At 63.4% G+C, this 56,006-nt stretch carries 53 protein-coding genes and 2 pseudogenes (2 of these 55 only partly in view); 27 read left to right on the top strand and 28 right to left on the bottom strand.

Annotation, left to right across the window (positions count from 1 at the left end; translation table 11 throughout):
• Positions 1-247: the 5' portion of a hypothetical protein gene (locus AC0L2B_RS08880; RefSeq protein WP_027151427.1), read on the bottom strand. The gene continues 191 nt to the left of window position 1, outside the view; the window shows 247 of its 438 coding nt (coding positions 1-247); it begins with the start codon at positions 245-247; its stop codon lies beyond the left edge, outside the window.
• Between the two features lie 221 nt (positions 248-468).
• Here AC0L2B_RS08880 and AC0L2B_RS08875 point away from each other — a divergent pair, with 221 nt between their 5' ends.
• On the top strand, positions 469-906 hold the full coding sequence (locus tag AC0L2B_RS08875; RefSeq protein ID WP_473744973.1) for a CBS domain-containing protein: 438 nt from the start codon (positions 469-471) through the stop codon (positions 904-906).
• Between the two features lie 182 nt (positions 907-1,088).
• Here the strand turns inward: AC0L2B_RS08875 and AC0L2B_RS08870 are convergent, their stop codons facing one another.
• The 4 genes from AC0L2B_RS08870 to AC0L2B_RS08855 form a co-directional block, all read right to left on the bottom strand.
• The gene (locus tag AC0L2B_RS08870; RefSeq protein WP_473744972.1) at positions 1,089-1,448 is read right to left on the bottom strand and encodes a YybH family protein; all 360 of its coding nucleotides are present in this window, start codon (positions 1,446-1,448) and stop codon (positions 1,089-1,091) included.
• Between the two features lie 114 nt (positions 1,449-1,562).
• Complete coding sequence (locus AC0L2B_RS08865; protein ID WP_473510416.1) at positions 1,563-1,781, bottom strand: hypothetical protein; 219 nt, start codon at positions 1,779-1,781, stop codon at positions 1,563-1,565.
• 117 nt (positions 1,782-1,898) lie between these two features.
• Complete coding sequence (locus AC0L2B_RS08860; RefSeq protein WP_473744971.1) at positions 1,899-3,020, bottom strand: NAD(P)/FAD-dependent oxidoreductase; 1,122 nt, start codon at positions 3,018-3,020, stop codon at positions 1,899-1,901.
• A gap of 2 nt (positions 3,021-3,022) precedes the next feature.
• Positions 3,023-3,148: a hypothetical protein gene (locus AC0L2B_RS08855; protein ID WP_473744970.1), complete on the bottom strand. Its 126-nt coding sequence runs from the start codon at positions 3,146-3,148 to the stop codon at positions 3,023-3,025.
• A gap of 144 nt (positions 3,149-3,292) precedes the next feature.
• Between AC0L2B_RS08855 and AC0L2B_RS08850 the strand changes: the two genes are divergently transcribed.
• Positions 3,293-4,660: an aspartate aminotransferase family protein gene (locus AC0L2B_RS08850; RefSeq protein WP_473744969.1), complete on the top strand. Its 1,368-nt coding sequence runs from the start codon at positions 3,293-3,295 to the stop codon at positions 4,658-4,660.
• Between the two features lie 445 nt (positions 4,661-5,105).
• Here the strand turns inward: AC0L2B_RS08850 and AC0L2B_RS08845 are convergent, their stop codons facing one another.
• The 4 genes from AC0L2B_RS08845 to AC0L2B_RS08830 all read right to left on the bottom strand — a co-directional run bounded on the left by AC0L2B_RS08845 (position 5,106) and on the right by AC0L2B_RS08830 (position 10,183).
• The gene (locus AC0L2B_RS08845) at positions 5,106-6,200 is read right to left on the bottom strand and encodes an alcohol dehydrogenase family protein (RefSeq protein WP_473744968.1); all 1,095 of its coding nucleotides are present in this window, start codon (positions 6,198-6,200) and stop codon (positions 5,106-5,108) included.
• A gap of 158 nt (positions 6,201-6,358) precedes the next feature.
• Entirely contained in the window at positions 6,359-7,738 is a 1,380-nt protein-coding gene (locus AC0L2B_RS08840; protein WP_473744967.1) for an aminotransferase, read from the bottom strand.
• A 162-nt stretch (positions 7,739-7,900) separates the two neighbouring features.
• Positions 7,901-9,394 carry an NAD-dependent succinate-semialdehyde dehydrogenase gene (locus AC0L2B_RS08835; protein ID WP_473744966.1) on the bottom strand — a complete coding sequence of 498 codons (1,494 nt, stop codon included), beginning with the start codon at positions 9,392-9,394 and terminating at the stop codon, positions 7,901-7,903.
• 306 nt (positions 9,395-9,700) lie between these two features.
• On the bottom strand, positions 9,701-10,183 hold the full coding sequence (locus AC0L2B_RS08830) for an Lrp/AsnC family transcriptional regulator (RefSeq protein WP_473744988.1): 483 nt from the start codon (positions 10,181-10,183) through the stop codon (positions 9,701-9,703).
• A 90-nt stretch (positions 10,184-10,273) separates the two neighbouring features.
• Between AC0L2B_RS08830 and ehuR the strand changes: the two genes are divergently transcribed.
• The 10 genes from ehuR (at position 10,274) to doeB (ending at position 20,055) form a co-directional block, all read left to right on the top strand.
• Positions 10,274-11,659, top strand: a complete 1,386-nt coding sequence (gene ehuR / locus AC0L2B_RS08825; RefSeq protein ID WP_473744965.1) for a MocR-like ectoine utilization transcription factor EhuR — start codon at positions 10,274-10,276, stop codon at positions 11,657-11,659.
• Positions 11,660-11,781: 122 nt separating this feature from the next.
• A complete protein-coding gene (ehuA, locus tag AC0L2B_RS08820; RefSeq protein ID WP_023797847.1) occupies positions 11,782-12,567 on the top strand; it encodes an ectoine/hydroxyectoine ABC transporter ATP-binding protein EhuA in 786 nt (261 codons plus the stop codon).
• Positions 12,568-12,661: 94 nt separating this feature from the next.
• The gene (ehuB, locus tag AC0L2B_RS08815; protein ID WP_473744964.1) at positions 12,662-13,513 is read left to right on the top strand and encodes an ectoine/hydroxyectoine ABC transporter substrate-binding protein EhuB; all 852 of its coding nucleotides are present in this window, start codon (positions 12,662-12,664) and stop codon (positions 13,511-13,513) included.
• Positions 13,514-13,684: 171 nt separating this feature from the next.
• Positions 13,685-14,344, top strand: a complete 660-nt coding sequence (ehuC, locus tag AC0L2B_RS08810; RefSeq protein ID WP_473744963.1) for an ectoine/hydroxyectoine ABC transporter permease subunit EhuC — start codon at positions 13,685-13,687, stop codon at positions 14,342-14,344.
• Positions 14,345-14,360: 16 nt separating this feature from the next.
• The gene (gene ehuD / locus AC0L2B_RS08805; RefSeq protein WP_027155679.1) at positions 14,361-15,020 is read left to right on the top strand and encodes an ectoine/hydroxyectoine ABC transporter permease subunit EhuD; all 660 of its coding nucleotides are present in this window, start codon (positions 14,361-14,363) and stop codon (positions 15,018-15,020) included.
• 34 nt (positions 15,021-15,054) lie between these two features.
• Positions 15,055-15,834 (top strand): ectoine utilization protein EutA, encoded by a 780-nt coding sequence (gene eutA, locus AC0L2B_RS08800; protein ID WP_473744962.1) that lies wholly within the window; start codon positions 15,055-15,057, stop codon positions 15,832-15,834.
• A 4-nt stretch (positions 15,835-15,838) separates the two neighbouring features.
• Positions 15,839-16,831 (top strand): hydroxyectoine utilization dehydratase EutB, encoded by a 993-nt coding sequence (eutB, locus tag AC0L2B_RS08795; protein ID WP_473744960.1) that lies wholly within the window; start codon positions 15,839-15,841, stop codon positions 16,829-16,831.
• A complete protein-coding gene (gene eutC / locus AC0L2B_RS08790) occupies positions 16,828-17,820 on the top strand; it encodes an ectoine utilization protein EutC (RefSeq protein WP_473520882.1) in 993 nt (330 codons plus the stop codon). The genes eutB and eutC overlap by 4 nt, the downstream gene beginning before the upstream one ends.
• A 37-nt stretch (positions 17,821-17,857) precedes the next feature.
• Positions 17,858-19,048 carry an ectoine hydrolase DoeA gene (gene doeA / locus AC0L2B_RS08785; protein WP_473490700.1) on the top strand — a complete coding sequence of 397 codons (1,191 nt, stop codon included), beginning with the start codon at positions 17,858-17,860 and terminating at the stop codon, positions 19,046-19,048.
• A gap of 5 nt (positions 19,049-19,053) precedes the next feature.
• On the top strand, positions 19,054-20,055 hold the full coding sequence (doeB, locus tag AC0L2B_RS08780; RefSeq protein ID WP_473520881.1) for a N(2)-acetyl-L-2,4-diaminobutanoate deacetylase DoeB: 1,002 nt from the start codon (positions 19,054-19,056) through the stop codon (positions 20,053-20,055).
• A 32-nt stretch (positions 20,056-20,087) separates the two neighbouring features.
• Here doeB and AC0L2B_RS08775 read toward each other — a convergent pair whose 3' ends face one another.
• Positions 20,088-20,756 carry a phytochelatin synthase family protein gene (locus tag AC0L2B_RS08775; protein ID WP_473744959.1) on the bottom strand — a complete coding sequence of 223 codons (669 nt, stop codon included), beginning with the start codon at positions 20,754-20,756 and terminating at the stop codon, positions 20,088-20,090.
• An 896-nt stretch (positions 20,757-21,652) separates the two neighbouring features.
• Here AC0L2B_RS08775 and AC0L2B_RS08770 point away from each other — a divergent pair.
• Genes AC0L2B_RS08770 through AC0L2B_RS08760 form a run of 3 tightly spaced genes read left to right on the top strand, consistent with a single transcriptional unit; the run spans position 21,653 to position 24,734 of the window.
• On the top strand, positions 21,653-22,720 hold the full coding sequence (locus AC0L2B_RS08770) for a type III polyketide synthase (RefSeq protein ID WP_473520880.1): 1,068 nt from the start codon (positions 21,653-21,655) through the stop codon (positions 22,718-22,720).
• Complete coding sequence (locus AC0L2B_RS08765; RefSeq protein ID WP_473520879.1) at positions 22,717-23,430, top strand: methyltransferase domain-containing protein; 714 nt, start codon at positions 22,717-22,719, stop codon at positions 23,428-23,430. Before AC0L2B_RS08770 ends, AC0L2B_RS08765 begins: the two co-directional genes overlap by 4 nt.
• Entirely contained in the window at positions 23,427-24,734 is a 1,308-nt protein-coding gene (locus tag AC0L2B_RS08760; protein ID WP_473520878.1) for an NAD(P)/FAD-dependent oxidoreductase, read from the top strand. Before AC0L2B_RS08765 ends, AC0L2B_RS08760 begins: the two co-directional genes overlap by 4 nt.
• A gap of 59 nt (positions 24,735-24,793) precedes the next feature.
• On the opposite strand, the gene AC0L2B_RS08755 is transcribed toward AC0L2B_RS08760, so the two are convergent.
• Together AC0L2B_RS08755 and AC0L2B_RS08750 are read right to left on the bottom strand one after the other, a co-directional pair.
• Positions 24,794-25,090 carry a hypothetical protein gene (locus tag AC0L2B_RS08755; protein WP_473520877.1) on the bottom strand — a complete coding sequence of 99 codons (297 nt, stop codon included), beginning with the start codon at positions 25,088-25,090 and terminating at the stop codon, positions 24,794-24,796.
• Between the two features lie 281 nt (positions 25,091-25,371).
• Positions 25,372-25,635: a hypothetical protein gene (locus AC0L2B_RS08750; protein WP_236377249.1), complete on the bottom strand. Its 264-nt coding sequence runs from the start codon at positions 25,633-25,635 to the stop codon at positions 25,372-25,374.
• Between the two features lie 272 nt (positions 25,636-25,907).
• Here AC0L2B_RS08750 and AC0L2B_RS08745 point away from each other — a divergent pair, with 272 nt between their 5' ends.
• The gene (locus tag AC0L2B_RS08745) at positions 25,908-27,347 is read left to right on the top strand and encodes an FAD-binding oxidoreductase (RefSeq protein ID WP_473520876.1); all 1,440 of its coding nucleotides are present in this window, start codon (positions 25,908-25,910) and stop codon (positions 27,345-27,347) included.
• Between the two features lie 153 nt (positions 27,348-27,500).
• Here the strand turns inward: AC0L2B_RS08745 and AC0L2B_RS08740 are convergent, their stop codons facing one another.
• Positions 27,501-27,923 carry a cupin domain-containing protein gene (locus tag AC0L2B_RS08740; RefSeq protein ID WP_287054532.1) on the bottom strand — a complete coding sequence of 141 codons (423 nt, stop codon included), beginning with the start codon at positions 27,921-27,923 and terminating at the stop codon, positions 27,501-27,503.
• A 501-nt stretch (positions 27,924-28,424) separates the two neighbouring features.
• Here AC0L2B_RS08740 and AC0L2B_RS08735 point away from each other — a divergent pair.
• The 7 genes from AC0L2B_RS08735 to AC0L2B_RS08705 all read left to right on the top strand — a co-directional run bounded on the left by AC0L2B_RS08735 (position 28,425) and on the right by AC0L2B_RS08705 (position 36,366).
• On the top strand, positions 28,425-29,939 hold the full coding sequence (locus tag AC0L2B_RS08735; protein ID WP_473744957.1) for a DUF2778 domain-containing protein: 1,515 nt from the start codon (positions 28,425-28,427) through the stop codon (positions 29,937-29,939).
• Between the two features lie 198 nt (positions 29,940-30,137).
• Positions 30,138-30,923, top strand: a complete 786-nt coding sequence (locus AC0L2B_RS08730) for a ThuA domain-containing protein (RefSeq protein WP_473744955.1) — start codon at positions 30,138-30,140, stop codon at positions 30,921-30,923.
• A 78-nt stretch (positions 30,924-31,001) separates the two neighbouring features.
• Positions 31,002-32,060, top strand: a complete 1,059-nt coding sequence (locus tag AC0L2B_RS08725) for a Gfo/Idh/MocA family protein (RefSeq protein ID WP_473520873.1) — start codon at positions 31,002-31,004, stop codon at positions 32,058-32,060.
• Positions 32,061-32,082: 22 nt separating this feature from the next.
• A complete protein-coding gene (locus tag AC0L2B_RS08720) occupies positions 32,083-32,532 on the top strand; it encodes a GFA family protein (protein ID WP_473744954.1) in 450 nt (149 codons plus the stop codon).
• Positions 32,533-32,612: 80 nt separating this feature from the next.
• On the top strand, positions 32,613-33,440 hold the full coding sequence (locus AC0L2B_RS08715) for an N-formylglutamate amidohydrolase (protein WP_436798455.1): 828 nt from the start codon (positions 32,613-32,615) through the stop codon (positions 33,438-33,440).
• Complete coding sequence (locus tag AC0L2B_RS08710; protein WP_473520871.1) at positions 33,437-35,305, top strand: flavohemoglobin expression-modulating QEGLA motif protein; 1,869 nt, start codon at positions 33,437-33,439, stop codon at positions 35,303-35,305. The genes AC0L2B_RS08715 and AC0L2B_RS08710 overlap by 4 nt, the downstream gene beginning before the upstream one ends.
• Positions 35,306-35,319: 14 nt before the next feature.
• A complete protein-coding gene (locus AC0L2B_RS08705; protein WP_287174071.1) occupies positions 35,320-36,366 on the top strand; it encodes a glutathione synthetase in 1,047 nt (348 codons plus the stop codon).
• A gap of 333 nt (positions 36,367-36,699) precedes the next feature.
• Here the strand turns inward: AC0L2B_RS08705 and AC0L2B_RS08700 are convergent, their stop codons facing one another.
• A complete protein-coding gene (locus AC0L2B_RS08700) occupies positions 36,700-37,371 on the bottom strand; it encodes a Crp/Fnr family transcriptional regulator (RefSeq protein WP_473510451.1) in 672 nt (223 codons plus the stop codon).
• 223 nt (positions 37,372-37,594) lie between these two features.
• Between AC0L2B_RS08700 and AC0L2B_RS08695 the strand changes: the two genes are divergently transcribed.
• Complete coding sequence (locus tag AC0L2B_RS08695; RefSeq protein ID WP_167522729.1) at positions 37,595-37,756, top strand: hypothetical protein; 162 nt, start codon at positions 37,595-37,597, stop codon at positions 37,754-37,756.
• 897 nt (positions 37,757-38,653) lie between these two features.
• On the opposite strand, the gene AC0L2B_RS08690 is transcribed toward AC0L2B_RS08695, so the two are convergent.
• From AC0L2B_RS08690 to AC0L2B_RS08660, 7 genes are all read right to left on the bottom strand, one after another.
• Complete coding sequence (locus AC0L2B_RS08690; protein WP_473494922.1) at positions 38,654-39,382, bottom strand: amino acid ABC transporter ATP-binding protein; 729 nt, start codon at positions 39,380-39,382, stop codon at positions 38,654-38,656.
• 29 nt (positions 39,383-39,411) lie between these two features.
• Positions 39,412-40,086, bottom strand: coding sequence for an amino acid ABC transporter permease (locus AC0L2B_RS08685; RefSeq protein WP_287054546.1), 675 nt, complete (start codon positions 40,084-40,086; stop codon positions 39,412-39,414).
• On the bottom strand, positions 40,083-40,754 hold the full coding sequence (locus tag AC0L2B_RS08680) for an amino acid ABC transporter permease (RefSeq protein ID WP_473494879.1): 672 nt from the start codon (positions 40,752-40,754) through the stop codon (positions 40,083-40,085). The genes AC0L2B_RS08685 and AC0L2B_RS08680 overlap by 4 nt, the downstream gene beginning before the upstream one ends.
• 115 nt (positions 40,755-40,869) lie before the next feature.
• Positions 40,870-41,658: an ABC transporter substrate-binding protein gene (locus AC0L2B_RS08675; protein WP_473494880.1), complete on the bottom strand. Its 789-nt coding sequence runs from the start codon at positions 41,656-41,658 to the stop codon at positions 40,870-40,872.
• Between the two features lie 112 nt (positions 41,659-41,770).
• A complete protein-coding gene (locus AC0L2B_RS08670; RefSeq protein WP_473510454.1) occupies positions 41,771-42,934 on the bottom strand; it encodes a saccharopine dehydrogenase family protein in 1,164 nt (387 codons plus the stop codon).
• A complete protein-coding gene (locus tag AC0L2B_RS08665; protein ID WP_473510456.1) occupies positions 42,931-43,482 on the bottom strand; it encodes an Lrp/AsnC family transcriptional regulator in 552 nt (183 codons plus the stop codon). The genes AC0L2B_RS08670 and AC0L2B_RS08665 overlap by 4 nt, the downstream gene beginning before the upstream one ends.
• A 171-nt stretch (positions 43,483-43,653) precedes the next feature.
• Positions 43,654-44,577 (bottom strand): LysR family transcriptional regulator, encoded by a 924-nt coding sequence (locus AC0L2B_RS08660; RefSeq protein ID WP_473744953.1) that lies wholly within the window; start codon positions 44,575-44,577, stop codon positions 43,654-43,656.
• Positions 44,578-44,669: 92 nt separating this feature from the next.
• Between AC0L2B_RS08660 and AC0L2B_RS08655 the strand changes: the two genes are divergently transcribed.
• Positions 44,670-45,500: an NAD(P)H-dependent oxidoreductase gene (locus tag AC0L2B_RS08655; protein WP_473744952.1), complete on the top strand. Its 831-nt coding sequence runs from the start codon at positions 44,670-44,672 to the stop codon at positions 45,498-45,500.
• Between the two features lie 49 nt (positions 45,501-45,549).
• Here AC0L2B_RS08655 and AC0L2B_RS08650 read toward each other — a convergent pair whose 3' ends face one another.
• The 5 genes and pseudogenes from AC0L2B_RS08650 to AC0L2B_RS08630 form a co-directional block, all read right to left on the bottom strand.
• The gene (locus AC0L2B_RS08650; protein WP_473744951.1) at positions 45,550-46,275 is read right to left on the bottom strand and encodes a 3-keto-5-aminohexanoate cleavage protein; all 726 of its coding nucleotides are present in this window, start codon (positions 46,273-46,275) and stop codon (positions 45,550-45,552) included.
• Positions 46,276-46,492: 217 nt separating this feature from the next.
• A pseudogene (locus tag AC0L2B_RS08645) lies at positions 46,493-47,212 on the bottom strand (tetratricopeptide repeat protein); the annotation flags it as partial.
• Between the two features lie 56 nt (positions 47,213-47,268).
• Positions 47,269-47,595: pseudogene (locus AC0L2B_RS08640) on the bottom strand (tetratricopeptide repeat protein); the annotation flags it as partial.
• A gap of 326 nt (positions 47,596-47,921) precedes the next feature.
• Positions 47,922-49,277 carry a sigma-54-dependent transcriptional regulator gene (locus AC0L2B_RS08635; protein ID WP_473744949.1) on the bottom strand — a complete coding sequence of 452 codons (1,356 nt, stop codon included), beginning with the start codon at positions 49,275-49,277 and terminating at the stop codon, positions 47,922-47,924.
• Positions 49,278-49,290: 13 nt separating this feature from the next.
• Positions 49,291-51,150: a sensor histidine kinase gene (locus AC0L2B_RS08630; RefSeq protein WP_473520866.1), complete on the bottom strand. Its 1,860-nt coding sequence runs from the start codon at positions 51,148-51,150 to the stop codon at positions 49,291-49,293.
• Positions 51,151-51,389: 239 nt separating this feature from the next.
• Here AC0L2B_RS08630 and AC0L2B_RS08625 point away from each other — a divergent pair, with 239 nt between their 5' ends.
• Complete coding sequence (locus AC0L2B_RS08625; protein ID WP_027155097.1) at positions 51,390-52,721, top strand: dicarboxylate/amino acid:cation symporter; 1,332 nt, start codon at positions 51,390-51,392, stop codon at positions 52,719-52,721.
• A 532-nt stretch (positions 52,722-53,253) separates the two neighbouring features.
• A complete protein-coding gene (locus AC0L2B_RS08620) occupies positions 53,254-54,318 on the top strand; it encodes a glycosyltransferase family 2 protein (RefSeq protein ID WP_473510469.1) in 1,065 nt (354 codons plus the stop codon).
• Positions 54,319-54,553: 235 nt separating this feature from the next.
• On the opposite strand, the gene AC0L2B_RS08615 is transcribed toward AC0L2B_RS08620, so the two are convergent.
• Positions 54,554-55,360, bottom strand: a complete 807-nt coding sequence (locus AC0L2B_RS08615; RefSeq protein ID WP_023799169.1) for an ABC transporter permease — start codon at positions 55,358-55,360, stop codon at positions 54,554-54,556.
• Positions 55,360-56,006, bottom strand: partial view of an ABC transporter permease gene (locus AC0L2B_RS08610; protein WP_023799168.1) — the 3' portion only. Its footprint extends 187 nt past the window's final position; only the last 647 of its 834 coding nucleotides appear in the window; the start codon falls outside the window, past its right edge — the gene reads right to left on this strand; the stop codon is at positions 55,360-55,362. Before AC0L2B_RS08610 ends, AC0L2B_RS08615 begins: the two co-directional genes overlap by 1 nt.

Raw genomic sequence — 56,006 nt, 5'->3', positions numbered from 1 at the left:
GTTCCGGCGGCAAATCCTCGAGGGCGACAATGGCAATGCCAGTAAAATTCTGGTCGGTGAAACCTTGATCCGGCAGGGCTTGATCAGGCAGGGCCTGGTCAGGCGTTTGGTTGGGCAAGCTTGGATCGGGCAGGGCTTCCGGAGCCGGAGGTGCGATCTGGGGAAGCTGCGGGTCGGTGGATTGCGCGTGAATCGGCTGCGCCAGGGCCAATCCCGAAAGGGCGGCAATTGTCGTCAACATGCGCATGATCGTTCCTTCCGTTTTTCGTTTGGCTCGAGGAGGATCACCTGGTGACCACACAACCATTGTCCCGGATTATGGTTCCCGTCCGTCACGGATATGGCCATGGTGGAGCCTATCCTGGCGCGAGCGGTCGAACGATGGAACGATTCCGACAGGCGTTCATTCTCCCCTGATCACACCTTCATCACAGGATCGGCGGGGCGCTGCAGCTCGAGGAGAAAGCCATGAGAATCAGCGAGTGCATGACACGGAAAGTTCAGGTCGCCAGTCCGGACCAGTCCTTGCGGGATGCCGCACGAGTCATGGCCGATCTTGACGCCGGTGTTCTGCCCGTGGGTGAGAATGAGCGGCTGGTCGGCATGATCACGGACCGCGACATTGCCGTCCGTGGCATCGCGGAGGGCAGAGGTCCCGACACCAAGATCAGGGATGTGATGAGCGCGGAGGTACAGTGCTGCTATGACGACCAGGAAGTCGGCGATGTTCTTCAGAATATGCGCGAACTCAAAGTGCGGCGAATGCCGGTGATCAGCCGCGACCGGCGGCTGGTTGGCATTGTCTCGCTCGGCGACCTCGCCACGAATGGCGAACCCGCATGGGCCGGCGAAACGCTGGGCGGCATCTCGCAGCCGGGCGGCGACCATTCGCAGACGGCGCATTGATGCATCATAAACAGATTTGAAGTTCCTGCTCGATCGACGGCATCGGCGTTCAGGAACTTCGAATCCACAACCGTACTGGAGTCACCCCTCTGCGCTACAGGGCCGCACGCCCGGAGGCGCGAGCACTTGGTTTGCGCATGATTCCCAGCGAAAATCGATTTCCGGGGTCACCCGGGCCGACGCTACGCAACGGAGAATCGATCGATGACCCACAGCCATGTCCCGTCGCCCTGGCGGCGGGCGACCTCGGTGGTTACGGTGCCATCGGGAAGACGGGTTGACGTCAGTGGCAGATCTCCGCTGACAACAGCCGGGGCCTGATTTCCGGCGGCAAATTTTTGGCCCGTTGCGGTGATGTCGGCGAAGAGTGCCCGGATCGCTTCGCGGCCACGCGTCAGTCGCCCGTCACCGCTGTCGACGACGGCATGCGGCTCAAAAAGCGCGGCCATGCCGTCGATGTCTCCCACCCACTGTCGGGAGATCAGCAGGCGCTCCAGATCCTGGGGATCACGCGCCGGCTCGCGGCTTGCTTCATCGGTCATGGCGAAACTCCTCCGACGCTCGGTAGCAAAGCGTTCGATCCTGCGCCAAGTTTCGTTGGAAGACGAGCCGCGGAAGCTCCGCCATGCTGATCGCAAGGTGGAGCAGCCGGGCGATCATCCTCCCCAGCCGAGATCGCGATCCGCAACGCGCCATTCGGCGGCGCCGGCGCGGCGCCGGTGGCTGTCGTTGAGGAAGTCGGCGATTCTTGCCGCCGATTTCGCCGAGGCGAAGGTGAGCAGCCGATCGTGATGGACGACAGGCTCGCCGGTCTCATTGTCCCAGATCTCGAACCGGCAGCTTGGGTTCGGTATGGCTTCGAAACGGATCTTCATATCGATGGCCCCGGTGATCGACGGACCGGAGGTTCTGCGACCCGGGCTTACGGATGGCTTACGGGCGTTTTGGATTATGCTTTTGGCAGCGGGCGCGCTCGCTCGATGTCGCCTCGGCTAGTTTGCGTTCGGCGCGAGGCGCTGCGCGACATGGTCGGCGATCGCCAGGCTTGAGGTCAGGCCAGGGCTCTCGATGCCGAACAGATTGACCAGGCCCTCCACGCCGTGCACCGCCGCGTCCTGGATGACGAAGTCGGCATTGGCTTCGCCGGGACCGGAGAGCTTCGGCCGGATGCCGCTATAGGCCGGCTGCAGGCTGCCATCGGCCAGGTCCGGCCAGTATTTGCGGATCTCGTCGTAGAAGCGCTCGCCACGTATTGGATCGACGCGATAGTCGAGTTGATCGGTCCATTCGACGTCAGGCCCGAAGCGGGCGACGCCGTCGAGGTCGAGCGTCAGATGGACGCCGAGCCCGCCGGGCTCGGGCACGGGATAGACCAGCCGCGAGAACGGCGCCCGGCCGGCGACCGAAAAATAATTGCCCTTGGCGTAGCGAAGTTCTGGCACGAATTGCTGGTCGAACCCGTCAAGCGAGCCGGCAAGTGCCGTGGCGCCAAGCCCGGCGGCGTTGACGAAGCGCGCGGTGGCGATTTCAAAGCGCTCGCCGCTGGTGCTGTCGATCGTGTCGAGGACGATGCGTCCACCTTCAATGCGGCCCGAGGCGATGCGGGTGTTGAGGCTGAGCGCCGCCCCGTGCTCCTCGGCGTCGCCCAGCAGCGCAAGCATCAGCGCGTGGCTGTCGATGATGCCGGTGGCGGGAGACAAAAGCGCGGCCGTGCCGCGCAGCTTGGGCTCCAGCCTGCGCGCCTCTGCTGCGGTCAAGGGCGTCAAATCGCCCGCGCCGCAAGCAGCGGCGTTGGTCAGGATCGAAGCGAGCATCGGCTCCTGTTCGGCATTTGTGGCGACGATGAGCTTGCCGCAGCGCGCATGCGGCACCGCCCGCTCCTGGCAATAACGGTAGAGCCTTTCGCGGCCTGCCACGCAGAGCCGGGCCTTCAGCGATCCGGCCGGATAGTAGATGCCGGCATGGATGACCTCGGAATTGCGCGAACTGGTCCCGGTGCCGATGGCGTTCTCGGCCTCGAGGATCAGGGTGTCCATGCCACGCCGCGCCATCTCTCGCGCGATCGCGAGGCCAATGACGCCGGCGCCGGCAACGATGCAGTCGACATGGTCCACGATCAGGCCACCTCAGGCTTGTTGTTGTGCCTGCTGGTGACCGGTTCGGGGATCAAGTCTTGGCTACGCGCACCGCTGGCTTGGCGCAGGTTCCGGCGTTTAGCAGCCTCGAAGCTGAAATTCTGCATGTCTTCCGTCCATCCGCCAGCCCTTCCGAAAGGGCTTGACACCCTTACAAGAAACGGATGCAGCAAACAGCATTAATCCAGAGGCCGATGCGCGCGCCGAACGGCGGCAGGACGCACGTCCCGGCATGCAGGACAGGAGCCATCATGGACGCTCGACCGAATTCTCCCGAAGCCCGCGACATCAGCTACCACATGCACGGCTACACCAATGCCCGCAAGCATGAAGAGGCAGGGCCGCTGGTCATCGAGAAGGGCGATGGCATCTATGTCGAGGATCTCGCCGGCAACCGCTATATCGAGGCGATGGCCGGGCTTTGGAGCGTCGCGGTCGGCTTCTCCGAGAAGCGGCTGGTCGACGCTGCGGTGCGCCAGATGTCCAGGCTGCCTTACTATCACGACTTCGGTTCCAAATCGCATTCGCCGCTGATCGATCTCGCCGAGAAGCTGGTGCAGATGGCGCCGGTGCCGATGAGCAAGGCGTATTTCACCAATTCCGGCTCCGAGGCCAACGATACGGCCATGAAGATGATCTGGTACCGGTCGAATGCGCTCGGCCAGCCGGCGCGCAAGAAGATCATCAGCCGCATTCGCGGCTATCACGGCGTCACCATTGCTTCGGCGAGCCTGACCGGACTGCCCAACAACCACAATTCCTTCGACCTGCCGATCGCCAATGTGCTGCACACCTCGACGCCGCATCACTGGCGCGAGGCGCTGCCAAATGAGAGTGAAGGAGAGTTTTCGAGCCGGCTTGCCGACGATCTGGAAAAGCTGATCCTGGCCGAAGGCCCGGAAACCATCGCTGCCTTCTTCGGCGAGCCGATCATGGGCGCTGGCGGTGTCATCGTGCCGCCGGCAAGCTACTGGGAGAAGATCCAGGCGGTGCTGTCGAAATACGACATCCTGCTCGTCGCCGACGAGGTGATCTGCGGCTTTGGCCGAACCGGCGAAATGTTCGGCTCGCAGACCTTCGGCATCAGGCCCGACATCATGGTGCTGTCGAAGCAGATCTCTTCGTCCTACCTGCCGATCTCGGCCTTGCTGATCAACGAGAAGGTTTTCGAGCCGATTGCCGACGAAAGCAATCGCATCGGCACCTTCGGCCACGGCTTCACCGGCGGCGGCCATCCCGTTGCGGCGGCGGTCGCGCTGGAGAACCTGAAGCTGATCGAGGAGCGCGATCTCGTCGGCAATGCGCGCACGGTCGGCGCGCATATGCAGAAGCGGCTGCGCAAGCTCGCTTCGCACCCGCTTGTCGGCGAGGTGCGCGGCGTCGGCCTGATCGCGGCGGTCGAACTGGTCGGCGACAAGGCGAACAAGACGCCGTGGGAGACGGCCGGCGCGCTGGGCGGGCTCGTCAACGGTTTCATGCAGCAGAACGGCGTCATCTCGCGCAACATGGGCGATGCACTGGCCTTCTGCCCGCCGCTGATCATCACCGAGCCCCAGGTCGATCAGGTGATCGACGCGTTTGAAAGATCGCTTGAAGCCGCGGTCAAGCAGGTCCCGTAATGGCGCGCGTCGCTCGAGATCACGCCGTTATAAGAGAACCGCATTCTTCTTATAACTGGAGCCGCTAACTGGAGCCGCCTGGCATGAAGACGGTCGACCGCAAGCGGCGTTATAAGAAAATTGCGAAAAACTTATAACGCCGCAGGAGAGGGTTGTGTGCGTCAAGTTCTGCAAAAAGGGACGCTGTCCGCGAAGCTGCCAATCTCCCCCCAAGTGGGGGAGATGTCCGGCAGGACAGAGGGGGGCGCGAAGGATCGCTACAGAGCGCTTTTATTCTGAGCCGCAGCATTATGGCGGAAACTAGCTGGGATGCGAAGTCGTGGTGGCTTATGCCAATCGCCAGCGTTGGAGATCGGCTCCAGTCTGGTCGGGCAGCGACCACCCACGGCCTTTTCAGGCTCAGTCAAAGAACCAAATTCTCTATGCAGAGACTACGTGGTTCATCTTATCGGCGATCCGCAACGGCGTCCGGAACGACAACCAGCTTGCCGACAAAATCCTTGGCAATGAAATCCGCCTGGGCGCGGTGGAAATCGGAGAGCTTGTAGACACCGCCGACCAGCGGCCGGATTTTCTTCTCCTCGATGTAGCGCACGATACGACGGAAATCGTGTCGCGTGCCTTGGCTGGAGCCGTGCAGCTGCAATTGCTTGAGATACATGGTGCGCAGATCGAGCTGCACGACCGGGCCGGCAATCGCGCCGGCGGTGGTGTAGCGGCCTTCGGGCCGAAGGATGCGCAACAGGTCATTGAAGATGCCGCCGCCGACGAGGTCGGCAACCACGTCGATCGGCTGGCGGCCGGTCGCGTTATTCACGGCGGCGGGCAGATCGGCGACGCCACGGGTGATCACCGCCTCGGCGCCGATGTCGAGCACCGCCTGTTCCTTGCCCTTGCCGACGACGGCATAGGGAATGGCGCCGCGCGCCCGCGCCAACTGCACGATGCCGGAGCCGACGCCGCCCGACGCGCCGGTGACCAGCACACGCTCGCTGGCCTTCAATGCGGCGCGTTCGAGCATCTGTTCGCCGGTAAGATAAGCGCAGCAGAAGGTGGCGAGTTCGACGTCGGTCAGGTCGGTGGCGACGACATGGGCATTCTCGGCCGGCACGGTCTGGTACTCGGCATAGCCGCCGTCGCGGCCATGGCCCATATAGTCGATGTCGGCGAGTGAATCATCGTCGCGGTTGTAGATCGAGAAATCGACCATCACCCGCTCACCGATGCGGGCCGAAGAAACACCCTCGCCGACGGCAACGATGTTGCCGACCGTGTCGGTGCCCTGGATACGCGGGAAGGTCAGCGTATTGCCCTGACGCCGCCAGGTCGACACGGCGGCAGCATCTTCCTCCGTGCCGTAGGCGCCCTGGCGCACCCAGACATCGGTGTTGTTCATGCCGCACGCCGTGACCTTGACCAGAACCTCGCCCGGGGCGGGCGAGGGCACTTTCACATCGGTGCGATAGACAAGCTTTTCTGGCCCGCCGTGACCGGTCAGAAGCACGGCGGCCATGGTGGCGGGGAGGGCTTTGGAGGTCATTGATGTTGCTTCCAGATATTCCAGGTTCGCGCTGCCCCTCACCCTTACCCTCTCCCCGTGAACAACGGGGAGAGGGGGGCAGCCGGCGCCGAGTGCTTGACCCTTCTCTACCGAGAAGGTGCCGACAGGCGGATGAGCGGCGGCACCAAGGTCGATAATTAGATGCTGGCAAACACGCCATTCACCGCATCGGCCGTCTTCGACACGACGATGTCCGCCTCTTCGCGGGTGAGGCATAGCGGCGGCGCAAAGCCGAGGATGTCGCCTTGCGGCATGGCGCGGCCGATGACGCCAAGCTCGGCAAGCGCGGTCGCGACCTGCGGCCCGATTTTTTGCGCGGCATCGAAGAACACGCGGTCGTCCCGGTCGGCGACGAATTCGATTCCCGCCAGCATGCCGTCGCCGCGCACCTCGCCGACATTCTTGTGGCCGCCGACGGCTTTCGCCAGTTCGGCGCGGAAATAGGCGCCGGTCTCACCGGCGTTGGTCACCAGGTCCATCTCGTCGATCAGTTCCAGGTTGGCGACACCGGCGGCAACGCAGATCGGATGCGCCGAATAGGTCCAGCCATGGCCCAAGCTGCCGAGTTTGTCGGAGCCCTGCACCAGCACCTGCCAGACCTTATCCGAGACGATGACGCCCGACAGCGGCGCATAGGCCGAGGTCAGGCCCTTGGCGATGGTGATCAGGTCGGGTTTGATGCCGTAATGGTCGGAGCCGAACATGGTGCCCAGCCGGCCGAAGCCGGTGACCACTTCGTCGGCGACCAGCAGCACGTCGTATTTGTTGAGAACCGCCTGGATCTTTTCCCAGTACAGAGCGGGCGGCGGCACGATGCCGCCGGTGCCGAGGATCGGCTCGCCGATGAAGGCGGCGACCGTGTCGGGGCCCTCGGTCAGGATCATCTCTTCGAGCTTGTCGGCGCAGTGCTGGGAAAACTGTTCCTCGCTCATCGATCGGTCGGCGCGGCGGAAATAGTAGGGCGCCTCGGTGTGCAGGATCGGCGCACGCGGCAGGTCGAAGGCGTTGTGGAACAGGTCGAGCCCGGTCAGCGATCCGGTCATGACACCGGAGCCGTGATAGCCGCGCCAGCGTGAGATGATCTTCTTCTTCTCGGGACGACCGAGCACGTTGTTGTAGTACCAGATCAGCTTGATGTTGGTTTCGTTGGCGTCGGAACCGGAGAGGCCGAAATAGACCCTCGACATGCCTTGCGGGGCGCGGTCGATGATCATCTTGGAAAGCGTGATCGACGCCTCGGTGCCGTGGCCGACATAGGTGTGGTAATAGGCAAGGTTCTTGGCTTGGGCGGCGATGGCGTCTGATATCTTCTGGCGGCCATAGCCGACATTGACGCAATAGAGCCCGGCGAAGGCATCGATGCTCTTGCGGCCGTTATTGTCCCAGATGGTGACGCCCTCGCCGCCGGCGATGATGCGGGTCGGCGATTCACCCCGCGCATGCGTGCCCATATGGGTCGAGGGATGGAAGAAGTGGTCGCGGTCCCAGGCGGCGAGTTCGTTGGACTGGTCGAGCATTTTTTTGACTCCTTGGAGAAAGATGGTCCCGACGCGGCCTAAGGTGTGTCGGGATTCAGGCCAGGCCGAGAACCGGAGCGGAGCGCGCTTTTTCGTACGTGAGCACCGGAAGCGCAGGACGCCGCCATTTGCAGACCGGCATCACCTGAATGTCGATACACCTTACGCCACGTCCAGGCAGAGATATCTAAGATCGGTAAAGGCTTCGAGCCCGTGGCGCGAGCCCTCGCGACCGATGCCGGACTGCTTGACGCCGCCGAACGGAATCGGCGCGCCGGTGATCTTGACGCGGTTGATGGCGACCATACCGTAGTCGAGTGCACGGCCCATGCGCAATTGGCGGCCGCCGTTCTCGGTGACGACATAGGCGACGAGCCCGTATTCGGTGGCGTTGGCGCGGGCGATGACCTCGTCCTCGCTGTCGAAGGGCGTCACCGCGGCGACCGGACCAAAAGTTTCCTCGCGCACGATCAGCGCATCGTCGGTGACATCGGCGAGCAGGGTCGGCCGGTAGAACAGCGGTCCGGCCGGATGTCTGCCGCCGCCGGTTAGGCAGCGCGCGCCATGGGCGAGCGCATCGGCGACCTGCTCCTCGACCTTCTTGACGCCGCGCTCGTGCATCAACGGCCCGATGTCGATGTCATCGGCCAGGCCATTGCCGGTCCGCAGTGCCTCGATGCGCCTGGCGAAGGCGGCGCAGAAACGATCATAAATCGGGCGCTGGACATAGATGCGGTTGGCGGCAAGGCAATCCTGGCCGGAAGTGGCGAATTTGGCGTCGACGGCGATGGTCACCGCCTTGTCGAGATCGGCGTCGGCAAAGACGATCAGCGGCGCGTGGCCGCCAAGCTCCATGACCAGCCGCTTCATCGTCGGCGCACTTTGCGCGGCGATAAGCCTGCCGATCTCGGTCGAGCCGGTGAAGCTCATGGCGCGGACGCGCGGATCTTCGCACATCCGCCCAACGATGGTCGAGGCCTTGCCGGTGAGAACGTTGAAGACGCCAGCCGGCAGGCCGGCGCGTTCGCCGAGCTCGGCCAGCGCCAGTGCCGACAGCGGCGTTTCCGACGAAGGATGCGCGACGATGGTGCAGCCGGCGGCAAGCGCGGCCGCCGCCTTGCGGGTCAGCATGGCCGCCGGAAAATTCCATGGCGTGACGACGCCGACGACGCCGAGCGGTTCGCGCCGCACCATCATCTCGGCGTTTGGCAAATGGCTGGTGACGCTTTCGGCGTTGAGGCGCTTTGCCTCTTCGGCATACCACTCGACGAAGGAGGCGGCGTAGTCGATCTCGCCAAGCGATTCCTTGAGAGGCTTGCCCTGTTCGAGCGTCATCAACAGCGCCAGATCGTCCTTGGCGGCGATGATTAGATCGAACCATTTTCGCAGGATTCTTGCGCGTTCCTGTGGGAGAGCCGCGCGCCAGGCGGGAAAGGCGCGCGACGCCGCGTCGATCGCCTTGCTCGTCTGCCTGGCATCGAGCGCGGCAACCCAGGCAACGGTGGCGCCCGTAGCAGGGTCGGTCACCCCAAAACTCTCGGCGGCTTCACTCGCCGTCCACTGGCCGTCGACATAGGCGAGTTGGCGCAGCAGCCGGCGGTCGGCGAGCCGGTCAAGCGCTTCGTGGCGTTGTGGGCGGGCAAAATGCGCGGACATGTTCGAGGTCTCCCGGTTTCGGAGTGATGCGGAGAGACTATGCGCGCGGCGCAGACAGAGAGGCTGTTTCGGAGCGCACGCGTAGAGAGATTGTCTCTATTGGACCGAAACACAGGACAGTCTCTCCGAGGCTGTAGCAAACAGTGGAGATTGGCTGAACCTCCTCCAACTTCGTCATCCCCGGGCGAAGCAGGAGCGAAGCTCCGTCGCGAAGACCCTGGGATCCATTCCGTGACCTTCGCCGAGGAATGCAGCGGAGCAGAATTCCGCATCGTCGCGGCGACCTGATGTCAGTTTCCCTAGACCTCACGACGGCGTCGGCAACAGATCGGCCACCGGCAAGGCGACCTCCTCCTTCACCGTCTTGGTGACGATGTAGGTGAAATAACGGTCGATGCCGATCTCGCGTTCGAGCAGGGCGTCGACCAGCCGCTGATAGGCGTCGATGTCGCGCGCCATCACTTTCAGCAAATAGTCGACGCCGCCGCCCACCGACCAGCAGGCGACGATTTCGGGGACGTCGCGGATGACGCGCTCAAAACGGTCGAAATCGGCTTGGCGGTGGCTGGCCAGCGTCACCTCCATCAGGACGGTGGCGACCGGCGCGACGGCGCGCATTGCAACCCTGGCGTGATAGCCGGAGACGATGCCGGCCTTTTCCAGCTTGCGCAACCGCACCCAGCACGGCGTCGGCGACAGGCCGACCTTGTCGGCGAGCGCCAGCTTGGTGATGCGCCCGTCGCGCTGAACCGCGTCGAGGATTTTCAGGTCGATCTGATCCAGTTTCAATGCGGCCATGAGCGTCCACTTTTTTCCGCGACACCATGACGGCGCATTATTTCGATTGTCAATTGCACTGATTTCGATCTCTAATATGTCATGACATTGTGGCGTCCAGATCCCGCGCTTATCCGGCGGCCGGCCTATCAATCGCTCGCCGACCAGTTCGCGCGCGCCATTCATGACGGACGGCTGGCCAACGGCGCGCGGCTGCCGACGCATCGCCGGCTGGCCGACGATTTGAAGCTTTCGGTGCAGACAGTCAGCCGCGCCTATGAGGAACTGATCCGCCGAGGCTTGGTCTCCGGCGAGATCGGCCGCGGCAGCTTCGTGCAGACGCAGCGCCGCGAGCCGGAACCGCCCTATCTGCCGGAGCGCCTTGGCGAGGTCATCGACCTGTCGATCCTGAAGCCGGTCTGCGAGCCGATGCATCTGGAGCGGCTGAAGCAGGCGCTAGGCTGGCTCGCCGAGAACCTGCCGTCGACCTCGGCGCTGTCGTTCCGGCCGAACATGGTGTTTCCGCGCCACCGTGCAGTGGCGGTCGAATGGCTGCGGCTGTGCGGTCTCGACGTGTCGGCGCAGAATGTCAGCCTGACCAACGGCGCCACGGCCGGCATGACGGTGGCGCTGATGAGCGTGGCGCCGCCGGGTTCGACCGTCGCCACCGAGGCGATCGGCCATCACACGCTGATCCCGCTGGCGCGCTATCTCGGCTTCAACCTCGAGGGTCTGCCGATCGACGACAACGGCCTGATCCCGGAGGCGCTCGACGAGGCGTGCCGGCTTTCCGACATCCGCGCCGTGTTCGTGCAGCCCTCGGTGATCAATCCGACTGCAACATTGATGAATGCCGCGCGGCGCGAGCAGATCGCTGCGGTGGCGCGCAGGCACGACATCGCCATCATCGAGAACGACGTGCTCGGGCCGCTCGTCGAGGGCCGTCCGCCGCCGGTCGCCGCCTTCGCGCCCGAGCGCACGCTCTACGTCACCTCCTTCACCAAGATCGTGCTGCCAGGCCTGCGCATCGGTTATCTCGCGGCGCCCGACCGCTATGTCGCTGCCGTCGCCAACCGGCATCTCGTCTCCAACTGGATGGCAACGCCGATGGTGGCGGAGATTGCGACAAAATGGGTGACCGACGGCACGGCGATGGGACTCGTCCGCTGGCAACGGTCGGCGCTGCGGCGGCGGCAGGAGATCGCCGCCCAGGTGCTTGCCGGGGTCGACTACCGCGTCCATCGCGACGGGCTGCATCTGTGGCTGGAACTGCCCGGCGACCGCGCCGAGGAGGGCTTCGTCTCACAGGCCCGCCTGCAGGGCGTGGCGATCGCACCAGGCACATCGTTTCGCATTTCGACGGCGCCCTGGCAGCCGGCAGTGCGCATCTCGCTGGGCTCGACCACCGAGGGGGAACTGCGCGCCGGCCTCAGTGTTGTCACCAAGCTTCTGCTCGGCGACCCGGAGCATCTGCTGCTGGCGATCTAGGCAAGCATTGCCGCGAAATTCTGCGGAGTCAGAAACATTGTCATGAGTTTATTTTCCTGATTGACATGATTTGGCGCGTTCCGCATCGTTAAGGCACAGCTTCTCCAGCCCGGGGGAATTCTTTGTCCGCGCCCATCATCAAGATCGACGCCATTTCGAAAAGCTTCGGTACCTTCAAGGTGCTGGACGGACTGTCGATGCAGGTCATGCCGCGCGAGAAGCTTGCGCTGATCGGCCCATCCGGCTCCGGCAAGACGACGATCCTGCGCATCCTGATGACGCTGGAGAGGATCGACAGCGGCCACATCCAGATCGACGGCGAGCAGCTTTACCACATGGAGCGCAACGGCCAGTTGCTGCCCGCCGACGAACGGCATCTGGCAAGAATGCGCCAGAAGATCGGCATGGTCTTCCAGCTGTTTAACCTGTTTCCGCACAAGAGCGTCATCGACAACGTCACGCTGGCGCCGATCCTGACCAAGGGCATGCCGCGCGCGGCCGCCGAAAAGCGGGCGATGGAACTGCTCGACATGGTCGGCATGGCCGACAAGGCGAAAGCGATGCCGGCGCAGCTTTCCGGCGGCCAGAAGCAGCGCGTTGCCATCGCTCGCGCCTTGGCGCTGCAGCCCAGGATCATGCTGTTCGACGAGGTGACATCGGCGCTCGATCCGGAACTGGTCGAGGAGGTGCTGAACGTGTTGTGGCGGCTCTGCTCGGAGACCGACATGACCATGCTGCTGGTCACCCACGAAATGGGTTTTGCCCATGATTTCGCCGACCGGGTTCTGTTCTTCGACCGCGGCAAGATCGTCGAGGAAGGCAAGCCGGACGAGATTTTCCGCAACCCCAAGCAGGAGCGTACGCAAGCTTTCCTGAAGAAGATCATCGCGGCCGGACATCGCGTCTGACTGCCATGCCCCGGGCGGCAGCGCCGTCCTCCCAGGGCGGCGAAGCCGTCCCGTGGAACGACCAAACCAAAAGAGAAACAAGGAGTTGGGAACAATGAAGAAACTTGGCATTCTGGCCGGCGTCGCCGGTGTTGCACTGACCGCAATCCTGGCCGCTTCGACCGCGGGATCGGCCGACGACAGCAAGCTCGAAGAGCTCAAGGCACAGGGCTTTGCCCGTGTCGCCATCGCCAACGAGCCGCCCTATACGGCGGTTGCTGCCGACGGCAAGGTCTCGGGTGCGGCGCCCGATGTGGCCCGTGAAATCTTCAAGCGTCTTGGTGTCAACGACATCGTCGCCTCGATTTCGGAATATGGCGCGATGATCCCTGGCCTGCAGGCCGGCCGTTTCGACGTCGTCACCGCCGGCCTGTTCATGAAACCGGAGCGCTGCGCGGCGGTCGCTTATTCGGAGCCGGTGCTGTGCGACGCCGAGGCAATGCTGGTCAAGAAGGGCAACCCGAAGGGCTTCAAGAGCTATGAGGATGTCGCCAAGGATGCCACCGCAACGATCGGGGCGCCGGGCGGCGGCACCGAGGAGAAGCTGGCGCTCACTGCCGGCGTGCCGCGTGACCGCGTCATCGTCGTGCCGGATGGCCAGAGCGGCCTGAAGATGCTGCAGGACGGCCGCATCGACGCCTATTCCCTGCCGGTGCTGTCGATCAACGATCTGGTCAAGAAGGCCAGCGATCCGAACCTCGAAGTCGTCGCCCCGGTGGTCGGCGCGCCGGTCTATTGCGATGGCGCGGCGTTCAAGAAGGGCGATGAGGCGCTGCGCGACGCCTATGACGTCGAATTGGCCAAGCTGAAGGAGTCCGGCGAATTCGCCAAGATCATTGAGCCCTACGGTTTTTCGGCCGCGGCGGCGATGTCGACGAGCCGCGACAAGCTCTGCTCGGCAAAGTAAAAAGTTGCCCCTCACCCTTACCCTCTCCCCGTGAAGAACGGGGAGAGGGGGGCGCGAACGCTGGAGCCTTACCCTTCTCCCCGTCCCTATACGGGGAGAAGGTGCCGGCAGGCGGATGAGGGGCAGCGCCGACCTTCTGTAATAATCGCCAAGCGGAGAAATGCTTAGTTCATGACCCAATGGTCCGGCTATTTCGGCCTGATATTGCAGGGAGCGCTTGTTACCATCGAGCTGACGCTGATGGGGTCGGTGCTTGCCCTGATCATGGCCTTTCTCGCCGGGCTGGGGCGGCTGTCGCGTTTTTTCGCAATTCGGGCGCTGGCCACCGCCTATATCGAATTCTTCCGCGGCACCTCGATCTTCGTGCAGCTGTTCTGGGCCTATTTCGTGCTGCCGTTCATCGGCATTTCGCTGACGCCGCTGCAGGCCGGCGTGCTGGCGCTTGGCCTCAATGTCGGCGCCTACGGCGCGGAGGTGGTGCGCGGCGCCATCCAGTCGATCGGCCGCGAACAGTACGAGGCCTGCACCGCGGTCAATCTCGGCCGCTGGCAAGCCATGCGCTATGTCATCCTGCCGCAGGCGCTGCTGGTGATGCTGCCGACCTTCGGCAATAACGCCATCGAATTGCTCAAGGCCACCGCCGTGGTTTCGCTGATCTCGCTCACCGACCTGACCTTCCAGGCCCAGGTCGTGCGCTCGCAGACCGGCAACACGCTGGTGCCGTTCACCACCATTCTCGTCATCTATTTCGGCCTTGCGCTGATCATTTCCTGGGGTGTGCGTTCGCTGGAACGCCGCATGGCGCGCGGCCTCGACGGGGTGCGCGTCTGATGGATCGGGCCTCGTAATGGAATGGGATTGGAATTTCGTCTGGGAGATCATGCCGACCCTGATCGAGGGCGTGAAGATCACCATCCTGGCGACGCTGCTCGGCTCGGTTCTGGCAGCGATGGTCGGCTTGGCTATCGCGCTGGCGCGGCGCTCGCCGAACAAGGGCTTGTCGCGCAGCGTCGGCTTCCTTGCCGAGTTCATCCGCGGCACGCCGCTCTTGGTGCAGCTCTATTTCATCTTCTACGTGCTGCCGGACATCGGTATCCTGCTGCCGCCGCTGGTGGCGGGCGTGATCGGCCTCGGGCTGCATTACGGCACCTACACGGCCGAGGTCTATCGCGCCGGCATCGACAATGTGCCGCGCGGCCAGTGGGAAGCCGCCAAGGCCTGCAATCTCAACGCCAGGCAGACCTGGACCCACATCATCATGCCGCAGGCGATCCCGCCGATGATCCCGGCGCTTGCCAACTATTTTATCGCCATGTTCAAGGAGACGCCGCTGCTGTCGGCGATCACCGTGCTGGAACTGATGAACCAGGCCAAGAGCGTCGCCAACACCTATTACCGCTATGTCGAGCCGATGACCTTGGTCGGCGCCTTCTTCCTCGTCATCAGCTTGTTCTCGGTCGTGTTGCTGCGCTGGCTGGAACGCCGCTACGGGCGCATTGAAAAATGACAGTTCCTTCGACCAAACCGTTGGCAAGGAGCGCATGGTGACCGCTCCAGTCGACATCCGCTTGCACTCGACACGGCCGGCGCTCGACGCGCGTCCGCTGGAAAAGCGCGTCGGCCTGATCGTCCTTGCCACCGACCATACGACCGAACCGGATTTTCGCCGCATGGTGGCGAGCGACCGGATCGGCGTCTATGTCGCGCGCATTCCCTACGCCAATCCGACGACGCCGGACAATTTGCGCAAGATGCAGCCGTCGCTGACGGCGGGCGCCGCGCTCATCCTGCCTGATGAGCCGTTCGACGCCGTCTGCTATTCCTGCACCTCAGCCTCGGTCGTCATCGGCGATGCCGAGATCGAGGCGGCGGTGCAGGCGGCCAAGCCCGGCGTACCCGTGGTTACGCCGCCGATGGCAGGGGTGCGCGGCTTGAAGGCGCTGGGCGCCAGGACGATCAGTATTCTCACTCCTTATACCGTCGAGACCAGCCGGCCGATGGCCGCCTATTTCGCGGCGCACGGGTTCGAGATCGCCAGCTTCACCTGTCTCGGCTTCGACGACGACCGCGAGATGGCGCGGATTGCACCGGCCACGCTGGTCGATCTGGCAGCCAAGACGACCGACGCGCAAGCGGACGCACTGTTCGTCTCCTGCACGGCGCTGCGGGCAGCACTTGCCGTCGTCGGCATGGAGGAGGCGATCGGCCGCCCGGTCGTCACCAGCAATCAGGCAACGGCCTGGAACTGCCTGCGGCTTTGCGGCGACGAGGAGCGGCGCGCCGAATTCGGCCGTCTGATGACGCTGCCTTTGGGACAATGAGGCCATGACACCTGCGCCCATCACCCTCGCCGATATCCAGTCAGCCCGCGAGCGCGTCGCAGGCAAGGTCGAGCGCACGCCGACCGTGCTTTCCCCGAGTCTTTCCGGGCACTTGGGCGCGCCTATTTATCTCAAGCTCGAACATCGGCAGACCACCGGCAGCTTCAAGCTGCGCGGCGCCTCGAACGCCATCGCGTCACTGGACGCCGAGGAGAAGGCGCGCGGCGTGGTCGCCGCCTCGACCGGCAATCACGGCCGGGCGCTGGCTCATGCGGCAAAGCTCGAAGGCATGCGCGCGACGATCTGCATGTCGCGACTGGTGCCGCAGAACAAGCTCGACGAAATCCGCCGGCTCGGCGCCGAGATCCGCATCGTCGGCAACAGCCAGGACGATGCGCAGCAGGAGGTCGACCGGCTGGTCGCGGAAGACGGTCTGATCATGCTGCCGCCCTTCGACCATCCTGATATCATCGCCGGGCAAGGCACGCTCGGGCTGGAAACCATCGAGCAGGTTGCGGACGCCGCCCTGGTGCTGGTGCCGCTCTCCGGCGGCGGGCTGGCGGCGGGTGTCGCCGCTGCCGTGAAGGGCGTCAGCCCCGGCACCAGGGTCATCGGCGTTTCGATGACGCGGGGCGCGGCGATGAAGGCAAGCCTCGATGCCGGACATCCGGTTTTGGTCGAGGAACTGCCGACGCTGGCGGACTCGCTCGGCGGCGGCGTCGGCCTCGACAACCGGCTGACCTTCTCGATGTGCCGCGACCTGCTCGACGATGTTATCCTGCTCAGCGAGGACGAGATCGCCGCCGGCATCCGCCACGCCTATGAACAGGAGCGCGAGATCGTCGAAGGCGCCGGCGCGGTTTGCATCGCCGCCGTGCTTGCCGGCAAGGTCAGGGCGAGCGGCCCCACTGTGCTCATTCTGTCGGGCCGCAATATCGACATGACGCTGCACAGGAAAGTCGTTTGTGGCGAAGCAATTGAGGAGAGCGCCGCATGAGCCGGATGACGATACTGACCGAAGCCGAATTGCGCGCGATCGTGAAGCTCGATCTCGATGCCGTCGCCTGCGTCGAAAATGCGTTCCGAGCGCTTGCCACCTTGCCGGTGTCGATGCCGCCGATCCTGCGGCTCGACATTCCCGAGCATCGCGGCGAGGTCGACGTCAAGACCGCCTATGTGCCAGGGATCGACGGTTTTGCCATCAAGATCAGTCCCGGCTTCTTCGACAATCCGAAGCTCGGCCTGCCCAGCGTCAACGGCATGATGGTGCTGCTGTCGTCAAAAACCGGGCTGGTCGAGGCTCTGCTGCTCGACAATGGCTATTTGACCGACATCCGCACGGCGGCGGCCGGAGCGGTCGCGGCGAAACATCTTTCGCGAGCCGACGCTTCGATCGCCGCGATCTTCGGCGCCGGCGTCCAGGCGGGGCTGCAGCTCGAAGCGCTTTTGCTGGTGCGGCCGATCGCTCAAGCGCGCATCTGGGCGAGGGATGCCGCCAAGGCCGAAGCCGCAGCGGATGCATTGCGCGAAAAACTGGGCATCGTCGTGCACGCTGAACCCGACGCGGCAAAGGCGGCGGCCGGCGCCGACATCATCGTCACCACGACGCCGTCGACCGAACCGCTGATCAAGGCCGGCTTCGTCTCCGCCGGTCAGCACATCACCGCGATGGGCTCGGACGCCGAGCACAAGAACGAGATCGCGCCGGCGATCCTGCGCATGGCCGATCTCTACGTCGCCGACAGTGCGAAACAGACGCGGCTGCTGGGCGAACTGCATCATGCCATCGCGACGGGGGTGATGGCGGCCGATGCCGAGATCACAGAGATCGGCCAGATCATCGCCGGCGATAGACATGGCCGCCGTTCGGACAGCGACATCACCATCGCCGACCTCACCGGCACCGGCGTGCAGGACACCGCGATCGCCACGCTCGCCCGCGACCGTGCGCGGGCGGCCAACACCGGGACGATTTTCGAAAGCTGATGCCGGCCGCAAGGCCCAACAAACGAGGACCAGAACAATGCAGCCCAATTTGAAATTCTCGCGCGGCGAATATGCGGATCGCCTCGCCAAGACTCGCAAGGCCATGGCAGCCAAGGGCGTCGATCTGCTTGTTGTCAGCGATCCGTCCAATATGGCCTGGCTGACCGGCTATGATGGCTGGTCGTTCTATGTGCACCAGGCCGTCATCGTGCCGCCGTCGGGCGAACCGGTGTGGTACGGGCGCGGCCAGGACGCCAACGGCGCCAAGCGCACCGCCTATCTCGCGCACGACAACATCGTCGGCTATGCCGACCATTATGTGCAGTCGACCGAACGCCACCCGATGGATTTTCTGTCGCAGGTGCTAGCCGATCGTGGCTGGGGCAAGCTCAGCATCGGTGTCGAGATGGACAATTACTGGTTCTCGGCCGCTGCCTTCGCTTCGCTGCAGAAACACCTGCCCAATGCCCGCTTCGTCGACGCTACGGCACTCGTCAACTGGCAGCGCGCGGTGAAGAGCCCGACCGAGATCGATTACATGCGCAAGGCCGCCCGCATCGTCGAAGCGATGCACCAGCGCATCGTCGACAAGATCGAAGTCGGCATGCGCAAATGCGATCTGGTCGCCGAGATCTATGATGCCGGCACGCGCGGCGTCGACGGGCCAGAGGGAAAGATTGGCGGCGACTACCCGGCGATCGTGCCGCTGCTGCCGTCTGGCGCCGATGCGTCGGCGCCGCATCTGACCTGGGACGACCGGCCGATGAAGTCGGGCGAGGGCACCTTCTTCGAGATCGCCGGCTGCTACAACCGCTACCATTGTCCGCTTTCGCGGACTGTGTTCCTCGGTAAACCGACGCAGGAATTCCTCGATGCCGAAAAGGCGACACTGGAGGGAATGGAGGCGGGGCTGGCCGCGGCAAAGCCCGGCAATACATGCGAGGACATCGCCAACGCCTTCTTCGCGGTGCTGAAGAGATACGGCATCGTCAAGGACAACCGCACCGGCTATCCGATCGGGCTTTCCTATCCGCCGGACTGGGGCGAGCGCACGATGAGCCTGCGCCCCGGCGACCGCACCGAGCTGAAGCCCGGCATGACGTTCCATTTCATGACCGGCCTGTGGCTGGAGACGATGGGGCTCGAGATCACCGAATCCATCCTGATCACCGAGACCGGGGTCGAGTGCCTGGCCAATGTGCCGCGCAAACTGGTCGTGAAGAATTGAGCCCGATGTCCAGCCTTCGCCCATCGCCAATCACGCCGACCGTCGATTTCGATCGCGACGGCGTGCAGCACGGCTTCCTGCGCCTGCCGTACAGCCGTGACGATTCCGCCTGGGGATCGGTGATGATCCCGATCTGCGTGATCCGCAACGGCAGCGGGCCAAGCGCATTGCTCACCGGCGGCAATCATGGCGACGAATATGAGGGGCCGCTGGCCCTCTACGATCTCGCCCGCACGCTCGATCCCAAGCAAGTCAGCGGCACGGTGATCAACGTGCCGGCAATGAACTATCCGGCGTTCCGCGCCGGCACCCGCACCTCGCCGATCGACAAGGGCAATCTGAACCGCAGCTTTCCCGGCCGGCCCGACGGCACGGTGACCGAGAAGATCGCGGACTATTTTCAACGAGAGTTGCTCCCCCGCGCAGACATCGCGCTCGACTTCCACTCCGGCGGCAAGACGCTCGACTTCGTGCCGTTCTGCGCCGCCCATATCCGGCCCGATAAGGTGCTGGAGGCGAAGGGGTTCGCCGCCGTTGAAGCGTTCTCGGCGCCGTGGTCGATGAAGATGCTGGAGATTGATGCGGTCGGCATGTTCGACACTGCCGCCGAAGAGATGGGCAAGCTGTTCATCACCACTGAACTTGGCGGTGGTGGGACTTCGCGCGCGGAAACGGTGCGGATCGCCCGTCGCGGCGTGCTCAATGTGCTGCGCCATGCCGGCATCGTCGCCGGTGCGGTCGAGATGCAGCCGACCCGCTGGCTCGACATGCCGTCGGGCGATTGCTTCTCGTTTGCCGAGGACGACGGGATGATCGAAACGATGATCGATCTCGGCGAGCCTGTCGAGGAGGGCCAGGTCCTGGCGCGCATCCACTCCATTGGCCGCACCGGTGCCGCACCTCAGGAGATCAGGGCAAGGATGTCGGGTCTACTGGCTGCCCGCCATTTCCCCGGACTGGTCAAGGCGGGCGACTGCACCGCCGTGGTTGCCGTGCTGGTCGATTGAAGGCGAGGCAATCGACACTGCTTGCGACCATGCTACTCGATCAGCAGCAGGCCGCGTTTCTTGTCGCCGTCGCTATCGATTGTGTCCATGGCTGAGAACAGGCGCTCTCGCTCGACCAGCCAGGGCTTGTAGTCCTCGTTTACATCGAGGACGAAAACCACGTCCTCGGCCTCCAGATATCCTCCGACCGGGGAAAAATGGCCAGCGCCGGCGCCGAAAATCTTCTCACGGGTAAAGTTGACGATGTAACGGCGGCCGGGATCGTTGGCGCGCTTCATGTGCTCGCGAAATGCATCGGCGCTCAGATCCCGAAGCACGGAGACCTTCCGCTTGGTGTTCGTTCGAGCGACCTCGGCAAGCTCGTCCAGCGTGAGCCCGATGACGCAAAAACCGGTCCAGCATTTTCCGGTTCCCGCGAGGACTTCGGCTTCGGTTGTCTCCTCCTCGCCGATGGAGCGGAAGGTGTTTGCGACACTTGCCGGGCCGCACCTTGATCCGTTTGATTGCCATGTGACGTCGGCATTGAAGGTGGCAGCCACGGGCAGCTTCCAGGCGCTTTCGATCAATTCAGGAGTGCGGGTAACCGACGACTGGATTGCGTCTTGCGAAACTCTGGACTGGCCGGCAATCAAAAGTGCGGCGCCGCCCAGCACGCCGACGACGGCGATCACAATCACACCGAAAGCGAGACTGCGCTTCATTGCTGAATCTCGGAGCAGGCAGCAACAGGAGAATGAAGAAAAGGCACAGCAACGTCAATCGGCGCCGCACCCGGCCAGTCGCAATCTGGTCCTGCAGCAACTGAAGCCGGCCGCTTGCCAAGCCGGCTGCCGCCGCTCATCGCCGTGAGCGCTGGGTCTGGGAGAGTATGGATCGGGCAGGGAACTTCGCCGGTGAAAGAGCGGGGTCGTTTCGTTAGCGCCAATAGCTGCTGCGCCTGCAAACCTCAGGCTTCCAGAGACGACCCAAATTACGACTTGCTCGGCGTAGGCGTCGCTATAGGCGAACCTAACGAAGCCCAAGGAAGCTGAGTATCGCAATTACGATAACGGCGGCCCCGACCAGCCAGATGATATTGTTCATGACAGCTCTCCTTCTCTTTGCCGCGAGCCTTGTGGCAGCTCGCGATAATTATGGCGAACGCCCTCACGGCATTCTCGTTCCAAAACTGAGCCTTAAGCCGCCAATTACTCTTTGGACTGGAGGCCCGCGCCTCTGGAGGAGCGCGGGCCGACCGGGGGCCCGATCAAGCAGCCAATATCCGGGAGATACTCGCTGTCATCCTACAATCGTTAGTATTCGCTAATGTTCCATCGATCGGCAAAAAGACAGTGCCCGGAGAGGGTCGGACGCAACGGCGCCTCGGCCCGAAGCGCGGGCACTTCGGTGGACGCCTCGGTGATGGAGCCTATGTTCCTAGTGGCCGGCGAACCGCAGCGTCGCCTGGCAACACACAGGCTGAACCTCGGGATGAAATCAGTTCTCAGAAACGTTCATCAACAACACTCAATGCCTGCTGCCCGACACCTGGTGCCGATGACCAAACAACCTCCGGCGGTGGTTTTGGAAAATACCGTGCGCGACGTGGAGACCGAATATGCCGGCCAAAGCGTATATTAACCGGATCGCGACAGCAGTGCCGGAGCACGAGGTTCATCAATTCTATCTGCGTTTCGCCGCCTCCATGCTTGCGGCCGATGGGCGAAGAATTTTCGAACGCATGGTTGACGTTGCCGGCATCGAGCACCGCTATTCATGCTTTGCACCTGCCGTCGACCCCGAAGGACCATCAGCAGATCTGGCCGGGAGGTTCATCCGGGGTGCCTTTCCTGGAACGGCCGAGAGAATGGCGATGTTCTGTCATGCCGCACCTGTTCTGGCGCAAAAAGCCGTCGACGGATTGGAGCTTGGTGGCGGCGCTTCCCGCATCACCCATCTCATCGTCACCACCTGCACCGGTTTTTCAGCGCCGGGCATCGACCTGGAGCTGGTTGCGCGATGCGGCCTGCCGGGCTGGGTCGAACGCACGATGATCGGTTTCATGGGCTGCTACGCGGCGATCAACGGCCTCAAGCTTGCCCGCCACATCGTCCGCTCCGATCCGCAGGCCAGGGTCCTGCTGGTCAATATCGAACTCTGCACGATGCATCTGCGGGAAACCAGCGAACTGGAAAAGCTGCTGTCGTTCTGCCTCTGGGGCGATGGCTGTGCGGCTGCGCTCGTCACCGCCGAACCGCACGGCATCGAGCTCGAAAGCTTCTACGGCATCGTGGCGGACGAGCGGCGGGATCTGATGAGCTGGAGCATTAGTGACCACGGTTTCGAAATGGTTCTTTCCGGCCAGGTCCCGGCAGCAATCCATGACGCGTTGCGGAGCAATCGCGACGCCATCCTCGGTGGTCGGCCGACCGAGGCGATCGACCTCTGGGCCGTGCACCCGGGGGGACGTTCGGTGCTCGACGCCGTCGAACGGGCCCTGGAACTCGCGCCCACCGCGCTGGAGCCATCGCGCGAGGTGTTGCGCCGATGTGGAAACATGTCGTCGGCGACCGTCATGTTCGTGATGAAAGAGATGTTGAAGGCGCCACCAGGAATGCTCGGCTGCGGCATGTCGTTCGGACCCGGGCTGGCGGCCGAAACCATGCTTTTCCGAACGGCGTCATGAGCAGCCTGGAGCACCGCCAGCTTGCGCCGGAAATCCTCGACGGGCTTGCGGGCGACGATCCGCGAGCGCTTGCTGCGCGGCGCGACCTCCGTCGCATCAACGCGCTGATGTTTCAGGCCAGGATCATGGCGTCGCTGCTGCAGAAATTTGTGCCAGGGCCGCCGCGCCGGATTCTGGAGATCGGCGCTGGCGATGGCTCCTTCATGCTGGCGTTGGCGCGGCGCATGGCCGGGCATTGGCCTGGGGTCGAACTGGTAATGCTCGACCGCGTCGACCTCATCACCGCGCAATTGCGTGGCGATTTCGCCAGGCTGGGATGGACGGTCGAAGGCGTCACCGCCGATGTCTTCGACTGGGCGAGAAAGAACGAGGGTACGCGGTTCGACGCGATCACCGTCAATCTGTTTCTGCATCACTTCGACGATGGCAAGATCGTGCGTCTGTTTTCGCTGATGGCGCCCAAGGCCCCGCTGCTGTTGGCGACAGAGCCGTTGCGGACCAGACTGGCATTGGCCGCGACCCGCCTTCTCCCGGCGATCGGCGCCAATGACGTCACACGAAACGACGCGGCTCAAAGCGTGCGTGCCGGCTTTCGCGGCAACGAGCTTTCCGGTCTCTGGCTCGCGGCAAACGGCAAACCGGTCGAGGAACGGCGCGCCGGCCTTTTTTCCCACATTTTCGTCGGCACCAGCGCCGGTCATGACCTATGACTCGATTGTCGACCCATGACGCGATCGTCATAGGCGCCGGCCCGGCGGGCACGTCCGTCGCGCTGACGCTGGCCCGGCGCGGATGGGCCGTGGCTATCGTGGAAAAGAGCGTGTTCCCGCGCCGCAAGGTCTGCGGCGAATATATATCGGCAAGCAATCTTGCGCTTCTGGACCAGCTGGAGATCGGCGAAGCGTGGCGTGCCAATGCCGGCCCCGAAATCCGCCGCGTCGGCTTGTTTTCCGGCGAGACCTGCGCCGAGGCGGCAATGCCTCCTGCAAAAGATGGGCCTCCCGCAAAAGATGGGCCTCCCGCAAAAGATGGGCCTCCCGCAAAAGATGGGCCTCCCGCAAAAGATGGGCCTCCTGCAAAAGATAGGTCCCGCGAGAAAAAAGATGGTTTCGGCCGGGCGCTTGGCCGGGATGTTTTCGACTGTCTGCTTTTGCAGGCGGCGCGATCGGCGGGCGTCGAAACCTTTCAGCCTTGCCGCGCCGTCGCCATCGACCCAGATGGCGAGGCGCAATTGGTGCGAATTCAAGCCGGAAACGAAACGACGATGCTGCGCGCGCCGGTGATTGTCGCCGCACACGGCTCCTGGGAGCCAGGACCGCTGCCCAGCCAGCTCGGAAAGACCAACCGCCCTTCGGACATGTTCGGCTTCAAGGCGCATTTCACCGGGTCGTCCCTGGCGCCTGATTTGATGCCCCTGCTGGTGTTTCCTGGCGGTTATGGCGGCATGGTTTCGGCGGATCATGGCCGGCTGTCGATCTCCTGCTGCATTCGGCGCGATATGCTCGCACAGTTGCGCAAACACCCCAGACACCAGAGACATTTGTCGGCCGCCCAGGCGGTCTCCCGTCATCTGATGGAATCATGTCGGGGCGTGAGGGATGCGCTAGAGTCAGCTGACGCCGACGGGCCTTGGCTTGCCGCAGGTCCGATCCGGCCAGGAGTTCGCTCCTGCTACGAACGCGACATCTTTCGCGTCGGCAATGCAGCCGGAGAGTCTCATCCTGTCATCGCCGAGGGCATCTCGATGGCGCTTCAGTCCGGCTGGCTGCTGGCTTGCGAACTCTCATGCGCGCCACGCGGCCGCGCAGGGCGCGAGACGGCCGGCAGACGCTACGAGGCGGCCTGGAAAAGTCTGTTTTCAACTCGGGTCTACGCCGCCGCCGCACTTGCCGGGATTGCCGTTAGTCCAAGCAGCGCCACCTTGATGGCGGCAATTATCCGGAATTTCCCGCAAGCGCTAACGTTGGGTGCGCAACTGAGCGGCAAGACAAAGCCGGTTCCCGGCTTTGTCTGACTGGTGGCGCGGCGCATTCGTGCGCTCCCACGGGAAGTAGCGACCTCAACAGCGCTAGCTCACTTGGGGCAGTTCTCCATGTCCGAAGTTGCAGTGCCACTGGCGGAGTTTGTATTCGCATCGGCGCCTGCGGTTTCCTTGCACCGATCGCCCATGCCGTCGGCGCCGTCGGTGGTTGAACCGGTTACGTTCGGATCGGCAGGAGTTGCATTATCGGTGCCGGGAGCCATGGTGCCAGTGTCTGTCCCGGTGGCCGCTCCCGGATTGTTGGTGCCGGATCCAGTACCGTCTGATTGCGCCACCGCCGAAGTGGCGAGGGCGATGCTGAGTGCGGCTGCGGAGAGAATTTTTTTCATCACGGTCGGTCTCCATTAGAGTTGCATCGCTGGTTGCGATGATTATCCAACGAGCGTTTTTTGGAGTTGTTCCATCGGACAGAAATCGTGATTAATAGAGTGGAGCCGATGGCAATCCAGCAGCAATGCTGGCGAAGCAGCGAACGAGCGCCTTGGCCAATCTCCCCCCTTGTGGGGGAGATGTCCGGCAGAACAGAGGGGGCGCTGTCCTGGGCGCTGTCCCGCCGCCATCAAAGGTTCTGCACCTTCGTGACGCTACGGTCGCTCCAGATCAGCCCCGCTCACGGCTCGTCGATGTCCTGCTTCGAGGGGTTGCGCGAGAGGGCGCGTTCCTCTTCGTCGTCCGGCAGCGCCTCGTCGCTCTCCTGGTACGGATTGTCGTCGTCTTCCTCGGGCAGTTCAGCCTCCTTCTCGAGGTCGTAACGGATGTCGCCGTTTCCCGGCACGCTGTCTGGCAGAATCTTACTGCCTTTGATCGCGTCCCAATCCTGCTGTTCGATGGTCGGGCCTTCGGATGGATCGTCGGGTTTTCTGCGCGGTGCCATCAGAGCTCTCCTCTGCACTGGTTGCTCATATGCCTAACTCCGCGGACCGCTGCGTAGTTCCTCCGATCGAACCGACGAGATCGTCTGCAGCGATCCAGCACTCATCTCGGTTCGGCCTGCCGGCGGCTTTTTACCTCAATGAGAGCTGACCGTTGTGCGGGTTGCGCAATGCCGGCCAGCGAGCGATCAGGAACTTGCGCGACTTCTAATATAGAGGCAGACTTGGAAACGGGTGGAGGGAAAACGGCTCAAAAACAAACGGGAGGAAAGCCATGGATAGCATGAGCCTCACCACGCTTGATCGCGGCAAGACGACGGTCGATGCCGCGGCCCTGGAGGCGCTTTCGGCACAATTGCGCGGCACCGTGCTGAGGGAAGGCGACGCCGCTTATGACGAGGCACGCAGCATCTGGAACGCCATGATCGATCGGCGGCCCGGGCTGATCGTGCGCTGCGCCGGTGCCGCCGACGTTATCGCCGCCGTCAATTTTGCCAGGGAAAACAGGCTGCTTGTCGCGGTTCGCGGCGGCGGCCACAACATCGCCGGCAGCGCCGTCTGCGACGGCGGCCTGATGATCGATCTGTCGCCGATGAAGTCGGTGCGGGTCGATCCGGCGACGCGGCGGGCATGGGTGGAACCTGGCGCGACGCTCGCCGATGTCGACGCGGAGACACAGGCCTTCAGACTGGCGGTGCCGACCGGCATCAACTCGACCACCGGCATTTCGGGCCTGACGCTGGGCGGCGGCTTCGGTTGGATCACGCGGAAATTCGGCCTGACCATCGACAATCTTCTCTGCGCCGATGTGGTTACCGCCGACGGCAAGCTGCTGCGCGCCAGCCAGACCGAAAATCCGGACCTGTTCTGGGCGCTGCGCGGTGGCGGCGGCAATTTCGGCATCGTCACGGCTTTCGAGTTCAAGCTCCACCAAGTCGGTCCGCAGGTGCTGTCGGGGCTTGTCGTTCATCCCTTCGCCGATGCCGAAAACGTGTTGCGGGAATACCGAGCGGCGCTCGAAGCAGCGCCCAATGAGCTGACCTGCTGGGCGGTCATGCGGCAGGCGCCGCCGCTGCCGTTCCTGCCGGCCGAATGGCATGGCAAGGAGGTGCTGGTCCTGGCCATGTGCTATTGCGGCGACCTTCAGGAGGGTGAGAAGGCGACACAGAGGCTTCGCGCCATCGGCACACCGATTGCAGACGTGGTCGGTCCCAACCCGTTCACCGGCTGGCAGCAGGCATTCGATCCGTTGCTGACGCCTGGCGCCCGCAACTATTGGAAGAGCCATGACTTCACCGAGCTTTCCGACAGCGCGGTGGAGGTCGTCACGGCGGCGATACCCAGGCTTCCCGGCCCCGAATGCGAGATTTTCATCGGCCATGTCGGCGGTGCGGCGGGCCGGGTGACAGCGGATGCAACGGCGTTTCCGCAACGCAGCGCGCATTACGTCATGAATGTCCACGCCCGCTGGCGCGAACCCGAAATGGACCAGGCCTGCATCGACTGGGCGCGGGGTCTCTATGAAGCAGCCAAGCCCTATGCCGCCGGCACGGCCTATGTGAACTTCATGCCCGGGGACGAGGTCGACAGAGTCGAAGCAGCCTATGGCGGCAACTATCGGCGGTTGTTGGAAATCAAGCAGCGATATGATCCGCTGAACCTGTTCCGCATGAACCAGAATTTGCGGCCGATGGAAGCGCAGCGCGCCGCATAGGCTGCGCAGGCATGACAAGGCCCGCGCCTCCGACGGAGGACGCGGGCCTCATTTTCGGGTCATGCGCTAGAGCGGTTCGCTGAACCGCTCTAGCTATTTGTTTTTTGCGCAATTCCGGGCGGAAAACCGTTGCACACTTTTCCTGGAATTGTTCTAGGCAGGTATCAAGATCGCAATGCGATGTACGCCGACCACGGCACTTGTGTTGGTGGAACCGTCGGTCTTGCCCTTGGCGCAAGTGTACATGTCGCCTTCTCTAAGTTTGAATTCCTTGTCCGCTTTCTTGATCGTGAATTCGCCGGCAGCGATCGTGCAGACCATGTCGTTGTCCATGACCTCTTCAGGAGCCACTGCTCCGGGCTGAAAGACAATGTCGACAATTGAGATGCTCTTGTAAGCGGGAATGTCGGAGGTCCCAGTGCCGACCTCCACCAGTCTGACGCCGGGCGCAATCTCCTTGCCTTCATTCGGGCCGTACTCCTTGGCCGTTGCGGATCTCGCCAAAGCGAATAGAGGCGCTACCGCGGCGGCAGTGACGCCGAGCGCTATTGCAGACCTGCGATTCATGGTTTCCATCGCATCCTCCCTTTTGTTGGTCGCGCACAAATGTGCATGACTAAGGTATATTAGCACAAACGAATTTACCTGTAAGGCAGCGCCGGCAACGCAGCCTGCGCGCAGACGATCACGGGTGATGCGACGCTTTCGAACTCGAAACAGCCTTTAACTGAGGCCCGCCCAGGCACGGCCTAGTCCTTTCGGTTTCTTGACTCGGCCGGCAAAAACGGGCAGCAAAGCCTGATACAGAGGGCATTTCCGCTATTTTCATAGTTTTGGAGGGAGCCTTTTTTGACATAGACCTTCGCCTGATCGGCGATCGGTAGAGGGATTGGTTAACCAAGTTTGTCCATCTTTTGATTCAATCGGCAACAGACGTGAAGCGTGCCGGGGGGCACCAGGCGACTGTGATTGTGACGGCTGCGAGCCCGCATGCCGCAAGGCCGATTGAGGTTTGGTTGTATGGCGTTGATGCGTTTGAATAACCGGGGTGACAATTCTGATAGTGGATTGCCCTCGATGAGGCCCGGACTGCGCTGGGTCGCGATTCCCGTTGTTGGCGCTGCGATCGCGCTGTGGTCGGCTGCGACCGTGGCCGGCCTCCATTCGGTGGGAACTTCGCTCACCGCCGCCTCCAGCAGTCTTCCGCAAAACCTGCTCGCGCCGCGCTCAATGGCGCTCGCCGATCCCCGACACACACTTGCCAATTCACGGGCCAATTCGTGGGCGCCGTCAGTGGCAAGCCGGCAGCGTGAGGCGTCGCTGCTCGGCCGATGCAATGCCGGCTGCGCGCAGGCCGCCGCGAGCTTCGAGCATGAAGGCAAGGTAGGGCGTCTCAAGCCGTCAGCGCGGCCGGACGCTGTGCAGCTTGTCGCCGAAATCTCACCGCAATCGCGCTTCGACAGCGTGGTGGCGAAAGCGGCGCTGTCGCCGCAAAAGATTGCTGCTGCCTTTGCCCGCGCCTCCGGCGGGGCCGCGCCGTTTGCGGTCGTCAGTCTGCCGACGGACCAGCGCTTTGCGGAGCCGGTGCGCCTGACCGATCAGCATGGTCCCGCATCCGTGCGCTTCGGGCCCGAGATTGCGGAAATCGACCGATCCTCCCGGCTGGCGCTGGCGCTTGCGAATGCATTGCCGGAAGCGATGATCGACGTGCTGCCGCAGGCGACGACGGCCGATCCTGCTGCCACGCGAGAGGGCGAGGTGCAGATGGCGTCGCTGCCGCCGCAGGACGCAATGCCCGGCAGCGTTCCCTTGCCGACTTGGCGTCCGCAGGCGGAAATCGACCAGTCAGACGAGGCGCCCGAGGTTAGGGCACCCGAGGTTAGGGCACCCAAGGCCAATGCGCCCAAGGTCCAGGCATCGAAGGCCGCCAAAGCCCAGTCTCAGCCATCCAAAGTCAACAGGATGGAGACCGCCGCCGCGCCGCAGGTCGAGATGCCCCGGGCGCCAGCCTTGTCGCCGAGGAGTTCGTCACCGGCGGCGAAACCAAGCATGCAAGAGGACATGCAGGGCAGCCCGGGCATGCAGGGCAGCCGGGGCATGCAAAGCAGCCAGGGCAAGCCGGCCAAGCGGTCGAAGGCCGCAGACACGCTGGCCTATGCCAAACCCGACAGCCCGGCGGGCGGCGGCGGGGTCTTCGGCAACCTGTTCACCAAGCCCAGCAGCGGCGTCGCCGTCTACGACATTTCGGCGAAAACCGTCTATATGCCGGACGGCTCGCGGCTCGAGGCGCATTCGGGACTGGGCTCGATGGCCGACCAGCCTCGCTACGCCAACCGGAAGAATGCCGGCCCGACGCCGCCCCACACCTACGATCTGAGGCTGCGTGAATCGCGCTTCCATGGGGTGGAGGCGCTGCGTCTCACTCCTATCGACGGCAAGAACAAATTTGGCCGCGACGGCTTTCTTGCGCACACCTACCTGCTGCGCGGCCGCCGCGGGGAATCGAGCGGCTGCGTCGTCTTCAAGGACTACGCCAGCTTCCTCGCCGCGTTCAAGAAGGGCAAGATCAAACGCCTCGTCGTGCGCGGCTAGCCCGAGCCGGCGTGACATCCAATCTCCCCCCAAGTGGGGGAGATGTCCGGCAGGACAGATGGGGGCGCTATCCCGCCGACATCTCCGGAATTCCCCCCAATTGTCAGCAGCCAGCCTCGAAACCGTTTTCATTCCCGGCCGAGGATACTATGACTGACCTGACCGGGGCGGCGGCTTCAACCGATCAAGAGGAATGTCATGACGATACGCGCTGTCGCTTGGGGCGAGAATATCCATGAGCGGACCAATGAGGTGGTGGCGGGGATCTACCCCGAGGGCATGCATGCAACGATCGCCGACGCGCTGAAGCTCGACCCCGAAATTTCCGTATCGTGGGCGACGCTTGAGCAACCGGAGCATGGCCTGCCGGCCGACCGTCTGGCGCAAACCGATGTCCTCGTGTGGTGGGGACACAAGGACCATGGCGCCGTCGCCGACGAAGTCGTCGAGCGCGTGGCGCGCCGCGTCTGGCAAGGCATGGGGCTGATCGTGCTTCATTCCGGCCATTTCTCGAAGATCTTCAAGCTGCTGATGGGCACGCCCTGCACGCTGAAATGGCGCGAGGCCGGCGAGCGCGAGCGGCTCTGGGTAACCAGCCCCAACCACCCGATCGCTGCGGGGATCGGCGAGTATTTCGAGCTTGAGAACGAGGAGATGTATGGCGAGCAGTTCGCCGTGCCGGAACCGCTGGAAACGGTGTTCATCTCCTGGTTCCAGGGCGGCGAAGTGTTCCGGTCGGGGCTGACCTGGCGCCGCGGCGCCGGCAACATCTTCTATTTCAGGCCCGGCCACGAGACCTATCCGACCTATCACGACGCGAATGTCCAAAAGGTGCTGCGCAATGCGGTGAAGTGGGCGCACAACCCGCAGGGCTCAAATCCAGCCATCCTCGATGCGCCGAACGTGCCGGTGGAAAAGGCGCTTGAGCCGGTCGTCGAGCGCGGCGGAAAGCTCCATGCCGCGGGCGAAACCGGGTTTCGCTAGACCGCTATCGCGAAGCTTCGGTTCTGAAAAATCCATGATCAAACAAGAAGATAAGGCCTCATCCTAAGGATAAGAATCATGCGTCTCCTGATACTCGGCACCGGCTGGATGGCGGAGGAACACGCCAGGCAGTTCAGCAGGATCGAAGGCGTCGAACTGGTCGGCGCCGTCGATCTCGACCGCGCGCGTGTCGAAAAGTTTTCGGACAGCTACGCAATCCCCAACAGGTTCGCGTCGCTGGAAGACGCGCTCGCATGGGACAAGTTCGACGCGGTGGCGAACGTGACGCCAGACCGCATCCACCATCCGACCACCATGATGCTGATCGCGGCGGGCAAGCCGGTGCTGTGCGAAAAACCGCTGGCCGAAAATTACCAGCGGGCCAGTGAAATGGCCGATGCCGCCGAGCAAGCCGGCATCATCAACATGGTCAACCTGACCTATCGCAACGTCGCCCCGCTGCAGCGGGCACGCGCCATGGTGCTTGCCGGCGAGATCGGCCAGGTGAGGCATGTCGAAGCATCCTATCTGCAGAGCTGGCTGGTCTCCAAGTTCTGGGGCGACTGGCGCACTGATCCGAAATGGCTATGGCGGCTGTCGCGCGGCCACGGCTCCAATGGCGTGCTGGGCGATGTCGGCATCCACATACTCGATTTCGCCAGCTATGGCGCGGCGCTCGACATCGACCATGTGTTCTGCCGCCTCAGGTCCTTCGACAAGGCGCCCGGCAACCGGATCGGCGAGTACGAGCTCGACGCCAATGACAGTTTCACCATGGCGCTGGATTTCAGCAACGGCGCCTTCGGCGTCGTCCATGCCAGCCGCTGGGCAACCGGCCATCTCAACGAATTGCGGCTGCGCATCTATGGCGACAAGGGTGGGATTGAGGTCGTGCACAATCTGACCAACTCGGAACTGAAAGCGTGCATGGGCGAGGACATCGAGAACGCAAAATGGCAGGTTCTCGATGCCGGAACGGTGCCGACCAACTACCAGCGCTTCGTCGATGCGGTGCGCAACCGCGTCCAGGCCGAGCCGTCGTTCCGCCACGCGGCCGAATTGCAGAAGGTGCTCGACCTTGCCGTCGTCTCCGACGAGAAGAGGGCTGAGCTCAGGACCCATGCCGAAACCCATTGATGTTCGCTGAAAGGGGCCAGCCATGGTCACGCGCCGCGCCCAATGTTCCTGCGGTCAGCTGTCAGCCACCTGTTCGGGCGAGCCTGTACGCGTCTCTGTCTGCCATTGCCTGGCTTGCAAGCAGCGCACCGGCAGCGCGTTCAGCTTCAATGCGCGGTTTGCGGAGAATGATGTGTCGATCCAGGGACGAGCGGCGGAGTTCACGCGCGTTGGCGACGAAGGCGGCCGTGTCATCTACAGTTTCTGCCCGGATTGCGGCACCACTGTCCATTACCGGATCGATGTCCAGCCCGGTCTGATCGCCATTCCGGTGGGGGCTTTCGCCGACCCATCGTTCCCGCCGCCCTTCCTGTCCTTCTATCACGATAGCCGGCGCTGCGAGTGGGTCGAGGTCCGCACTGAGCCTCTGCGACGTTCGGCTGAAGCCGTCTGCCACCTTCGGCTGACGTTTTTGGACGGTTCAGCCTGCTGATCCAGGGCGAGCCAACGATCGCTTGTTCGATGAACTGGAACCGTCCACACTCTCCACGCATTCGATGGACTGTGAACACGATGACTTCCAACAATGATCCGGGCAACAATGATCCGGGTGGATCACCGGCAGGCTGGACGATCAAGCTCGGAGAGTCGCCTATAGTCGGTACAGCTATCCACAGCGGCACCGACGTTGGCAGGGCTTGTCGATCGCTCATGTGTCTCTCCGATCCCGACCGGCGTCGAGAAGAGGACCCGTTCACCGAGCGTTTCATCGCCGATTTTCCTACCCAGATCATCGTTCATCGGTCACGCTTCCAAGTGGATCTGAACCGTGCGCGAGACGCTGCGGTCTACCGGTCGCCGGACCAGTCCTGGGGCCTGAAAGTCTGGCGAGAGCAGCCGGACGAGGACATCGTTACGGAGTCTCTCTCCTTTCACGACGCCTTCTACAGTGAGCTGAACCGTGTCCTTGCCGGTATCGAGAAGCGCCATGGCAGGTTCGTTCTCATCGACGTCCATAGTTATAATCACCGGCGCGACGGACGGGAGGCTATGCCTACGTCCCGTGACGTCGCGCCCGACATCAACATCGGTACGTCTTCCATGGACCGCGAGCGCTGGGCACCGGTCGTCGACGCTTTCATCGAGACGCTTCGCGGCCAGCGTCTCAACGGCGAGCCGATCGATGTGCGCGAGAATGTGTCCTTCCAGGGCAAGGGCGAACAAACCCGTTTCGTCCATGCCAATTTTCCGGAAACCGGGTGTGCCATCGCCGTCGAGTTCAAGAAGATTTTCATGGACGAATGGAGTGGCGAACCCGACTGGGGAACAATCGAGCGGCTGCGCGCCATGCTGGCGTCTACGGTGCCCGTCCTGGAGTCGGCGCTGCGGGCCATGCGATGAAGCCCAAGCTCGTTGAGCCCGCGCCTCCATTGGCGCAAATCGAATCGGACCTGGACGCGCTTTTGCGGGACGGCAAACCAATCCGCCGCGATTTCGGCAATGGCAACCGTTTGCACATGGATCGGCCGCTGCCCTTTCTGTGTGTCCATGTTGGGTCGCATCAGGATGCGGCATTCCATGCTGTCTCCGCCAACGCGTCCTATCTGATCGCGGCCGACATCGGACTCGCCCGCGAGGCCGCGCGGCTGGTGGTGCGAAGGCTGCGCGATCACTGCGGCGCCTTCCTCATGCTGGACATCGGAGAGTTGGCCGAAGACCGGTTCCTGACCGAAGATGTTCCGTTTTTGCCGCCCTTCGAGATTGCGCTGGCCTGCGGTGACACGGCGGCGGAGAAGGCGGCACTGAAGCGCTTCGCCACCGCTGCGTCCGCACGCGAAGCAAAATACCGCACGCCCCGCGTCGACGAACTCAACCCCACGACACGCGCCGAAGCACGGCTTCTGGATGATCTCGGCGATGCGGCGTGCTTGACGGTACGTTTCGCACCGATTTACCGGGTGCCTGGCACCAAGCGCGTCTACCCCGAACTCCACGACCTTGTCGTCGCCAACATGGTCGATTCCGCGCTTCAGGCCGTCAGCGCCTTCCTGAAGGCATCAAGGCTGGAACAGCCGGCAACCCATCGTTCGCTGGGGCGGCGCGCCTACATCGACGCAGTGGTGCGCGCTGATCGGGCGATCGACAACGTCGCGTCGACATTCGATTTCCTGCTTGCCGTCACACCGATCAATGCCGAACCAGCCTGGCTGGAATTCCAGGCAGGCGCCTTCGAGCGTGTGCCCGTACTGCTCTACAGGCCGCTCGAGTTCGAGGTCGCCGGCCAGAAACGGAAGCTCTATTCGGTCTCGCTCGATCATCTGGAAGATCCGCTGCTGACCACGCTGCTCTCGCAAAAGCAGCAGGAACTCGATCTCCAGCTGTCGATGCTCGCGGCGCGCGAAACGCCTCGCTTCGTCGAACTCGGACGAGCTCTCTATGGTAGCGTCGAGCCGAGCCTGGCGGCGCGAGCACGCGCCATTCTCGAAAAGGCGCCTAGCGTTGCGTCGGCCACCCGGCAGAAGGGCCTGGGCGCCGACGCTGTCGCCGCGGCCGCGCGAGACATGATCGCCGGCTACCGGGCAGCCTATCCCGAATTCGATGCCTCCGTGGAGATCCGCGGCGACCTGCCGGCCGGCCTCCTAGTCTCTCGAAACCGGCTGCTGGTTTCACGCGATACCAACCTTCCACCGGAGCGTCTGACTGCGCTGCTCAGTCACGAGATCGGTGTCCATCTGCTGACCTATTTCAACGGCGATGCGCAGGGGCTCGCCATTTTCCGCAACGGACTCGCCGGCTATGAGGGCATGCAGGAGGGACTGGCCGTGCTGGCGGAATATCTGGTCGGCGGCATGACCGCAGCGCGGTTGAGGCTGATCGCGGCCAGGGTTATCGCCTGTCAGGCGATGCTCGACGGAGCAACATTCGAGGAGACCTTCCGCATCCTCCACAGGGATTTCGGTCTCGATGATCGCGGCGCCTTCAACGTCGTTCTGCGTGTCTATCGAGGCGGGGGCCTTGTAAAGGACGCCATCTATCTGCGGGGCATGGTGCAGATCCTCGATCATCTGAAGGACGGCGGCAGCCTCACGCCGTTCTGGATCGGCAAGATCTCCGCCGCGCATTTCGGAGCGATCCAGGAACTCAACGCGCGCGGCTTGCTGCGGGCGCCGCGCCTCGAGCCCGCGTTCCTCTCTTCCGACGCGGCGCGTCCGCGTCTCAAGAAAGCGATGGCGGGAATCGGTCCGATCGATATGGTTGAAACTTGAGCGGAGTCTCCTCGATGCGCATTGCGTTCTTTGTCAATTCCATTGAGAGCGAGACGCCCGCCTACACGACGACAGCGTTGGCGCTGGCCGCCGTCCAGCGCGGCCATTCCGTTGTCTATGTTGAACCAGGCGACTTCATACTGCGTCCGGATGACGGTCTGGCTGTCAGCGTAGCGGTTCTGCCGGATGCTTCCTACAAGACGTCCGACAGACTGCATGCTGCCCTGAAGGATGCAGCGAAGCAGAAAAAGACTTTGGCGATAAGCGATATCGACATTGTGTTTCTGCGCAACGATCCATCGCTGGACGCCACCGATCGGCCATGGGCCGCCAACGCAGGCGTTATGTTCGGGCGGCTCGCGGCGGCTCGCGGCGCGATTGTCGTCAACGATCCGGATGGCCTGGGACAGGCGCAGAGCAAGCTCTACCTTCAGTCTTTTCCCGAGGCGGTCAGGCCGGCTACCCTGATATCGCGCAGCATTACCGAGATCCGCGCATTTATCGACAAACACTCGAAGGGCTGCATCGTCAAGCCACTCCAAGGATCGGGTGGCAAGAACGTCTTCCATATTGCAACGCCCACCGATTCCAACCTCAACCAGATTTTCGAAGCGGCCAGCGGTGACGGCTATCTCATCGCGCAGGTCTACATTCCGGAGGCCAAGGCTGGTGACGTGCGTCTTTTCCTGATGAACGGTCTGCCGCTGGTGCGGGACGGCAATTACGCAGCCTTTCGCCGCCTTCCAGCCAAGGGCGACGTCCGGTCCAATATCCATGCCGCCGGAACAGCCCGCAAAGTCAAGGTAACAGGCACGATGTTGGGCATTGCCGAGATGGTGCGCCCCAAATTGATCAATGACGGCATGTTTCTGGTTGGGCTCGACATCGTCGGGGACAAGCTTCTGGAGATCAACGTCTTCACGCCAGGCGGGCTGACACGGCTCGCCGTCATGTACAAGACGGATTTTGCCACAAGCGTCATCATTGCGCTGGAGGAGAAGCGGACGCTGCGGCAAGCCTATGGAACGGCCATGACAAATTCGCGGCTGGCGACGCTCTGAGGGATGCAGGCAGGCCGGCTAGCAGGCCAACTAGGACGGCAAGTGGGTTGAGGTTCGCACTGAGCCTCTGGCGACATTCGGCTGAAGACGCCGGCCGGGTCTTTCCAGACCAGGGCAGAATCCAATCACTCTGAACGACCGAGTTCAATCCTTGTCTGCCCTTCGTTCGGAGAACTTTTAAGAAGCCGAGTCATGATTCTTGCAAGGGGTGAAGCGATCAAAGCCCGACCCGCGCGCTGGCACGCTAGGTTGCCCGGTTTGCCGGAAGGAATAATCACTTGCGGCCGAGGAGTATGAAACGTGCGCTGCCCCCCGCCGCAGCGACAGCCTTCGCTATTCCTTCTTGTCGACCAGCGCCCGTAGTGCCGAGACGTCATGCAGCAATAACCTGCTGCCGCGCTTTTCGATCAGGCCTCTCTTGGCGAGGTCGCTCATTTCGCGCGAGACCGCTTCCCTGTGCGTGCTCATCGTTGCCGCCAGCTCGGAATGCGTCGGTGCCGGGCTTATGGACACCTCGCCGTCCACGAGTGCGGCTTTCTCCGCCCGATGCAGGAGCTCGACGATCAGCCGTTTTCGCACGACCAGAGTGCTGTATTCGAATACCCGCTCGGTCATGCGTCGGAGCTGGGCAGACAGATGCTCAAGCAGCATCCAGGCAAAAGTCGGGTGGGTCATCACGATATCCCGGAATGCTGTGCCGGACAGCCGTGCAGCGCGGGTTGCCTCCAGCGCGACTACGCTGGCAGAGCGTGCAATCCCGTCAATGCCTCCGAGCTCCCCGAAAATGTCACCCGGTTCGACATCGCGATACGCTATCTCCCTGCCGTCCGCTGAAACCAGTGTCACGCGAGCCCGTCCTTCCAGCAGGAAGAAGACATCGCGACCAGTGTCGCCGTGGGAAATGATCAGCTCGTTGTGTCGATAGCTGCGCTCGTGCCACCGTTTGGTCAGCGCGGCGAGGTCGGCATCGCAAAGTCTTGAGATGAAGGCCAGAGAGCTTGTCACAACGGTCTCTTGTTCAATCAAGTGTACTTCACCTTACTCCCTATCCAAGGAAATTTGATGGCCGCAGGCCCGCTTTCCGGGATGCAAACTGGGAGCGGATTTCGCCAATGTTTTCCCCGGTGTGGGAATTCCCACAGCCGAGCCTGGTTCGACTGTCATATCCTTGTTGCAACGTCAGGCCCGCCGGTTCGTGCGCAAGCCGGCGAAAGGAAAGGGAACAGTCATGAAATTCTTGGCTCCCGTCACAAAACTTGCTGCGGGGTTTCGCAAATTCGTCGCGCCGCGCTACCGCCCGGAGCTTTATTACATGCGTGGCCCGGGGCCAGCCACCGCCCGCCGTATGGGCACGCCGCGGCAAAACCAATCCATCGACCACTACGCCTAACTTGCCTCGCGGACGGCTGAAGCTCTCGCCCGGAGTGCCGTTCGCGCCGTTCCGTACCGGTCAATTCAGATCAATGAAGGTATGATCTGATCATGGTTATAATTCATGCTGCCGCCATCGGTCCATTTCGCAGGTGGTTACGCCTCCGCGCCGAGCGAAAAGCTCTCTTGTCGGCAACGGACCAGTTGAGCCGTTTACCCGATGACGTTCTTGGCGACATCGGCATCTCACGTGACGAAATCATGTGCGCTTTGCGAAGCCGCGCCATCCGTCATGCGGAGGCAGGCGCGGCCGGCACGATGATCGAGCGCACCAGGATCGCTTCGGCCTCGATCCCGAAACGGTTGGCCGCCGGCAGTAGCTACGCCTCGGCCGAGATCCCCTTTGGCTGGTCCACGAGCGCGCGATCGAGCCTTACATCGCGGCTTCGACAAGCAGCGGCGCGCGGACGGGACCTTCGAACGGCACTACACCTGCGACCCCAAGGACTGAATGTTGACCGACGGGAACTGGGGAGGATCTCAAAATGATCGTGTCAGTTGTTAAGTCCCTCGCGCTCGCTCACGCTGACATGCCAATCAATCAGCTGAAAGACGTCTATTTGGATTGCGAACGGGGAGGCGTCCCCTGCCGGTCAATTATAGCGTTGCCGGAAGGGCCGCTCAAATTCGGAGCGGCGGCCTACCGCCGCTTCATCGCAGGGGGTCACGCCGTTCCCTACATCTACCATCAGGCATGGTCCGCAGGTCGCCCCCTACCGATGAGCTAACGTCCGCTCTGGAGAAGCACCGCGAATGTCTGAACATGGCGCTAATTGCTCGTTCCCATCGACGAGACGAATGGCAGCATCCCACCCGTCTCGGCCATTGGCGACAGCCAGCTGGTTGAGTTTTGACTCTAATGCCGCAGAATCTTGCTCAGGAAGGCGCGGCTGCGGTCGGTCTTGGGGTGCGAGAAGAATTCATCCGGCGTGCCGCTCTCGACGATCGCGCCGGCATCCATGAACACCACGCGCTGGGCGACCTTGCGGGCAAAGCCCATTTCGTGGGTCACCACCATCATGGTCATGCCCTCCTCGGCGACAGCGACCATGACGTCGAGCACTTCCGAGATCATCTCTGGATCGAGCGCCGAGGTCGGCTCGTCGAACAGCATGATCTTGGGGCGCATACCGAGGCAGCGGGCGATCGCGACGCGCTGCTGCTGGCCGCCGGAGAGTTGTGCGGGATAGGCATTGACCTTGTCGGCAAGGCCGACCTTGGCAAGCAGCTCGCGCCCGGCCTTCTCGGCCTCGGCGCGCGGGATCTTGCGGACATGGATCGGCGCCAGCGTCACGTTCTCGAGCGCTGTCTTGTGCGGGTAGAGGTTGAAGGACTGGAAGACGAAGCCGATCTCGGTGCGCAGCCGCGTCATGTTGGTGGCGGGGTCGCCGAGGCGCTGGCCGTCGACCATCAGGTCGCCGTCGCGGATCGTCTCCAGCCCGTTAATGCAGCGGATCAGCGTGCTCTTGCCCGAGCCGCTCGGGCCGCAGACAACGACCACTTCGCGTGGCTCGACGCTGAGCGTGATGTCTTTCAGCACATTGAGCGTGCCGAACCATTTGTTGACGCCGCGAAACTCGATCATGCCGGTACCATTTTTGCTGAGGTTCAACGTCACAACTGCACCTCGCCATGGGCCGCACCCATGCGCTGCTCAAGCCGGCGCGCCAGCAGGATCAGCGGATAACAGACGATGAAATAGCCGAGGCCGACGAGGAAGAAGACCAGCAGGCCGTTCGGCACGCGTTGCACCACCAGCCAGCCGACGCGGGTGAGGTCGGTGAGCCCGATAGCCGAAACGACAGAGGAATCCTTGATCAGCAGCACATATTGCCCGACCAGCGGCGGCAGCACGATGCGCATCGCCTGCGGCAGCACCACCTGGCGCATGCGCTGCCAGCGCGACAGGCCGGACGCCAGCGCCGCCTCGACCTGGCCGGTCGGCACCGAGCGGATGCCGGCGACGACGATCTCGCAGATGAAGCAGGCGGCCAGATTGGTCAGCGCGATGATGCCGGCGGTGAAGGCGTCGAGCTCGATGCCGAGTTCAGGCAAGATGAAGAAGATCAGGAAGATCTGCACCAGGAACGGCGTGCCGCGGATCAGGTCGACCCAGGCGCCGATCACGCCGCTGATCAGCCGGTTGCCGCCGGTCCGCAGGATGCCGAGGCCAAAGCCGATCAGCGTGCCCAGCACCAGGCTGACCAGCGACAGCATCACGGTCATGCCGAGGCCGCGCAGGGCGAGGGGATAGCTGCCGGCGAGGCTTTGCAGCTGCTGCCAGATCATGTCCGTGCCCCCGCGAGGCCGAGCCAGCGCCCGGACAGTGCCGCCAGTCCCTTTAGCCCGTAATAGAGCAGCAGGTAGAAGGCGGCAATGGTGATGAAACCTTCCGCCGGCATGAAGCGGTCGGAGGCGAGCAATTGCCCGGCGCGCGTCAGTTCGGCGACCGCGATCAGCGACAGCAGAGCGGAATCCTTGACCAGCACGATCGCCTGGCCGAGTAGCGGCGGGATCGTCACCTTGAACGCCTGCGGCAGGATGACCAGACGCATGCGCTGGACATAGGTCATCCCCGACGCGACGCCGGCCTCGACCTGGCCGCGCGGGATCGACAGAATGCCGGCGCGGATGATCTCGGCGACATAGGCGCCGCTGTTCAGCGACAAAGCAAGGATGCCGACGACGAGCTCAGGCAGGATGATGCCGAGCCGCGGCAGGCCGAAATAGAGGAAATAAAGCTGCGCCAGCAAGGGCGTGGCGCGCACCGCGTCGATATAGGCCTTGGCCGGAATGCGGAACAGCCAGCCGCGCTGAAGGTTCATGGCGGCGAGCACGATGCCGACGGCGAGCGCCCCGGCAAAGGCGAGGACAGACAGCCACACGGTCGTGACGAGGCCCTGCCCGAACAGGGGCAGATATTCGACAATGGTGCGGAAGTTGAAATTTTCGAGCATGGGTGGGGCGGTGAATGGTGAATAGTGAATGGTGAATAGGGATTAGTGAATGGTGAATAGGGATTAGCGAATAGCGAGTAGCGATTTACTACTCACTATTCACTATTCACTATGCTCAGTGATCCTTCTTCCAGTCGTCTGAATTAACCCAGTAGTCGAGGTTCTTCTGCAGGCGGCCGTCGAGGCTGACCTGATCGAGGAACAGGTTCATCCAGGTCAGCAGGTCCTGCTCGTCATAGCGCGTGGCGAAGGCCAGCGGCTCCTTCGACAGCATGTCCGGCATGATGGTGAAGCTGCCGGCCGGGTAGGCGGTCGACTGGCCCTTGACCGCCGAGACGTCGTTGACGCCGCAATCCGCCTGGCCGTTGTTGACGGCGTCAAGCAGCAGCGGGCCGCCGCCCTTGTAGCTCTTGATGTCGGCGTCCGGGAAAGCCTTCTTGGCCTCCTTCTCGCCAGTGGCGCCGAGCAGCACGGCGATCTTGGTGCCCTTGGCCTTGCAATCCTCGGTGGATTTGAACTTGCTGTCGGCCTTGGTGAAGACGGTGCTGCCGGTATACATGTAAGGCTTGGTGAAGGCGACCTTCATCGCCCGCGCCAGCGTCGGCGTCATGTCGGCGACCAGAAGATCGGCCTTGCCCGACAAAAGGGCCGGGATCAGGCCGTCCCAATCGAAATCCAAAAAGGTGATCTTGACGCCCATTTCCTTGGCCATCAGTTCGGCAAGCTCGACCGAACTGCCGGTGCGCTCGCCGGCAGCGCCGACCAGCGAGAAGGGCGGTCCCTGCGTCTGCACGGCAACGCGCAATTCGCCGCGCTTGGTGATCTCGTCGAGCGTTCCGGCACTGGCCGCGGCAGTGAGACCGGCGAGCGCAAGGCCGGCGATGAAAAGCTTGGCAATAGTCATTGGGCATTCCTCCTTGTTGTCGTTTGTTATTTTCACTTTGTTGTTCCACCCCTTTGGGGTGCTTTTTGAGCGGCAGCGCCGTTGCCGGCGGCGACCACCGTTCGAAAATCCTTCAGTCCCAGTCGATCGTTTCGGATACCCGTATACCGCGTCTGGCCAGTTCATCGAGAAAGCGGCCGTCCGGCACATGCAACAGCGGGTTGAGCAGGCCGGGCTCGGCAATTTCGCCCCGCGCCAGCATCTGCGCCACGATGCTGGCGGGATAGCCGACGCCGAGGCTCATGCCGAACAGGCCGGAGGCGAGGTCGCGTTCGATGACCAGGTCCGACATCATCGTCTTGCGGCGGCCATCTTGGGTGCCGGTAAAGACATTACGCATCACGCAAAGGTCCTTCTCGCCGGCGCCGTATTGCAGTTGCGGGCCGAGCAGCCGGCCGAGAAATTCGCGTGGGCTGGCGCCAACGCCGGGCACCTTGTCTTCGGAAAGGAAGCCAAGCTCCTTCAGCGGCGCCCAGAACGCCGACCAACCCGGCCAGCGCAACGAATAGCGGCCGGAGCGCTGCAACCCCTTGGCGGCGGCAAGCATGCCGGCATAATGCGGCGCGTCGCCATTGGGGAAGGCTTCCAGCCTGCCGAGCCCCGCGATCTCGATCTCGTGGATAAAGCGATTTTCATGTTGCTGGCCGGCCGGCACATCGACCCGCTTGCCGTTCTCGACCAGCACGCTGTCGCGGTTCTGGCTCATCAGAACCATGTCAAAATTCCAGCTCACCTTGTAGCACAGCGGCTTGGCCATCGCCTTCGGCTCGGGGATACCGCCGCAATAGGAATCGATCGCGGTGATGGCGTCGAACTGCCTTGCGGCGCGCGCGTAGAGCACAAGGTCGATGCCGGGGTCGAGCCCGCATTCGGTCATGATCGAAACGCCGGCCGCTTCCGCTGCGGGGGCAAGGTCGGCGATCGTCTTGCCGTAATTGGTGGTGACCAGCGGCGTGCGCGTCGTGATCGCGGCCTGCACCGCCTCGCGCATCAGCGGCTGCGGCAACAGATCGATGGCGGCGTCGACACCCGCCAGCACATTCGCCAACACAGGGGCGATCGCGCCTTCGGGCACGACGAAACGCACGCGGGCAAGGTCGGTCAGGCCGCCAAGCCGGGCTGCCCCATTCGGCGCAGTATCGACGCAGACGACCTCTTCGACATCGGCGCTGGCGACGAGATCGGCGATCGCCGCCCGGCCTTGCAGGCCGAGGCCGCCGAGAACCGCGATCTTCATGGTATTTCCTTTCGCCCAGTTTCGTCGCGCCCAGTTTCGTCGCGCCCAATTTCGTCGCGCTTGCTCTCGTCCGACCAGCAGCCTTCCGGCAGGCTGACCCATTTGTTGCAGGAGGCCATGACGACGAACGTCTCGCTGCGCACGACTTCCCCCGGCTCGCCGGCGCCGGGGATCAGCTCGCTGGTGACGCGATAGAGATCGGCGACATCGCCGGCCACCGTCACGTCGACGATAATGTCGAAGCGTCCGGTGACCACGGAGGCCGAGTTCACGAAAGGCAGTTCGGCAATGCGCTGCGCCAGTTCCCGGGCGCGGCCGCGCCCCTGCGCATTGATGCCGACGATCGCCGAGATCAATTCTGGGCGCTCGGTCAGGTTGAGCAGCCCGACGATCTTGAGCAGGTTGCGGTCAAGCAGGTTGCGCAGCCGCATGCGCACCGTAGGCACCGAGACGGCCATCTTCTCGGCGAGGCGATTGACGCCAAGCTGCGCATCCTGCGACAGCAGCTTGACCAGTCGCCGGTCGGTCTGATCGAGATGTTCCCGCAAACACTCAGGCTTTCATAAATGAAAAGAATTTTTAGACTTTTCTTTCTGATATGAAAACAGCTTAGGGTGTATCTTTTTAAATCGCAAGAGCGTTCGGCGGCTGTCAACAAGGCCGCATCCCGGAAGACGGGAGGGCTTTGCCGGCGCCGCAGCCGACCGAGGGCATGCCGACTAACGCGGTTTCTCGATCCCCGGAATGCCGCCGATCCGCTCGGCGAGAAAATCGACCAGCAGCCGGACCCTGGCAATGCCGGTGCGCTCCGGGACGATTAGCATGCTCAGCGGAATGGGAGGCGGGGCGTAGTCCGCCAGGATCACCTCCAGCCGGCCGGCGGCGAGGAGATCGTCGACAAGCCAGTGATGGGCAGGTGCAATACCGCGCCCGGCGACGAGGGCTTCGCGCGCGGCAAGCCCATGGTCGACCCGAAACCGGCCGCCAAAAGGCACCGCGTGGCGTTCGCCGCCCGGCCCCTGCAGGGCGAGCGTGTCGCTTCCCGCGATATTCGACATCCGGATGCCTTCGTGGCCAGGCAGGTCCTGTGGGACGGCCGGTCTGCCCCGCGCCGCCAGATAGGCCGGTGCCGCCACCAGCAGACGCCGGGACTGGCCGAGCGCCCGCAGTTTCATCGAGCTGTCGGTGAGCGGACCGAGGCGAAGCGCGATGTCGACGCCCTCCCGCACAAGGTCGATGCGCTCGTCGGTGAGGCTGAGATCGACACCGATGTCGGGATAGCGGTCCTGAAAGGCGAAGATCAGCCGGCTGACGTGCAAGACCCCGAGCGCCGCCGTGCAGGATATCCGGATCGTGCCGGCCGACGCGCCGCGTGTGCCCCGCGCCTCGTCGCCGGCCTGCTCGACGAGGCGCAGGATCTGGACGCTGTCGGCATAGTAACGGCTGCCTTCATCGGTCATCGTGACACGCCGGGTGGTCCTGCTGAGCAAGGGCACCCCGACGGCGTCTTCGAGCTCGCGCAAATGCCGTGTGACCGTCGACTGTCCAACCCCGAGCTCGCGCGCCACCGCCGAGAGGCTGCCGCGCTCGGCGACGCGAACGAAGGTGCGCATGCGCTCGAGGGTCATATCAGATCTATCCATTATTCGGCATAATCTTATGCATTGCTCAGATGTAGCGGATCATCTCCGGCCTAGCTACCTTCAGTGCCATCATCCTTCTTCGGAGTGGCCCCATGAAAGTCCTGCTTGTTTTTGCTCATCCTGAACCGCGTTCGCTCAACGGCGCACTGCGTGACGTCGCCATCAGGGAACTCGAGGCCCAGGGCCATGAAGTGCTGATATCGGACCTCTATGCCGATGGCTGGAAATCCGAGGTGGACCGTGCCGACTTTCCGTCGTGGCCGCCCGAAGAACGCTTCCTGCCGGCTGTAGCATCCAAAAAAGCTTTTGCGACCAACACGCTAACCGAAGATGTTAAAGCAGAGATCGACAAGCTGCTGTGGGCCGACACGCTGATCCTCCAGTTCCCGCTGTGGTGGTACGCCATGCCGGCAATCCTCAAGGGCTGGGTCGATCGGGTGTACGCCTACGGCTTCGCCTATGGCGTCGGCGAGCATAGCGACAAGCGGTGGGGTGACCGCTTTGGCGAGGGAACGCTCGCCGGCAAGCGCGCGATGCTGATCGTGACCGCCGGCGGCTGGGAGGAGCATTACTCCGCCCGCGGCGTCAACGGCCCGATCGACGACCTGCTGTTCCCGATCAATCACGGGATCCTTTACTATCCGGGCTACGACGTGCTTCCGCCGTTCGTCGTCTACAGAGTGGATCGTTTTGGCGAGGCCGATTTCGAGCCTGTCGCTGAGCGTCTGCGCGAAAGGATGCGGACGCTCGAGACAACCCGGCCCATTCCCTACCGGCAGCAGAATGGCGGCGACTACCACATCCCGAGCATGCAGCTCCGCTCTGAGCTGGGCGACCCGGGCGCAGCAGGGTTCGCGCTTCACGAGGATCGCGCAACCGCGAAATCGGCTACGCCGCGTTCGACTTTGCGGGACGTGGCCTGACGCAGCATCCCGAGAAGATCGGCAAGGCGCCCGAAGCCTACGGGATGAATCAACGACCGGCCCGGAAAATCGCAACCGCAGCAGCCGTCAGTGCGGCATTGCCTGATGCCGTAGTGCCGTCCGGAAGCTGCTTGCCGTCCTCCAGCCCGACGCGCGTCGACCAGTTGCGCTCCGCCGCCCTGCGCACGAACGGCCATACCGTGGCGTCGGCGCCGTGCAGCAGGATGGCGCGACGCACCCCTGCGTGGTCGAGCACCGCCACGATGCCGTCGCAGGCTTCCAGCGCCTCGTCCAATTCCTGCTCGGAAATCTCGATCAGGATGCGCAGCACCTGGTTGCCATGGTCGAGGCGGACCAGGCGCTCGGCATCAGCGACGGAGGCGAGCCCGGCCTCGATGCCGATGCCGCGCTGCCGCAGGCTTTGCATGATCTCGGGCGCGGCCTTCTCGCTCAGATTGACCGACGCATAGTCGGGCAATTCGCTCCAGCCGGCGATCGCCGCAAGTGTGCGCTCGTCATCATTCTCGATCCAGGCGCCGGTCGACACGCCAATCAGCGTTCCCGGGCAGGCGCGGCGCAGCGTCAGGATGGTACGGTCCATTGTCGCCGGGGCAAGGCTTTCGCGGCCGTCGAGCCCGCGTGCATGGACATGCAGCTCGGCCGCACCGGCGGCCACGCAGGACGCGCCGTCACGCGCCATGGCGTCTGCGTCAAGCGGCAGCTGCGGATGGAAATCGGCGCTGCGCGCGCCATTGATGCAGGTCTGGACAATCATGGACGTGCGCCCGGTTGCGGTTGCTCAGTCTAGCGCAGGGCCGCGAAGACTGTAATTGGTCGCGCGATCATCCTGACAGATGGGCGGCCAAGCCTGAACCAATGTGACAGAATGTGCCGGGCAAGCACCACGGCCCGGACTTCAATGCGCTTGCGCGCCTTGCAGGAGATGCGTCTGTCTTTCCGATCCCAAGTCTCGGCTGGGACTCATTCTTCTGTCACGGCATAACGTCCAGCGCACGTAATCTGGCGGCGGCGAGATGGCGCTCGATGTGGTCCTGAGGGCATTCGCTGGCCGCGCGCCGGTAAAGCGGCAATGCGCCTTCGGTGTGTCCCTGTAGTCGGTTGAACTCGGCGACGAAAAAATTCGCCTCACAGCGCTGTACGATTTTCGTGGCCATGCTCGCTCCGCCAGCCGCTGCCAGTACCTCGGCGGGGGTTTGTTCACCAAGAAACATATGCACTACCGGTGCCGGCCAGTTCGTCATGTCGAGCGTTTTGGCTGCTTCGCGCAAATGGCCGTCATCGCCACTGCTGCGCTCCAGGATGTGCCTCCAGATCGCGAGGTAGGCATTTCCAGGCTCGAGCGCCGCAGCTTTTTCGATGTCGGCCTGTGCTTTCGCAAGCAAGCCGAAAAGCAACTCCACGAGCCCCCGGTCTCCATAGGTGTGGCCGACGTTCGGGCTGAGGCTGATTGCGTGTGAGCAATCGGCTATCGCAAGCGCCTCGTTGCCCTTGGCGGCCCAAGAGAGGCCTCGGTTAGAATATGCGAGCGTATTCTTGGGATCGAGGGCAATCGCTTGACTATGGTCGGCGATGGCACGGTCAAAGTCACCCTTCCTGGCCCACACGACGCCTCGACTGTTGTAGGCATCCACATTTTTGGGATTGAGGCTGATCGCCTGGTTGAAATCGGCCATGGCGAGGTCATTGTCCCCCTTCCGGCCCCCGCTATGCCTCTACCGATGTAGGCACTGGCGAGCTTCGGATCGAGACGGGTCGCCTGGTCAAAATCGGCCATAGCACGGTCGAGGTCGCCCTTGCTTTTCCAGACAAGTCCTCGATTGACATAGATCGCGGCCTTTTTCGGTTCGAGCTTGATCGCAGTGTTGTAGTCTGCAATAGCGCGGTCATAGTCGCCCCTGCTGAACCAGACCCAGCCTCGACCATTGTAGCCTCTGGCCTGGTTCGGATCGAGGCTGATCGCCTGATCAAAATCGGCCATGGCGCGGTCGTGGTCACCAAGTTCCACCAGAGCGTTGCCACGCTTGCCATACGCGGTTTGTCGATCGTCGGCCGGCTCCGTCGTATCCTCGATCATGCGCGTGCAGGCGGCGATCCGCACGGTCGGCTCGACCTCGTCATCGCTGACGCAATCGCTGCTGGCTGCGAAGGCCGGGAAGGTCGAAACCGTCAGGACGATTGCGGCGGTCAGCGCCCACCCCGAAGACTTGAGCCACAGTCGAACCAATTTCACCACCCCAGCAATCGAAGCCCTGGCGCCGCAAGCGACGCGTGGCCGCATTCTAATCAACCGATTTCAGAGAGCAATCACTGGTTGCGCCCGTGAACCGGTCATCGAGTGGCGCCGAACGGGCAGGGATGATCTGGCCGCCCCCTGGGCAGCGCCCGCCTGCCGGCACCCCCTTACCTCGAAAACTCGCTGCGCACGATGCCGTGGCGCTGCAGCTTGTCATAAAAGGTCTTGCGCGGAATCCCCAGCGCTTCGATCGTGCGCCTGACGTCGCCCTCGTTGCGGTTAAGCGTCTCGCGGATGATGTCGGCCTCGTAGCGCTCCAGCCGTTCCGGCAGTTTCATGGCGGCATCCGGCTGGGCTGGGGCAGGGGATGCCACTCCTGCGTCTTCTTCCAGTCCAAGCACGAAGCGTTCGGCGAAATGCGCGAGCTCGCGTACATTGCCAGGCCAGTCATGGTCGCTCAGATGGCGGTGCACCGCGGCCGGCACCGCCGGCAGCGGACGCCGGAAGCGGGCGGCGGCGCGCTCGGCGAAGTAGAAGAACAGCAGGGCGACGTCGTCGCGGCGCTCGCGCAGCGGCGGAATGGAGATCGTCACCACGTTGAGCCGGTAATAGAGATCCTCGCGGAAAGCGCCGCGCTGGCGCGGATCGCCGAGATCGACCTTGGCGGCCGCAACGACGCGCAGGTCGACCGGCCGCATTTCGTTGGTGCCAAGCGGGGTGACCTCGCGCATTTCCAGCACGCGCAGCATCTGCACCTGTGTCGAGACCGGCATGCTTTCGATCTCATCGAGGAACAGCGTGCCGCCGCTGGCGTGCTCGATACGGCCGATCCGCTTCTTCTGCGCCCCGGTGAAGGCGCCGGCCTCGTGGCCGAACAATTCGCTCTCGATGACCGTCTCGGGCAGCGTGCCGCAATTCAGCGCGACGAAATTGCCCTTGGCGCGGCGACTCCAGCGATGCAAAAGGCTGGCCACCACTTCCTTGCCGGAACCGGTTTCGCCGGTCACCAGCACGTCGACATCGGTGTCGGCGATCTGGCGCAGCGTGCGGCGCAGCCTTTCCATCGCCGGCGTCTGGCCGATCAGCGGCAGGCCGTCCTGCGCCTCTCCGGCCGCCTCGCGCAAGGCGCGGTTCTCCATCACTAGGCGGCGCTTTTCCGCGGCGCGGCGCACGCTCTGCACCAGCCGGTCGGCGGCGAAGGGTTTTGTGATGAAGTCGTAGGCACCGTCCTTGATCGCCTTGACGGCAACCGCGATGTCGCCATGCCCGGTGACGAGGATGACCGGGATGTCCGGGTCCAGCCGCAGGATGCGGTTGAAAAGCTGCAAGCCGTCAATCTCAGGCATGCGGATATCCGACACCACCACGCCGGCAAAACCGGTGTCGAGCCTGGCCAGCGCCTCGGCCGCCACCGAAAAAGCCGAGACCGAAAAGCCGGCAAGCTCCAGCGTCTGCGCGGTAGCCTTGAGGAGATCGCTGTCGTCATCGACCAAGATGACCGGCGCTGCGTCGTCGTTCGTCATGCTGCCTTGGCCACTATGCTGCTTTCAAGAGATGGATGGCGAAGCGGGTGCCGCTGCCGTCGCTCGAAACCTCGATGCATCCGCCGTAGTCGGCGACGATATCCTTCGAGATGACAAGGCCAAGACCGAGGCCTTTTTCCTTGGATGTATTGAACGGCGTGAACAGCGATTTGAGAATCCCTGGCGGAATGCCAGGCCCGTTATCGGACACGCCGACCATCACGCCGTCCGCGGTCTCCTCGACCGAAACCCGCACATGAGCGTCGTTGCGGCCGTCCAGCGCTTCAAGCGCGTTCTGGAAGAGGTTGATCAGCACCTGTTCGAGCCGGACCCGGTTGCCCATGACCTTGAGGCTCGGCGGTGGCAGGTCGATCGCCAGTGCGTCGAGCCGGCCGGCAAAGCGGCTTCTCAACAGCACGACGGCGCCCTCGATGACACCGCGCAATGCGACAGGCTCGGCGGCGGTGCGGCCCTTGCGGGCAAAGGCCTTCAATTCTTCGGTGATGGTGCCGATGCGCTCGGTCAATGCTGCGATGGCGCCGAGGTTTTCCTCGGCGGGCGCGGTCTGCTTCCTGTCGAGGAAGACGCGGGCGTTGTCGGCATAGGCGCGTATGGTGGCAACCGGCTGGTTGATCTCATGGGCGACGCCGGCGGCGACCTGGCCGAGGATGGCGAGGCGGTTGGCCTGGACCAGATCCTGCTGCACCACCTGCAGCTTGGCTTCCGTGCTGCGATGGTCTGATATCTCCGCCTGCAGCCGATCGCGGGCACGGCTCAGATCCTCGGTTCGTTCGACGACGCGGCGCTCGAGTTCGGTGCGCGCCGCCTGTTCGGCGGCGATCCGCATTTGTCCCGACTGCCGGCGCCACAACAGATACGCAGCAAGGCCGAGCAACGGGACCAAGACGCCGAGCGCAAGGAGCCGCATTTCACGGGCCGCGGCGGCGATCGGCGCCTCGGCCGGGACGAGATAGTCGAGGCGCCAGGGGGTCGAAGGAACCGGGGCTGAAAGTCTCAGATATTCCGCGTCGCTGCCGCCGGGCGTCACCGCGTGGACGATGGATGTGTCCGGGCTGAGCGCCTGCGGGCGCGTGATCGGCAACGGCATCAGCGGTGCATCGCCGAACTGCTGGCTGTTCTGGATCGCGGCACGATCAGGCCCGGCAAGCGGCGCCGTCGTCATGAAGCGCCAGGACCGCACGCTGGTGATCAGGACGATACCGCGCTCGTCGCTGACATAGGCCGGGCGGTTCACCTCGTGCCAGTCGGCTTCGAGCTGATCGAACTCCGCCTTGACGACGACGACGCCGAGCGGTGCGGCAGCATCGCCGACGCGTCGCGAGATGTAGAGGCCTGGGCGTTTGCTGACATTGCCGAGCGCGAAATATTCGGCGGTTCCAGATTGCATCGCTGCGGAGAAATAGTCGCGGAACCGGTAGTCGTTGCCGACAAAGCTGATCGGGTCGCGCCAGTTGCTGGAGGCGATCGCCAGTCCGTCGCTGCCGATGACATAGAGCACCGAGGCCTTGGTGCCGGAGACCAGCCCTTCAAGCTTGCGATTCAGCACATCGATTGCAGCAGCACTTTTCTGCGCCAGCGCGTCGCGCACCTGCTGGTCTTCCGACAAAAGCAGGGGCAGGGCGCGCGGGCTTTCCAGAACGGCGCGCAATAGCGCGACCTTCAGATTGGCGTCGGTGCGGCCCTGCGCCGTCAGTGTCCCGAGCTCGGTGATGCGGCCATAGAGACCGGCGCCGTAAAGTGCGGCCGTGGCCGTCGCAAGGGCGATTACCGCAAACAGCAGCCAGGCACGGCGCGCTCGCCTGCCGAGTTGCTCGGGCGTCGACGGCAAGGCAGCGGCGGGTCGTTGCAGCATCGCCCATTTGTGCATGATTTCGCACAAAGCACAATTCGACCATGCGAACATCCGCACTTTGTGTGTGTGCGAGACGAACAACCAGTTCTGGAATACTCAATAAAATCAAAGGGAGAGGCTCTTTTCCGCGCACTTGGCACGGCAGTTGCAAACACGACTTCAGCGGTCGCGAGGCTGCTGGGTCAAATGCAAACGCTCCGGGAGGTCGAGCTTTCGATCGGAGCACAATGGAGGACGTCATGCAGACAGCATTCGCTGCCGCCGCGCCGCGCGGCAAACTTCCGTTCTACCGGCATCTCTATGTGCAGGTGCTGGCGGCGATCGCCGCCGGCGTGCTGCTCGGCCACTTCTATCCCGAAACCGGCGAAGCGATGAAGCCGTTCGGCGACGCTTTCATCAAGCTGGTGAAGATGGTGATCGCGCCGGTGATCTTCCTGACGGTGGCGACCGGCATCGCCGGCGTTTCCGATCTGCAGAAGGTGGGCCGCGTCGCCGGCAAGGCGATGATCTACTTCCTGGCATTCTCGACGCTGGCGCTTGTCGTCGGCCTCGTAGTCTCGAACGTCGTCCAGCCGGGCGCCGGCATGCATATCGATCCGGCCACGCTCGATGCCACAAAGGTGGCGACCTACACCGAAAAAGCGCACGACACCAGCATCGTCGGTTTCCTGATGAACATCATCCCCGACACGATCACCGGAGCTTTCGCAAAGGGCGACATCCTGCAGGTGCTGTTCTTTTCGGTGCTGTTCGGGCTCGCTCTTGCCGCGGTCGGCGATCGCGGCCGCCCGGTCGTCGATTTCCTGCAGGCATTGACCACGCCGATCTTCCGCCTCGTCGCCATCCTGATGAAGGCCGCGCCGATCGGCGCTTTCGGCGCCATGGCCTTCACCATCGGCAAATACGGCATCGGCTCGATCGCCAACCTCGCCATGCTGATCGGCACATTCTACCTGACGTCGCTGCTGTTCGTGCTGGTGGTGCTGGGCGCGGTCGCCCGCTACAACGGCTTCTCGATCCTGGCGCTGATCCGCTACGTCAAGGAAGAGCTGCTGCTGGTGCTCGGCACCTCGTCCTCGGAAGCGGCACTGCCGGGCCTGATGGCCAAGATGGAGCGCGCCGGCTGCAACCGCTCGGTGGTCGGGCTGGTCGTCCCGACTGGCTATTCCTTCAACCTCGACGGCACCAATATCTACATGACGCTGGCCGCGCTGTTCATCGCCCAGGCGACCGACACGCCGCTCACCCTCGGCGACCAGATCCTGCTGCTCGCCGTCGCCATGCTGAGTTCCAAGGGCGCCGCCGGCATTACCGGCGCCGGCTTCATCACGCTGGCCGCGACGCTCTCGGTCGTGCCGGCAGTGCCGGTCGCCGGCATGGCGCTGATCCTCGGCGTCGACCGCTTCATGTCGGAATGCCGGGCGCTGACCAACTTCATCGGCAATGCGGTGGCGACCGTGGTCGTGGCGCGCTGGGAAGGGGAACTCGACCAGACCAGGTTCGCTGCCGCGATGGCCGGCGACTTGCCGGAGGAAGCCGATCTGTCGCTGCCGGGGCTGCAGGCCGCGTGACTGATCAGGCCTGCCCCCATACGGCCCGGAGCCGGTTCGCCGGCTCCGGGAAAAGACGATTGGCCTTGTAAGCCGATGGTCGCGGCCGCGTATGATGCCTGGCACGCGGAGCGCGAAGTGGATGTCAGCGCCATTCCAACGCTGCATGCCGCCTGAGACGTAACAGGCTTGTGAGCCTTTGGTCTTGGCGTGGGGCTTGCTCCAGCCGCATTTGAAGGCCAGTATCCGCCATGCCTTCAAGGTGCCTGTCCGCTTCGGTCCCGACCTGATCGCGACCCAAGCCTTTCCGTCAGGCTCGGTTGTCGTGTCATCCGAGCCGAACCGTCGGAGCCCTTGCTGCCGTCGACCATGATCTCGGCGGCAGCTCTTGAAGGCAATGGCGGCCTCAGCATGAAGTCGCAAAGCAAGAGACGTGACCCGTCCTGACGAAAGGCGCGAGCCTTCTCCCAGGAATTCGTGGGACGCGCTTGAGGAGGAACCAGGCCCGCGCGCGGGTTTGCTGAAACCAAAGCAAGATGCGAGGTCAAATGCGATGCAGTCTGTCCCGAGGATTCCGGTATCCATCATCATTCCGAACTACAATTACGCGCGTTTCCTCAAACGCAGCATCGATAGCGCCCTCGAGCAGGACTACGCGGATGTCGAAGTCATCGTCGTCGATGATGCCTCGCAGGACAATTCCACGACAATCATGAAATCATATGGGGACAGGATCCTCGCCTGCCCGCGCGCGCAAAATGGCGGGCATGCGGCGGCGTTCAACACCGGGTTCGCGGCAAGCTCGGGCAAGATCGTCCTGTTCCTCGACGCCGACGATTTTCTTTATCCGACCGCCGTTTCCAGGATCGTCGACACCTGGGACGCGGCAACCGCCCAGGTGCAATCAAGGCTGCATATCGTCGACGAACGACAACGCATCAAGGACGTCTTTCCGCCGCCCGAACTGCCCTTCGACAGCGGTGACGTCATGCCGAAACTCCTGCACAAGGGCCGCTATCAGACGACTGTGACCAGCGGGCTGGCCTTTGATCGCACAACCCTCGAATCGATCATGCCTATACCGGAGGCGGAGTTCCGCCAGGGCGCCGATGGCTACCTTGTAACGCTGGCGCCCATGTACGGACACGTCCGGTCCATCGACGAATGCGTCGGCGCCTACCGGATCCACGGCGCCAACCATTCGGTGTTCGGTGAAAAGCTCGCCGAGCGGGCACGCTGGCGGGTAACCCACGACTTCCGCCGCATGCAGGCGCTGTCGGACCAAGCCTCCGGGATCGGCCTGACCATCGTTCCGTCGGAGGCTGTCCGCCACGATCCGGTCCACCTGGAAGAGCGGCTGGCGTCGCTGTGCGCGGACAGGCGCCGGCACCCCGTGGCCAATGATTCCCGGCTGGCGCTTGGGGCGGCGGGCGCCGTCGCCAGCCTCGAAATGACCGCGTCGCTGCGCCGGCGCGCCGTCCTTGCCGCCTGGTTCCTGTCGGTCGGGGTGCTGCCGCGGAAACTGGCGACGGCGGTGCTGTCGTGGAAGCTCGACGCATCGTCTAGACCGGCATTCCTGAGCCGTCTGTCCAAGTCGATCCGCCACGCCATGGGGTAGAAGAAGCTTTCAAAGGTTGGCAATCCTTCGCGCCCCCCTCTGTCCTGCCGGACATCTCCCCCACTTGGGGGGAGATTGGCCGTCATCTCCGCTTTCGCCAATCACTACCGCCGAAGGAGGGAGCCGTCGCCGAAAGCTGCCGATCTCCCCCCAAGTGGGGGAGATGGCCGGCAGGCCAGAGGGGGGCGCTGTCCCGCCAACTATCGAGCGGGATATGCGCTCCGCTTCGGACGCCCTACTGCCCCGCGCGCAGCCTGACCACGGCACTGCGCGCCGCCAGCACCAGCACCGTGATGATGATCAGGATCACCGAGAGGGCGGCGATCGCCGGGTCGATGTTGTCGCGCAGGCCCATCCACATCAGCCTGGGCAGCGTGATGGCGTTTACGGAGGTGATGAACAGGGTGACGCCGATCTCTTCCCAGGACAGCACGAAGGACAGCAGGGCGGCAGTGACGATGCCGAATTTGATGTTGGGCATGATGATGCGGGTGGCGCGTTCCCACACGGTGGCGCCGAGACCGCGCGCGGCAAGGTCGATGCGCCGGTCGAGCTGGCTGAGCGACACCAGGATCAGCACCGTGGCGAAGGGCACCGTCATCACAGCATGCGCCATGGCGACACCGAGCCAGGTGTCGTAGCCGAAGAACGAAGAGACGCCGGAGATCGAGGTCAGCAGGAAGTAGAGCGTGATCGCCGAAACCACCGGCGGCACCACCATCGGCAGCAGCACGAAGCCGACCAGCGCGGCGGTGAAGCGCGGCTGGAACATCCACACACCGAGGCTGAAGCACAGGGCCAGCACGGTGGAAAAGGCGCTGCTGACGACGCCGATCCTGATCGAGAGCAGGATCGAATTGATCCAGCGCGGATCCTCGATCAGCGCCCGGTAGTGGCGCAGCGACAATTCGCCGGACGGCATCGCCAGCATGCGGGTCGGCGTTAGCGACACCGGGATGACGGCGAGCAGCGGCAACAGCAGGAACAGCGCTACCAGTGCAGCGAGGATCAGCGAGACGGGGCCGGGGCGGTAGGTCGGCATCAGATCAGCTGCTTCGGTCTGACATAGCGGAACAGCAGCGCCATCAGCGTACCGACGAACAGCACCAGCACGACGCTGATCGCCGCCCCCAGCCCCCAATCCGGGCTCTGGAAGATGCGCAGATAGATCAGCTCGGCGACCATCACGCTGCGGCCGCCGCCAAGGATCGCCGGCGTCACGAAGAAGCCGAGCGAAAACACGAAGACGATGAGCGCCGAGCCGATGATGCCGGAGCGGGTCATCGGCACGAACACCGACCAGAAGGTGCGCATGCGGCTGGAGCCGAGCCCGCGCGCCGCCAGCAGCACGCGGTCGTCGAGGCTGCGCATCGAGGACGCCAGTGGAAACACGGCGAAAGGAATGAGGAAATGGGTCATGCCGACGATGACGCCGAATTCGTTGCGCACCAGCGTCAGCGGTTCCGAGATGAAGCCGATCGCCTGCAGCCAGGTGTTGAACAGGCCGCGATTGGAAAGCAGCGCCACCCAGCCGAAGGCGCGCGTCAGCACCGAGATCCAGAATGGCACCAGGATGCAGAACTCGGCGATCACCCGCTGCGCCGGCGTGCCGCGCACCCAGACCACGGTGATGGCGTAGGCGGCGGCAACCGAAACAATCGTGACGATCGCAGCGATGCGCAGCGTGC

It is taken from the genome of Mesorhizobium sp. WSM4815 (assembly GCF_055811575.1).
Note: the sequence above shows the minus strand (reverse complement) of the source record. Positions and strands in the feature narration are given on the sequence as shown.

Excerpts from the sequence above, each read along its gene's own strand:
- AC0L2B_RS08750 (WP_236377249.1), bottom strand. The coding sequence starts at position 25,635 with ATGGCACCGCGCAGAAAACCCGACGATCCATCCGAAGGCCCGACCATC.
- AC0L2B_RS08840 (WP_473744967.1), bottom strand. The coding sequence starts at position 7,738 with ATGCTCGACCAGTCCAACGAACTCGCCGCCTGGGACCGCGACCACTTC.
- ehuC (WP_473744963.1), top strand. The coding sequence starts at position 13,685 with ATGACCCAATGGTCCGGCTATTTCGGCCTGATATTGCAGGGAGCGCTT.
- AC0L2B_RS08760 (WP_473520878.1), top strand. The coding sequence starts at position 23,427 with ATGACTCGATTGTCGACCCATGACGCGATCGTCATAGGCGCCGGCCCG.
- ehuR (WP_473744965.1), top strand. The coding sequence starts at position 10,274 with ATGACATTGTGGCGTCCAGATCCCGCGCTTATCCGGCGGCCGGCCTAT.
- AC0L2B_RS08740 (WP_287054532.1), bottom strand. The coding sequence starts at position 27,923 with ATGGAAACCATGAATCGCAGGTCTGCAATAGCGCTCGGCGTCACTGCC.
- eutC (WP_473520882.1), top strand. The coding sequence starts at position 16,828 with ATGAGCCGGATGACGATACTGACCGAAGCCGAATTGCGCGCGATCGTG.
- doeA (WP_473490700.1), top strand. The coding sequence starts at position 17,858 with ATGCAGCCCAATTTGAAATTCTCGCGCGGCGAATATGCGGATCGCCTC.
- AC0L2B_RS08865 (WP_473510416.1), bottom strand. The coding sequence starts at position 1,781 with ATGAAGATCCGTTTCGAAGCCATACCGAACCCAAGCTGCCGGTTCGAG.
- AC0L2B_RS08680 (WP_473494879.1), bottom strand. The coding sequence starts at position 40,754 with ATGCTCGAAAATTTCAACTTCCGCACCATTGTCGAATATCTGCCCCTG.
- AC0L2B_RS08690 (WP_473494922.1), bottom strand. The coding sequence starts at position 39,382 with ATGATCGAGTTTCGCGGCGTCAACAAATGGTTCGGCACGCTCAATGTG.
- AC0L2B_RS08670 (WP_473510454.1), bottom strand. The coding sequence starts at position 42,934 with ATGAAGATCGCGGTTCTCGGCGGCCTCGGCCTGCAAGGCCGGGCGGCG.
- doeB (WP_473520881.1), top strand. The coding sequence starts at position 19,054 with ATGTCCAGCCTTCGCCCATCGCCAATCACGCCGACCGTCGATTTCGAT.
- AC0L2B_RS08620 (WP_473510469.1), top strand. The coding sequence starts at position 53,254 with ATGCAGTCTGTCCCGAGGATTCCGGTATCCATCATCATTCCGAACTAC.
- eutA (WP_473744962.1), top strand. The coding sequence starts at position 15,055 with ATGGTGACCGCTCCAGTCGACATCCGCTTGCACTCGACACGGCCGGCG.
- AC0L2B_RS08630 (WP_473520866.1), bottom strand. The coding sequence starts at position 51,150 with ATGCTGCAACGACCCGCCGCTGCCTTGCCGTCGACGCCCGAGCAACTC.
- AC0L2B_RS08615 (WP_023799169.1), bottom strand. The coding sequence starts at position 55,360 with ATGCCGACCTACCGCCCCGGCCCCGTCTCGCTGATCCTCGCTGCACTG.
- AC0L2B_RS08870 (WP_473744972.1), bottom strand. The coding sequence starts at position 1,448 with ATGACCGATGAAGCAAGCCGCGAGCCGGCGCGTGATCCCCAGGATCTG.
- AC0L2B_RS08835 (WP_473744966.1), bottom strand. The coding sequence starts at position 9,394 with ATGTCCGCGCATTTTGCCCGCCCACAACGCCACGAAGCGCTTGACCGG.
- AC0L2B_RS08715 (WP_436798455.1), top strand. The coding sequence starts at position 32,613 with ATGACTTCCAACAATGATCCGGGCAACAATGATCCGGGTGGATCACCG.
- AC0L2B_RS08765 (WP_473520879.1), top strand. The coding sequence starts at position 22,717 with ATGAGCAGCCTGGAGCACCGCCAGCTTGCGCCGGAAATCCTCGACGGG.
- AC0L2B_RS08735 (WP_473744957.1), top strand. The coding sequence starts at position 28,425 with ATGAGGCCCGGACTGCGCTGGGTCGCGATTCCCGTTGTTGGCGCTGCG.
- AC0L2B_RS08625 (WP_027155097.1), top strand. The coding sequence starts at position 51,390 with ATGCAGACAGCATTCGCTGCCGCCGCGCCGCGCGGCAAACTTCCGTTC.
- AC0L2B_RS08660 (WP_473744953.1), bottom strand. The coding sequence starts at position 44,577 with ATGGATAGATCTGATATGACCCTCGAGCGCATGCGCACCTTCGTTCGC.
- AC0L2B_RS08745 (WP_473520876.1), top strand. The coding sequence starts at position 25,908 with ATGGATAGCATGAGCCTCACCACGCTTGATCGCGGCAAGACGACGGTC.
- AC0L2B_RS08635 (WP_473744949.1), bottom strand. The coding sequence starts at position 49,277 with ATGACGAACGACGACGCAGCGCCGGTCATCTTGGTCGATGACGACAGC.
- AC0L2B_RS08875 (WP_473744973.1), top strand. The coding sequence starts at position 469 with ATGAGAATCAGCGAGTGCATGACACGGAAAGTTCAGGTCGCCAGTCCG.
- AC0L2B_RS08755 (WP_473520877.1), bottom strand. The coding sequence starts at position 25,090 with ATGAAAAAAATTCTCTCCGCAGCCGCACTCAGCATCGCCCTCGCCACT.
- AC0L2B_RS08855 (WP_473744970.1), bottom strand. The coding sequence starts at position 3,148 with ATGCAGAATTTCAGCTTCGAGGCTGCTAAACGCCGGAACCTGCGCCAA.
- ehuB (WP_473744964.1), top strand. The coding sequence starts at position 12,662 with ATGAAGAAACTTGGCATTCTGGCCGGCGTCGCCGGTGTTGCACTGACC.
- AC0L2B_RS08845 (WP_473744968.1), bottom strand. The coding sequence starts at position 6,200 with ATGACCTCCAAAGCCCTCCCCGCCACCATGGCCGCCGTGCTTCTGACC.
- AC0L2B_RS08770 (WP_473520880.1), top strand. The coding sequence starts at position 21,653 with ATGCCGGCCAAAGCGTATATTAACCGGATCGCGACAGCAGTGCCGGAG.
- AC0L2B_RS08725 (WP_473520873.1), top strand. The coding sequence starts at position 31,002 with ATGCGTCTCCTGATACTCGGCACCGGCTGGATGGCGGAGGAACACGCC.
- AC0L2B_RS08655 (WP_473744952.1), top strand. The coding sequence starts at position 44,670 with ATGAAAGTCCTGCTTGTTTTTGCTCATCCTGAACCGCGTTCGCTCAAC.
- AC0L2B_RS08650 (WP_473744951.1), bottom strand. The coding sequence starts at position 46,275 with ATGATTGTCCAGACCTGCATCAATGGCGCGCGCAGCGCCGATTTCCAT.
- AC0L2B_RS08710 (WP_473520871.1), top strand. The coding sequence starts at position 33,437 with ATGAAGCCCAAGCTCGTTGAGCCCGCGCCTCCATTGGCGCAAATCGAA.
- AC0L2B_RS08775 (WP_473744959.1), bottom strand. The coding sequence starts at position 20,756 with ATGAAGCGCAGTCTCGCTTTCGGTGTGATTGTGATCGCCGTCGTCGGC.
- eutB (WP_473744960.1), top strand. The coding sequence starts at position 15,839 with ATGACACCTGCGCCCATCACCCTCGCCGATATCCAGTCAGCCCGCGAG.
- AC0L2B_RS08705 (WP_287174071.1), top strand. The coding sequence starts at position 35,320 with ATGCGCATTGCGTTCTTTGTCAATTCCATTGAGAGCGAGACGCCCGCC.
- AC0L2B_RS08675 (WP_473494880.1), bottom strand. The coding sequence starts at position 41,658 with ATGACTATTGCCAAGCTTTTCATCGCCGGCCTTGCGCTCGCCGGTCTC.
- AC0L2B_RS08730 (WP_473744955.1), top strand. The coding sequence starts at position 30,138 with ATGACGATACGCGCTGTCGCTTGGGGCGAGAATATCCATGAGCGGACC.
- AC0L2B_RS08720 (WP_473744954.1), top strand. The coding sequence starts at position 32,083 with ATGGTCACGCGCCGCGCCCAATGTTCCTGCGGTCAGCTGTCAGCCACC.
- AC0L2B_RS08685 (WP_287054546.1), bottom strand. The coding sequence starts at position 40,086 with ATGATCTGGCAGCAGCTGCAAAGCCTCGCCGGCAGCTATCCCCTCGCC.
- ehuD (WP_027155679.1), top strand. The coding sequence starts at position 14,361 with ATGGAATGGGATTGGAATTTCGTCTGGGAGATCATGCCGACCCTGATC.
- AC0L2B_RS08695 (WP_167522729.1), top strand. The coding sequence starts at position 37,595 with ATGAAATTCTTGGCTCCCGTCACAAAACTTGCTGCGGGGTTTCGCAAA.
- AC0L2B_RS08850 (WP_473744969.1), top strand. The coding sequence starts at position 3,293 with ATGGACGCTCGACCGAATTCTCCCGAAGCCCGCGACATCAGCTACCAC.